Annotated in this window: 56 protein-coding genes and 1 tRNA gene (1 of these 57 cut by a window edge); 27 read left to right on the plus strand and 30 right to left on the minus strand. The window is 70.0% G+C overall.

The window, feature by feature from the left end:
• Position 1 precedes the first annotated feature (1 nt).
• From EXE52_RS14430 to EXE52_RS14450, 6 genes are all read left to right on the plus strand, one after another.
• Positions 2–1,183 carry an iron ABC transporter permease gene (locus EXE52_RS14430; RefSeq protein WP_137703835.1) on the plus strand — a complete coding sequence of 394 codons (1,182 nt, stop codon included), beginning with the start codon at positions 2–4 and terminating at the stop codon, positions 1,181–1,183.
• Entirely contained in the window at positions 1,184–2,122 is a 939-nt protein-coding gene (locus tag EXE52_RS14435; RefSeq protein WP_089307965.1) for an ABC transporter ATP-binding protein, read from the plus strand.
• Positions 2,123–2,206: 84 nt separating this feature from the next.
• A complete protein-coding gene (locus EXE52_RS14440) occupies positions 2,207–3,388 on the plus strand; it encodes an ABC transporter substrate-binding protein (protein ID WP_049932380.1) in 1,182 nt (393 codons plus the stop codon).
• Positions 3,389–3,565, plus strand: coding sequence for a hypothetical protein (locus tag EXE52_RS18570; RefSeq protein WP_167373066.1), 177 nt, complete (start codon positions 3,389–3,391; stop codon positions 3,563–3,565).
• 175 nt (positions 3,566–3,740) lie between these two features.
• Positions 3,741–4,565 (plus strand): FAD-dependent oxidoreductase, encoded by an 825-nt coding sequence (locus EXE52_RS14445; RefSeq protein WP_089307967.1) that lies wholly within the window; start codon positions 3,741–3,743, stop codon positions 4,563–4,565.
• 24 nt (positions 4,566–4,589) lie between these two features.
• Positions 4,590–5,678 carry a hypothetical protein gene (locus EXE52_RS14450; protein WP_089307968.1) on the plus strand — a complete coding sequence of 363 codons (1,089 nt, stop codon included), beginning with the start codon at positions 4,590–4,592 and terminating at the stop codon, positions 5,676–5,678.
• A gap of 94 nt (positions 5,679–5,772) precedes the next feature.
• Here the strand turns inward: EXE52_RS14450 and EXE52_RS14455 are convergent, their stop codons facing one another.
• Together EXE52_RS14455 and EXE52_RS14460 are read right to left on the minus strand one after the other, a co-directional pair.
• Positions 5,773–6,834 carry a TrmB family transcriptional regulator sugar-binding domain-containing protein gene (locus tag EXE52_RS14455; protein WP_089307969.1) on the minus strand — a complete coding sequence of 354 codons (1,062 nt, stop codon included), beginning with the start codon at positions 6,832–6,834 and terminating at the stop codon, positions 5,773–5,775.
• 118 nt (positions 6,835–6,952) lie between these two features.
• Entirely contained in the window at positions 6,953–9,247 is a 2,295-nt protein-coding gene (locus tag EXE52_RS14460; RefSeq protein ID WP_089307970.1) for an alpha-amylase family glycosyl hydrolase, read from the minus strand.
• Positions 9,248–9,351: 104 nt separating this feature from the next.
• Here EXE52_RS14460 and EXE52_RS14465 point away from each other — a divergent pair, with 104 nt between their 5' ends.
• The gene (locus EXE52_RS14465; protein WP_089307971.1) at positions 9,352–11,520 is read left to right on the plus strand and encodes a glucan 1,4-alpha-glucosidase; all 2,169 of its coding nucleotides are present in this window, start codon (positions 9,352–9,354) and stop codon (positions 11,518–11,520) included.
• A 298-nt stretch (positions 11,521–11,818) separates the two neighbouring features.
• On the opposite strand, the gene EXE52_RS14470 is transcribed toward EXE52_RS14465, so the two are convergent.
• From EXE52_RS14470 to EXE52_RS14485, 4 genes are all read right to left on the minus strand, one after another.
• Positions 11,819–12,007 carry a hypothetical protein gene (locus EXE52_RS14470; RefSeq protein ID WP_049932369.1) on the minus strand — a complete coding sequence of 63 codons (189 nt, stop codon included), beginning with the start codon at positions 12,005–12,007 and terminating at the stop codon, positions 11,819–11,821.
• Between the two features lie 94 nt (positions 12,008–12,101).
• The gene (gene hisF, locus EXE52_RS14475; protein WP_089307972.1) at positions 12,102–12,920 is read right to left on the minus strand and encodes an imidazole glycerol phosphate synthase subunit HisF; all 819 of its coding nucleotides are present in this window, start codon (positions 12,918–12,920) and stop codon (positions 12,102–12,104) included.
• A gap of 46 nt (positions 12,921–12,966) precedes the next feature.
• Positions 12,967–14,055, minus strand: a complete 1,089-nt coding sequence (locus tag EXE52_RS14480) for a glycosyltransferase (RefSeq protein ID WP_089307973.1) — start codon at positions 14,053–14,055, stop codon at positions 12,967–12,969.
• A gap of 103 nt (positions 14,056–14,158) precedes the next feature.
• Positions 14,159–14,431, minus strand: coding sequence for a helix-turn-helix domain-containing protein (locus EXE52_RS14485; RefSeq protein WP_008004753.1), 273 nt, complete (start codon positions 14,429–14,431; stop codon positions 14,159–14,161).
• A gap of 151 nt (positions 14,432–14,582) precedes the next feature.
• Between EXE52_RS14485 and EXE52_RS14490 the strand changes: the two genes are divergently transcribed.
• Together EXE52_RS14490 and EXE52_RS14495 are read left to right on the plus strand one after the other, a co-directional pair.
• Positions 14,583–14,975: a PPOX class F420-dependent oxidoreductase gene (locus EXE52_RS14490; protein ID WP_049932365.1), complete on the plus strand. Its 393-nt coding sequence runs from the start codon at positions 14,583–14,585 to the stop codon at positions 14,973–14,975.
• Positions 14,976–15,108: 133 nt separating this feature from the next.
• Positions 15,109–15,828 carry a class I SAM-dependent methyltransferase gene (locus tag EXE52_RS14495; RefSeq protein ID WP_049932363.1) on the plus strand — a complete coding sequence of 240 codons (720 nt, stop codon included), beginning with the start codon at positions 15,109–15,111 and terminating at the stop codon, positions 15,826–15,828.
• A gap of 85 nt (positions 15,829–15,913) precedes the next feature.
• On the opposite strand, the gene EXE52_RS14500 is transcribed toward EXE52_RS14495, so the two are convergent.
• Together EXE52_RS14500 and EXE52_RS14505 are read right to left on the minus strand one after the other, a co-directional pair.
• On the minus strand, positions 15,914–16,324 hold the full coding sequence (locus EXE52_RS14500) for a TRAM domain-containing protein (protein ID WP_049932362.1): 411 nt from the start codon (positions 16,322–16,324) through the stop codon (positions 15,914–15,916).
• Positions 16,325–16,439: 115 nt separating this feature from the next.
• On the minus strand, positions 16,440–17,096 hold the full coding sequence (locus EXE52_RS14505; RefSeq protein WP_089307974.1) for a helix-turn-helix domain-containing protein: 657 nt from the start codon (positions 17,094–17,096) through the stop codon (positions 16,440–16,442).
• 91 nt (positions 17,097–17,187) lie between these two features.
• Between EXE52_RS14505 and EXE52_RS14510 the strand changes: the two genes are divergently transcribed.
• The 3 genes from EXE52_RS14510 (at position 17,188) to EXE52_RS14520 (ending at position 20,925) form a co-directional block, all read left to right on the plus strand.
• Entirely contained in the window at positions 17,188–18,792 is a 1,605-nt protein-coding gene (locus EXE52_RS14510) for a cytochrome P450 (protein ID WP_089307975.1), read from the plus strand.
• 38 nt (positions 18,793–18,830) lie between these two features.
• Complete coding sequence (locus tag EXE52_RS14515) at positions 18,831–19,934, plus strand: polymer-forming cytoskeletal protein (RefSeq protein ID WP_089307976.1); 1,104 nt, start codon at positions 18,831–18,833, stop codon at positions 19,932–19,934.
• Between the two features lie 85 nt (positions 19,935–20,019).
• Complete coding sequence (locus EXE52_RS14520) at positions 20,020–20,925, plus strand: dihydrodipicolinate synthase family protein (RefSeq protein WP_049932357.1); 906 nt, start codon at positions 20,020–20,022, stop codon at positions 20,923–20,925.
• A 54-nt stretch (positions 20,926–20,979) separates the two neighbouring features.
• Here EXE52_RS14520 and EXE52_RS14525 read toward each other — a convergent pair whose 3' ends face one another.
• Positions 20,980–21,774: a YkgJ family cysteine cluster protein gene (locus EXE52_RS14525; RefSeq protein WP_049932355.1), complete on the minus strand. Its 795-nt coding sequence runs from the start codon at positions 21,772–21,774 to the stop codon at positions 20,980–20,982.
• A gap of 116 nt (positions 21,775–21,890) precedes the next feature.
• On the opposite strand from EXE52_RS14525, the gene EXE52_RS14530 reads away from it, so the two are divergent.
• Positions 21,891–22,334, plus strand: coding sequence for a DUF5788 family protein (locus tag EXE52_RS14530; RefSeq protein WP_049932494.1), 444 nt, complete (start codon positions 21,891–21,893; stop codon positions 22,332–22,334).
• A gap of 38 nt (positions 22,335–22,372) precedes the next feature.
• On the opposite strand, the gene EXE52_RS14535 is transcribed toward EXE52_RS14530, so the two are convergent.
• From EXE52_RS14535 to EXE52_RS14555, 5 genes are read right to left on the minus strand one after another with little or no spacing between them, the layout of a single operon-like run.
• A complete protein-coding gene (locus EXE52_RS14535) occupies positions 22,373–22,843 on the minus strand; it encodes a Rieske 2Fe-2S domain-containing protein (protein WP_049932353.1) in 471 nt (156 codons plus the stop codon).
• Positions 22,844–22,899: 56 nt separating this feature from the next.
• A complete protein-coding gene (locus tag EXE52_RS14540) occupies positions 22,900–23,838 on the minus strand; it encodes an aminotransferase class IV (protein WP_049932352.1) in 939 nt (312 codons plus the stop codon).
• Positions 23,831–24,502: an aminodeoxychorismate/anthranilate synthase component II gene (locus EXE52_RS14545; protein ID WP_241897931.1), complete on the minus strand. Its 672-nt coding sequence runs from the start codon at positions 24,500–24,502 to the stop codon at positions 23,831–23,833. The genes EXE52_RS14540 and EXE52_RS14545 overlap by 8 nt, the downstream gene beginning before the upstream one ends.
• On the minus strand, positions 24,499–26,160 hold the full coding sequence (locus EXE52_RS14550; protein ID WP_089307977.1) for an anthranilate synthase component I family protein: 1,662 nt from the start codon (positions 26,158–26,160) through the stop codon (positions 24,499–24,501). The genes EXE52_RS14545 and EXE52_RS14550 overlap by 4 nt, the downstream gene beginning before the upstream one ends.
• Before the next feature lie 59 nt (positions 26,161–26,219).
• Positions 26,220–26,774, minus strand: coding sequence for a helix-hairpin-helix domain-containing protein (locus EXE52_RS14555; protein ID WP_089307978.1), 555 nt, complete (start codon positions 26,772–26,774; stop codon positions 26,220–26,222).
• Between the two features lie 98 nt (positions 26,775–26,872).
• On the opposite strand from EXE52_RS14555, the gene EXE52_RS14560 reads away from it, so the two are divergent.
• Positions 26,873–27,331 carry a hypothetical protein gene (locus EXE52_RS14560; protein ID WP_049932345.1) on the plus strand — a complete coding sequence of 153 codons (459 nt, stop codon included), beginning with the start codon at positions 26,873–26,875 and terminating at the stop codon, positions 27,329–27,331.
• 52 nt (positions 27,332–27,383) lie between these two features.
• Here EXE52_RS14560 and EXE52_RS14565 read toward each other — a convergent pair whose 3' ends face one another.
• The gene (locus EXE52_RS14565; protein WP_049932342.1) at positions 27,384–27,872 is read right to left on the minus strand and encodes a hypothetical protein; all 489 of its coding nucleotides are present in this window, start codon (positions 27,870–27,872) and stop codon (positions 27,384–27,386) included.
• Between the two features lie 148 nt (positions 27,873–28,020).
• On the opposite strand from EXE52_RS14565, the gene EXE52_RS14570 reads away from it, so the two are divergent.
• On the plus strand, positions 28,021–28,446 hold the full coding sequence (locus EXE52_RS14570) for a low molecular weight phosphatase family protein (protein ID WP_086217014.1): 426 nt from the start codon (positions 28,021–28,023) through the stop codon (positions 28,444–28,446).
• A gap of 151 nt (positions 28,447–28,597) precedes the next feature.
• On the opposite strand, the gene EXE52_RS18310 is transcribed toward EXE52_RS14570, so the two are convergent.
• Positions 28,598–28,748 (minus strand) — tRNA-Gln (locus tag EXE52_RS18310).
• Between the two features lie 67 nt (positions 28,749–28,815).
• Complete coding sequence (locus EXE52_RS14575) at positions 28,816–29,406, minus strand: AsnC family transcriptional regulator (protein ID WP_089307979.1); 591 nt, start codon at positions 29,404–29,406, stop codon at positions 28,816–28,818.
• 156 nt (positions 29,407–29,562) lie between these two features.
• Between EXE52_RS14575 and EXE52_RS14580 the strand changes: the two genes are divergently transcribed.
• Positions 29,563–29,757: a heavy-metal-associated domain-containing protein gene (locus EXE52_RS14580; protein ID WP_007344879.1), complete on the plus strand. Its 195-nt coding sequence runs from the start codon at positions 29,563–29,565 to the stop codon at positions 29,755–29,757.
• Positions 29,758–29,832: 75 nt separating this feature from the next.
• Positions 29,833–30,729, plus strand: coding sequence for an NAD(P)-dependent oxidoreductase (locus tag EXE52_RS14585; RefSeq protein WP_089307980.1), 897 nt, complete (start codon positions 29,833–29,835; stop codon positions 30,727–30,729).
• 50 nt (positions 30,730–30,779) lie between these two features.
• Here the strand turns inward: EXE52_RS14585 and EXE52_RS14590 are convergent, their stop codons facing one another.
• The 7 genes from EXE52_RS14590 to EXE52_RS14620 all read right to left on the minus strand — a co-directional run bounded on the left by EXE52_RS14590 (position 30,780) and on the right by EXE52_RS14620 (position 39,254).
• Positions 30,780–32,063: a DUF5305 domain-containing protein gene (locus EXE52_RS14590; RefSeq protein ID WP_049932335.1), complete on the minus strand. Its 1,284-nt coding sequence runs from the start codon at positions 32,061–32,063 to the stop codon at positions 30,780–30,782.
• A gap of 3 nt (positions 32,064–32,066) precedes the next feature.
• Entirely contained in the window at positions 32,067–33,230 is a 1,164-nt protein-coding gene (locus EXE52_RS14595; protein ID WP_089307981.1) for a signal peptidase I, read from the minus strand.
• A gap of 156 nt (positions 33,231–33,386) precedes the next feature.
• Positions 33,387–34,307 carry a hypothetical protein gene (locus EXE52_RS14600; RefSeq protein ID WP_049932333.1) on the minus strand — a complete coding sequence of 307 codons (921 nt, stop codon included), beginning with the start codon at positions 34,305–34,307 and terminating at the stop codon, positions 33,387–33,389.
• Positions 34,308–34,371: 64 nt separating this feature from the next.
• The gene (locus EXE52_RS14605; protein ID WP_089307982.1) at positions 34,372–35,955 is read right to left on the minus strand and encodes a CARDB domain-containing protein; all 1,584 of its coding nucleotides are present in this window, start codon (positions 35,953–35,955) and stop codon (positions 34,372–34,374) included.
• A gap of 135 nt (positions 35,956–36,090) precedes the next feature.
• On the minus strand, positions 36,091–36,804 hold the full coding sequence (locus EXE52_RS14610) for a hypothetical protein (RefSeq protein ID WP_137703836.1): 714 nt from the start codon (positions 36,802–36,804) through the stop codon (positions 36,091–36,093).
• Between the two features lie 138 nt (positions 36,805–36,942).
• Positions 36,943–38,604 (minus strand): DUF1102 domain-containing protein, encoded by a 1,662-nt coding sequence (locus EXE52_RS14615; protein WP_089307985.1) that lies wholly within the window; start codon positions 38,602–38,604, stop codon positions 36,943–36,945.
• A 17-nt stretch (positions 38,605–38,621) separates the two neighbouring features.
• Positions 38,622–39,254 (minus strand): hypothetical protein, encoded by a 633-nt coding sequence (locus EXE52_RS14620; RefSeq protein WP_089307986.1) that lies wholly within the window; start codon positions 39,252–39,254, stop codon positions 38,622–38,624.
• 447 nt (positions 39,255–39,701) lie between these two features.
• Between EXE52_RS14620 and EXE52_RS14625 the strand changes: the two genes are divergently transcribed.
• From EXE52_RS14625 to EXE52_RS18575, 3 genes are all read left to right on the plus strand, one after another.
• A complete protein-coding gene (locus EXE52_RS14625) occupies positions 39,702–40,283 on the plus strand; it encodes a hypothetical protein (RefSeq protein ID WP_049932329.1) in 582 nt (193 codons plus the stop codon).
• Positions 40,284–40,385: 102 nt separating this feature from the next.
• Positions 40,386–41,204, plus strand: coding sequence for a hypothetical protein (locus tag EXE52_RS14630; RefSeq protein WP_089307987.1), 819 nt, complete (start codon positions 40,386–40,388; stop codon positions 41,202–41,204).
• Between the two features lie 357 nt (positions 41,205–41,561).
• Positions 41,562–42,215, plus strand: a complete 654-nt coding sequence (locus EXE52_RS18575) for a hypothetical protein (protein WP_199239165.1) — start codon at positions 41,562–41,564, stop codon at positions 42,213–42,215.
• 294 nt (positions 42,216–42,509) lie between these two features.
• Here EXE52_RS18575 and EXE52_RS14640 read toward each other — a convergent pair whose 3' ends face one another.
• Positions 42,510–42,800, minus strand: a complete 291-nt coding sequence (locus EXE52_RS14640) for a ribbon-helix-helix domain-containing protein (RefSeq protein WP_089307988.1) — start codon at positions 42,798–42,800, stop codon at positions 42,510–42,512.
• 146 nt (positions 42,801–42,946) lie between these two features.
• On the opposite strand from EXE52_RS14640, the gene EXE52_RS14645 reads away from it, so the two are divergent.
• Positions 42,947–43,237, plus strand: coding sequence for a UPF0175 family protein (locus tag EXE52_RS14645; protein WP_089307989.1), 291 nt, complete (start codon positions 42,947–42,949; stop codon positions 43,235–43,237).
• Positions 43,234–43,752: a DUF3368 domain-containing protein gene (locus tag EXE52_RS14650; RefSeq protein ID WP_089307990.1), complete on the plus strand. Its 519-nt coding sequence runs from the start codon at positions 43,234–43,236 to the stop codon at positions 43,750–43,752. Before EXE52_RS14645 ends, EXE52_RS14650 begins: the two co-directional genes overlap by 4 nt.
• Positions 43,753–43,912: 160 nt before the next feature.
• Here EXE52_RS14650 and EXE52_RS14655 read toward each other — a convergent pair whose 3' ends face one another.
• The gene (locus EXE52_RS14655; protein ID WP_089307991.1) at positions 43,913–44,191 is read right to left on the minus strand and encodes a hypothetical protein; all 279 of its coding nucleotides are present in this window, start codon (positions 44,189–44,191) and stop codon (positions 43,913–43,915) included.
• A gap of 69 nt (positions 44,192–44,260) precedes the next feature.
• The gene (locus tag EXE52_RS14660; protein ID WP_086216746.1) at positions 44,261–45,973 is read right to left on the minus strand and encodes an L-lactate permease; all 1,713 of its coding nucleotides are present in this window, start codon (positions 45,971–45,973) and stop codon (positions 44,261–44,263) included.
• Positions 45,974–46,158: 185 nt separating this feature from the next.
• On the opposite strand from EXE52_RS14660, the gene EXE52_RS14665 reads away from it, so the two are divergent.
• The 3 genes from EXE52_RS14665 (at position 46,159) to EXE52_RS18580 (ending at position 49,096) form a co-directional block, all read left to right on the plus strand.
• The gene (locus EXE52_RS14665) at positions 46,159–46,665 is read left to right on the plus strand and encodes a lactate utilization protein C (RefSeq protein ID WP_049931506.1); all 507 of its coding nucleotides are present in this window, start codon (positions 46,159–46,161) and stop codon (positions 46,663–46,665) included.
• Positions 46,666–48,861, plus strand: a complete 2,196-nt coding sequence (locus tag EXE52_RS14670; RefSeq protein ID WP_089307992.1) for an LUD domain-containing protein — start codon at positions 46,666–46,668, stop codon at positions 48,859–48,861.
• Positions 48,862–48,946: 85 nt separating this feature from the next.
• Positions 48,947–49,096 carry a hypothetical protein gene (locus EXE52_RS18580; RefSeq protein WP_167373067.1) on the plus strand — a complete coding sequence of 50 codons (150 nt, stop codon included), beginning with the start codon at positions 48,947–48,949 and terminating at the stop codon, positions 49,094–49,096.
• 55 nt (positions 49,097–49,151) lie between these two features.
• Here the strand turns inward: EXE52_RS18580 and EXE52_RS14675 are convergent, their stop codons facing one another.
• From EXE52_RS14675 to EXE52_RS14685, 3 genes are all read right to left on the minus strand, one after another.
• The gene (locus tag EXE52_RS14675; RefSeq protein WP_089307993.1) at positions 49,152–50,339 is read right to left on the minus strand and encodes an ABC transporter ATP-binding protein; all 1,188 of its coding nucleotides are present in this window, start codon (positions 50,337–50,339) and stop codon (positions 49,152–49,154) included.
• Between the two features lie 159 nt (positions 50,340–50,498).
• Entirely contained in the window at positions 50,499–52,787 is a 2,289-nt protein-coding gene (purL, locus tag EXE52_RS14680; RefSeq protein WP_089307994.1) for a phosphoribosylformylglycinamidine synthase subunit PurL, read from the minus strand.
• Between the two features lie 458 nt (positions 52,788–53,245).
• Positions 53,246–53,620, minus strand: coding sequence for a hypothetical protein (locus EXE52_RS14685; RefSeq protein ID WP_089307995.1), 375 nt, complete (start codon positions 53,618–53,620; stop codon positions 53,246–53,248).
• Positions 53,621–53,715: 95 nt separating this feature from the next.
• Between EXE52_RS14685 and EXE52_RS14690 the strand changes: the two genes are divergently transcribed.
• Together EXE52_RS14690 and EXE52_RS14695 are read left to right on the plus strand one after the other, a co-directional pair.
• Positions 53,716–54,276, plus strand: coding sequence for a HAMP domain-containing sensor histidine kinase (locus EXE52_RS14690; protein WP_241988266.1), 561 nt, complete (start codon positions 53,716–53,718; stop codon positions 54,274–54,276).
• Positions 54,277–54,340: 64 nt separating this feature from the next.
• Positions 54,341–54,697, plus strand: the 5' end (the start) of a protein-coding gene (locus EXE52_RS14695; RefSeq protein WP_089307996.1) for an MBL fold metallo-hydrolase. Its footprint extends 693 nt past the window's final position; 357 of the gene's 1,050 nt are visible here — the first part of the coding sequence; its start codon is at positions 54,341–54,343; its stop codon lies off the right edge, out of view.

The raw sequence follows: 54,697 nt of genomic DNA on the forward strand, positions 1-54,697 counted from the left end.
GGTGACGGGGGGCGAGGGTCGGGCGGTCAGCGGCGAGTCGACCGCGAGGCGACCGGGCGGGCGCGGTCGGCTCGGGTGGCTCTTCGAGCCGCGGCTCGCGACCGTGGCCGCGGTGAGCCTCTTCATAGTCGTCCTCGCGGGGCTCGTTCAGGTGAGCTTCGGGGCATACTCGATGACGGTCGAGCAGGCGTGGCGGGCTGTCCTCGACCCGGCCGTCCTGCTCGACCCGCGGTGGTTCCTCAACTTCCTCCTCGGCGAGGAGCCGATGCGGGCGGTCACGGGGTTCCGGGGCGAGCTGCCGGAGCTCGCGCGCGAGACGCTCGTCGTCTGGAGCATCCGCCTGCCGCGAGTGCTCGTCGCCGTCGTCGTCGGGATGAACCTCGCCGTCTCCGGCGCCATCTTCCAGGCGGTGACGCGCAACGAACTCGCGAGCCCGTTCATCCTCGGCGTCTCCTCGGGCGCCGGGCTGACCATCCTGCTCACGCTCGTCGTGTTCGGCGGGCTCTCGGCGTTCCTCCCGCTGATCGCGGCGCTCGGCGGATCGGTCGCGTTCCTGATCGTCTACGCTATCGCGTGGAAGAACGGGACGAGCCCGGTCCGGCTCGTGCTCGCGGGCGTCATCGTCGGGACCGTCTTCAACAGCCTCCAGACGGGGCTGTTCTTTTTCGCCGACGACATCGGCGTCGTCCAGTCGGCGATCCAGTGGACGACGGGGTCGCTGACGGGGACCGACTGGGAGCAGGTCCGGACCGCGCTCCCGTGGACGCTCGTGGCGGTCGTGCTGTCGCTCGTCGGCTCGCGGCAGCTGAACCTCCTCCTCCTCGGCGAGCAGACGGCGAAGTCGCTGGGGATGTCGATCGAGCGGGTCCGGTTCGCGCTCTCCGGCGTCGCCGTGCTGGCGGCCGCCGCCAGCATCGCGGTGGCGGGGATCGTGAGCTTCGTCGGCCTCATCGTCCCGCACGTGGTCCGGAATCTCGTCGGCAGCGATTACAAGCGGGTGATCGTCGGCTGCCTGTTCGTCGGCCCGGCGCTGATGGTCGGCGCCGACGTCGGCGCGCGCCTCGGGGTGAGCGTCCTAACCGGCGCGGACGCACAGATCCCGGTGGGGATCGTCACCGGACTGGTCGGCGGCCCGTACTTCCTGTACCTGATGCGGCGGCGGCAGAACGTGGGTGAGCTCTGAGTGTCCATATTCCGTGCGAACGCGACCGAACCGGAGGGATCGAGCGGCAAGACCGAAACGCGCGGCGCGAACGGCCCGCGCGACGGGACCGGACAGACAGGGGCCGGTGACGCGACCGGACCGACCGGAGCCGGCGACGCGACCGACGCGAGCGACCTCAACGCCGAGGACCTCGTGGTGGGCTACCCGACCGCCCCGGAGCCGGTGATCGACGGCGAGTCGATCGCGGCCGAGCCGGGCGCGGTGACGGCGCTCGTCGGGCCGAACGGCTCCGGGAAGAGCACCCTCCTGAAGGGGTTGGCGGACCAGATAGCGCCCGACGACGGCTCGGTCCTGCTCGACGGGCGCGACGTCCAGTCGATGGACGCGAAGCCGCTCGCGAAGCGGCTCGGGCTGCTCTCGCAGGAGCGCACGTCGCCCGAGAGCATCACCGTCGAGGACCTCGTGTACCACGGTCGCTACCCGCACCGGGGGTTCTTCGAGCGGACGACCGAGGAGGACGCTCGCGCGGTCGAGCGCGCAATCGACCTGACGGGCTGCGGCCACCTGCGCGACCGCGAGGTTGGGAGCCTGAGCGGCGGGCAGCGGCAGTTGGCGTGGATCGCGATGGCGTTGGCGCAGGACACCGACGTGCTCCTCTTAGACGAGCCGACGACGTTCCTCGACCTTCACCACCAGATGGAGGTGATGGAGGTAATCGAGACGCTCCGCGACGAGAGCGATGTCACCGTGGTCGTCGTCCTCCACGACATCGAGCAGGCCGCGCGGCTCGCCGACCGCGTGGTCGCGCTCAAGGGCGGGGAAGTCCGGGCGCGCGGCCCGCCGGAGGAAATCGTCACGGAGGACCTGCTCTCCGAGGTGTTCCGCGTCGACGCCGACGTGGTCGACACCGACCGCGGGCCGCGAGTCACGCCGATCCGCGCGCGCCACGAAGAGTGACCGGAACCGGTGCGGGGGAGCGACACGGTTTTAGGTCGCCCTAAAGATCGGAACGGTTAAATTGGTTTAGGCTAGCCTAAAAGTATGCGCAGAAGCGACGAGGCAGTCGACGGACACACCCGGAGAGCGTTCGCGAAGTACGGCGGGACGGTCGCCCTCGGCGGACTACTCGCCGGCTGTGCCGGCGGCGGCGCGGAGTCCGATCCGTCGGGGTCCGACGGCGGCGACGAGAGTTACGCCGCGTCGATCTCGCCGACCGGCGAGGTGACGTTCGAGTCGCCGCCCGAGACGGTGTTCACGCGGCTCACTCACCACGCGGGCATGGCGTTCGCCCTCGGACGGAGCGACGGGCTCACCGCGATGCACGCGCCGGACTACTACGACGGGCTCTGGAACCAGTTCGTCGAGCGGCTCCCCGGCGTCTCGCTCGACTGGTCGGGGCTCTACTCCTCGTGGCAGCCCGACAAGGAGAAGCTGTACGAACTCGACAGCGACGTCCACCTCGCCGACCCGGCGTGGATCACCCGGCAGGACGCGTGGAGCCGCGAGGACGTCGACGAGATCGCCGAGCGCGTCTCGCCGTGGTTCGGCAACTCCCTCTCCGACCGCCACCAGGAGCCGACGGGCGAGTGGGCCGACGGGTACCAGTACTACGGCCTCTGGGAGCAGTTCGAAATCGTCGCGGAGGCGTTCCGCGAGCGCGAGCGCTACGAGGCGCTCGCGGCCGTCCGCGAGGAGCTCCTCGCGACGATCGACGATGGGCTCCCGCCGGAGTCGGAGCGCCCGACCGCGATCATGGTCGCGGCCGCCGACATCGAGCAGATCTACGCGTACACGCTGAGCAACCCCGGCTTCCTCACGTCGCACACGCGCCCGCTCGGGCCGCGCGACGCCTTCGGAGGAAGCGTCGAGTCCGGCACGGTCGTCGACTTCGAGACGATACTAGAAGCCGACCCCGACGTGATCCTCTACCTCGGCGGCTTCGAGCCCGGAACCGACATGGCCGGGCGGCGGGCCGCCTTCGAGGAGGACCCCGTCGGCTCGGAGGTCACCGCGGTGAAGAACGACCGGATCCACCCGCAGGGCGCGCGGTATCAGGGACCGATCCTGAACCTCTTCCAGCTGGAGATGACCGCGAAGCAGCTGTACCCCGACGCGTTCGGCGCGTGGCCCCGCTACGAGGAGGGCCCGTACCCGGAGATCCCCGAAGGCGAGCGGCTGTTCGACCGGCAACGGGTGGCCGACGCGATCAACGGAGAGCTGTAGATGCGCGCCCGCGAGTGGACCGTCGCGGCGACGTGCGGCGACCCGACCGACTACGACGTGCCCGCGCTGCCGACGTGGCGCGTCGAGCGCGGCGAGTGCGGCGGGATCGCGTTCGCGGCGACCGACCGCGACGAGCCCTTCATCGCCGCGGAGCGGCCGGCCCGAGTTCGCCGATGACCGCGGGATCGTCGGCCGCTCCGGCGCGCCCGATCGACGCCTCGGCCCGCTCGGGTCGCGTCGGGGACGCGACCCGCGACCGAAGGCCGTATCTCGTCGCGGCGGCGTCAACGGGTATGGACTCGAACCGCGATCGGACCGGCGACGCCTTCGGACGTGGACGGGTGATCGAGCGATGACGGCGGGCGCGACCGGAGCGGCCGAGGGCCCGGACGGCCCGACCGACGAGCGCCCGCGCGAGCGCGACGCGGTCGTCGTCGGCGGCGGCGTCGCCGGGCTCTCTGCGGCCGTGTACACCGCTCGGCAGGGGCTCGACACGCTCGTCGTCGACCCGGGCGAGTCGATCCTCCGGCGGAACGCGCGCCTAGAGAACTTCCCCGGCTTCCCGCTCGGCGTCGACCCGCGCCGCCTGCTGGACCTGCTCGGCGAGCAGGCGGAGACCGCCGGCGCGGACCGGCTCGACGCCCGGGTCACGCGGGTCTCGCTCGCCGACGGGGACCCCGACGCGGCCGACGCCGGAAACGCGGCGAACGGCGCCCGCTTCGCCGTGACCACCGACGAGGGCGACCGGATCGGTGCCCGACGGGTCGTCGCGGCGACGAAGAACGAGGTGGGGTATCTGACGGAGTTCGACGGCGTCGATATCGTCGACCGCGGGAAGGCGTACGTCGACGCCGACGAGCGCGGGCGGACCGGCGTCGACGGGCTGTACGCCGCGGGACGGCTCGCCCGCAAACCCCACCAGGCGGCGGTGTGCGCGGGCCACGGCGCGGAGGTCGCCGTGACGCTGTTGGAGGAGTCCGACGAGCCGTTCTACCACGACTGGGTCGCGCCGGAGGGGTACTTCACCGACCGCGACCGCGACGTGCCGCCGGGCTGCGAGGAGATCGCCGCCGCCGAGCGCGAGGCGCGGGAGTCGGCCGCGCTCGACGCGACCCGCGACCGGTTCGCCGAGCCACACCCCGACCCGCAGGAGACGCACCCGAGCCTGGAGGACTGACCGCACGCGACCACCCACCCAACCGTGATCGGAACCACGCTACTCGACATCGCGGACCACATCGAATCGCTCGCGGGCGAGGACGGCGAGTTCTCGCTCGTCTGCGCGCGGTACGGCGACCGGCCGGTCCCGGCCGCGGGGCTGCGCTTCGAGGGCCGCGAGACAGCCCGCGCGGCGGCCCGGGCGACGGAGCAGTACCGCGACACGCTCCGTCGGTACGACCCCGAACTCCCCTTCTACGACGTGATCGTCAGACAGGAGTTCGCGGAGCCGACGACCGGGACGGCGACCGGGGACCCGGGCCTCGACCGATTTGTCCCCGACCTCGACGTCGGCGCGGCCGACGAGCTGACCGACCGCGTGGTGGAGGCCGTCGACGACCGTCCCGCCGAGGGCGACCGCGACGCCGAGGGCAGCGACGGGAGCGCCCTCGATGGCGACGCGGATCCGCACCCCGACGCACCGACCCGGTCCGGACCGCCCGGACAGGGCCCGCGCCGCGACCGCGTCGAGTTCTGTCACGCCGCGGCGGCGGCGGCGTTCGAAGCGCTTTCCGCGGCGGGCCACGACCGCGTCGAGTCGGCGGTGATGGACGCGTACTTCGCGTTCGCGGAACGGCTCTCCGACCCCGACGACCTCTGTCTCTGCCTGCTCGAAGCGACGGCGATAGCGCTCGACCGCCACCTCGATCCGGAGGCGCAGGCGACGGTGCTGTCCGCGGCCGCCGAGCGCCTCCCGGACCCCGGGCCGACGCCGGCCGCGGACCCGGTCGCGGCCGCGTTCGACCGGCTCGCGGCGGTCGGCCTCGTCGACGACTACGAGCGCGTCGGCGGCTCCGAACGCGCCGACGGCCCCGACCGGGCCGCCGAGGCCGATCGTGGCGCGACCGTCCGCGTCTCCGGGTACGCGCTGTCTCCGACGGACGGCCGCGTCCCGACGCTGCCGGTGGCGCTGGAGGTGTGCCGCCGCGACCCGCGCGGTCGGCTCGCCGGCGTGGCGCTGCTCGGGGGCGGCGGCGACGCGACCGGTTCAGACTGCTGGTTCAGGGTCGATCCGGACGCTCCCTCCCTCGACGGCGGCCCGTCGAGCTCGTCGGTTCCCTCGGAGAGCTGACCGCCGCCGGGAGGACGCGTCGCTCCGCCGCGTGTTCCGGATCTCCGCGTCTCGGGGTCCGCGTCCCGGCCCTCCGGAACCCCGCGTCGCCGCCCTACTCCTCGTCCGACTCGATCCGGACGAGGTCCGCCTCGACGTCCTCGACGAACGCGCCCTGTCCCCCGACGGTGACCTCGCCGTCGTCGGTCTCGACGACGAGCGAGTGCTCGACCGGGAACTCGTTGTTCCTCGGCTCCACCATCCCCTGTTTCGTCTCGACGACGCGGCCGACGATCTCGGCCGCCTCGTCGTCGTCGGTCCACCGCCCCCCGACGGTCACCCGCGGCGGGTCGCCGGCGCGGAGCCGCAGGGTCGCCTGGAGGACGGTGTGTCTGAAGTCGGTGTACTCGACCGGGAGCGGCGCCGGCTCGGCGACGGCCATCTCGGTCGCGGCGGGCCAGTAGTTCCCGAGGAAGGAGCCGACGATCACGGGCGCGAGCTGCTCCTGGGCGAAGGCGATGGCCTGTCGGTCGGTGGTCGACTGCCGGAGGAGCTCGGGCGGGGAGACGACACCGGCCGCGGAGTCGACCGTGAGCAGCGTCGGCATCGCCTCGCTCCACGTCCGGGCGACGTTCGCGACGCCCGACAGCGCGGGGTCGTCCGCGTCGAGGCTCGCGTCGGCATCGGAGACGACGAGCAGGACGAGGACGCCGCGGTCGACCGCGTCGGCGAGCGCCTCGCGCACCTCGGGGAGCTGCTTCGCGGTGATCGAGAGCGTCACCTCGCTTTCGGCGTCCGCGAGCAGCGACCGGATCCGCTTGATTACCGTGACCCGCGATTTGATCACCTCGAACTGCTCGGCCTGGCGCTCCACGCGGGAGTACCGCTCCGCGAGCCCGGGTCGCATCGCGTCCACGTCCGACCGGAGCCGGTCTATCACCTCGTCCGGCGGGTTCGCCCGGATCGTCGTCGGCACGACGTGGTCGTTCACCTCGACGAAGCCGCGCTCCGCTAGCGACTCGCTCACGCTGTAGACGTACCGCTTCGAGACGCCCGCCGCGTCGGCGACGGTGCTCGCCTTCGCCTCGCCGTGTTCGAGCAGACTGAGATAGGTGTCGACCTCCTTATCAGAGAGTCCGAAGCGACGGAGGAGGTCGGTCAGCGTCCGGTCGTCCATACGCACGCCTCTGGCGAGCGACACTTATAGGAGTCGGTACCGGGCGGCTTCGCCGCTCCGCGACGGCGGCGACGGTGACGGCGACCGGTCACCGGAGCACGGCGGCGACGGCGACCGGTCACCGGAGCACGGCGGCGGCGTCGACCGCGACCCGGACCCCGGCATCGCCGTCGCCGCCGCCGTCGCGGTCCACCGCGCTTCCGTCGCCGAGCAGGTCCGTCTCGACCCCGTCGGGGACGGCGACGGTCGCCGGCTCCGTCGCGAAGTTGACGACGACGAGCAGGGGATCGGCCTCGCTCCCATCTCCCCCCGCCGGCGTCCGCTCGTACGCGGTCACCCGCTCCGCGTCCCCTTCGACGACGCGCACGTCGGCCGCGCGACCCTCGAACGTCACGTCGCCGTCGCGGAGGAGCGGTTCGGCCCCGCGCAGCGCGACCAGCCGCCGGTGGAAGTCGGTGAGATCGTTGTCGCCGTCGTGCCACCGGATCGGCCCGCGGTACGTCTCGTTGCCGCGCTCCTGCCCGGCGTAGATCATCGGCGCCCCCGGCAGGGTGAACGTCACCGCGGCGGCGGCGCGGAGCGCGTCGCGACCGTACTCCGCGAGGTAGCGGTCCTCGTCGTGGTTCTCGACGTACCGCATCTGCGAGCGGCCGTCGTCGAAGCCGAGCCACTCGCCGCGCGCGAGGGCGGCCTCGACCGCGTCGGCCGGCTCCTCGCCCGCGCCGACCGCGCGGAGCGTCTCGTACAGCGAGGTGTCGTAGTGGCGGTGGAACTCCCCCTCGCCGTAGAAGGGGTCGTGGGGCAGCGTCTCGTCGAGGAGCAGCGTGTCGTCCGGCACGCGGTCTGCCACCTCCTTCCAGAAGCCGTGCGGGACGCCCCACGCCACGTCGGCGCGGAAGCCGTCGACGACGCCGGCCCACTCGTCGACCACGTCGAGGAGCCACCCGCGGACCGCCGGGCTGTCGAAGTTGAGGTTCGGGATGCGGCCCCACTCGAAGTAGTAGTCGGGCGCGTCGCCGTCGCCAAGTTCGGCCCAGTCGATCCCGGTCACGTCGGCGGCCGCGTCGGTCCGGCGGTAGTGGTCCGCGTACGCGCCGACGCCGGCCGAGTGGAGCTGGAAAGCGGGGTGGTCGCGGGAGGTGTGGTTGATCACTAGATCGAAGACGACCCGGATGCCGGCGTCGTGGCAGGCGTCGACGAGCGACTCGAACGACTCGCGCGAGCCGAGGTCCGCGGCGGTGTCGTAGTAGTCGGTGACGTGGTAGCCGTGGTCCGTCGGCGAGGCGAGGACGGGCGTGAGCCAGAGCGCGTCGACGCCGAGGTGGTCGAGGTACTCGACTCGGCGCTCGATCTCCGCGAACGTCGTCGGCAGCGTGTCGCCCGCGAACGACCGCACGAACACCTCGTAGATCGTCGGGGACTCGGCCCACTCGGGCGTCGGGTTCGGGTCGGCGACCGCGACCGACGCGGCCGTCGCCTCCGCAGCGTCTCCGTCGCTCGCGTCCGTCTCCACCCGCACCGTCTCCGCAGCCCCGTACCGCTCACCGTGCGGGGCCGCGCGGATCCGGACCGAGTCCGGGAGCTCGTCGAGCGGGACCGAGAGCGTCCGGCCGTCGGCGCGCGACTCGATCGCCGCCACCGTCTCCGGGTCGGCGTCGCGGTCGTCGACGAGGAACGTCACGTCGAGGGCGTCCGGATCGCCGGCGCGCTCCACGTCGTCGACGGCGGGCGCGGGCTCGATCTCGGCCGTCAGGCGGAGCCGGTCACTTTCCGCGGGGCCGTCGCCCTCGACGACGGCCGCGTCGAGCGATATCCGCGGTCGCCCGGGGCCAGAGACCTCGCAGTCGCCGTGGTACGCCGCCGAGCGGTCGCCGTCGGGGACGAAGCCGAAGCCGTGGCGTCCGGGCGGGACCCGCACCGTCGCGACCCACTCGTCGCCGTCGCGCTCGGCCCGGTCGAGCCCGAGTCGGTTCTCGTTGTGGGGCCACAGCAGGGAGACGCGGTCGACCTCGTCGTCGCCGTCCGTCGGGATGTCGGCGGCCGGGACGCGGATCTCCGTCTCCCGTCGCTCGTCCGGGAAGGCCCGGACGCGCTGTCGGTGCGTCCCGTCGGGCGCGTCGAGCGCGAGGACGTACGTGCCGGGAGCGTCGGGCGCGAGGTGGACGACCGGGTCGTCGTCGCGGCTCGTCTCGCCCGCGCGGAACACCGCGGTCGAGGGCGCCGAACCCGCTGCCGTCGCCGTGCTCGGCGGGCCGGTCGCGTCCGGGTCCGGGCCGTCTCCAGCGGAGAGCGCGCTGTCGGCGGGCGCGTCGCGGACGCGCCAGCGGTACGTGCCGTCGGCGTCCGGGGACCGCGCCGCCAGCTCGACGGACTCGCCGACGCTCGTCGTTCGCGGGGGGCCGGGTTCGTACACGACCCGCCTGTCGGCGCGGCGCGATTTGAGGGTTTCCGTTCGGCAAACGCGTGAACAATAATTACACCAAAGCTTCATACGCAGCGGCGGCGTGTGTTCGCGTAATGCAGCTTCGCGACGCGCTCGACGACTACAAGCGCCACGCCGGCGACGGGACGCGCTTCCCCGGCGAGCGGCGCACCGTCTCCGGCCGGTTTTCGGGCGGGGACGGTCGACTCGTCCACGTCGGCGACGACGGCGAACTCCGCGACTTCGGCTACCCGCTGACCGGTCGGACCGGGCTCGTTCGGTCCCGGATCGGGCTCGCCGTCGGCGACGAGGTCACGTGGCTCGACGAGGCCGACACGACGCAGCGGTACGTCGGCGACACCGCGCTGGTCGAGACGGTCCACGAGACGCCGCGCGCGACGGTCACCCGCCACGACGTGACGCTCGGCGACGCGCACCTCACGCGGGCCGCGGTCGAGTTCGACGGCGCGAGCAGCGGGGACGACGGCGCGGAAGACGGGGGCGACGACGGGGCCGCCGTCGACCCCGCGGACGCGTCGCTCGTCGTCTACGCCCGCTTCGCGCCGGACGGCCGCGACGACCGCGTGGGGCAGCTCCGCTACGACGACGCCGTCGAGGTGTACCACGCCGACGAACACGACTTCCTCGCGAGCGCGACCGGCTTCGCCGACCTCCGCGGCCAGCTCCCGACCACGTTCCCCGAGCTGCTCGCCGACGACCCGACCGAGCTCCCGCGCGACCGCGACGGCGACCGGTACGAGGAGGAGCGCCTCTCCGGCGAGGTGATCGCCGACGTGCCGTTCGACGACGGGGTCGCGACGGTCGCCACGCTCCTGACGGACCGCGCGGAGACCGACCGCGAGGCAGCCCGCGAGCGCCTCGACGCGCTGTTCGCCGACCACGACGACGTCGACGCGCTCGCGGACGCGGCCGCGGACGCGCTCCCAGCCGTCCCCGAGTCGGCTCCCGCCCGCGAGTCGGTCGTCGCGGACCTCCGGGTCCTCTCGCTGCTCTCCGCGCCGTCCGGGCTCCGGATCGCGGGCCCCGACTTCGACCCGTACTACGAGCACTCCGGCGGCTACGGCTACACGTGGTTCCGCGACGACGCGGAGATATCCGGCTTCCTGCTCGGGGCCGCCGACGCGGTCGACCTCGACCTCGACGACTGGCACGCGCGGTCCGCCGAAATGTACGTTGCCACCCAACGGCCCGACGGCTCGTGGCCCCACCGGGTGTGGCCCCGCGACGGCGCGCTCGCCCCCGGGTGGGCGAACGCTCGCATCGAGGACGGGCCGGACGTGGACTATCAGGCCGATCAGACCGGGAGCGTCGTCGCGTACCTCGCGCGGGCCCGCGAGGCGGGCGTCGACGTCGAGGGGCTCGACTCGACCCTCGTCGCCGCGCTCGCTGGGCTCGACCGCACGCTCGAACCGGACGGCCGCCCGGTCGTCTGTCAGAACGCGTGGGAGGACTCCGCGGGCCGGTTCGCCCACACCGCCGCGACGTTCCTCGAGGCGTACAGCGAGCTCGGCCGCCACGGCGCGGGGCTCGCGGTCGACGCGCTCGACGACCCCGACGCCGTCCCCGGCGCGGCGTCGCTCCCGGACGACCTCGCCGCGCACGCCCGCGACCGGGCCCGCGAGGTGTACGACGCGCTCGACGACCTCTGGGTCCCCGAGCGCGGCTGCTACGCCGTCCGCGAGACGCTCGACGGCGGGATCGACGACCGGCTCGACTCGGCGACGCTCGGACTCGCGGCCGCGCACCGCTCCTTCGACGCGCTCGGCGCGGCGGGCGACGGGTCCGGAGCCGGCGGCGCGGTCGACGAGGAGCGCCTCGACCGACTGGTCTCGCACGTCGAGACGGTCGTCGACGGCCTCTCCCACGAGACCGACGACATCGCCGGCCTGATCCGGTACGAGGGCGACGGCTGGCGGCGGGCCGACCAGCTCTCGGAGAAGGTGTGGACGGTCTCGACCGCGTGGGGCGCGAACGCCTGCGCGGAGCTCGCCGCGCTGCTCGCGGCGCACGACGACCCGCGCGCCGCGGAGATGACGGCCCGGGCCCGCGACCTGCTCGCGCACGTCTCGCCCGGCGGGTCGCTCTGTGAGCCGACGACGTACCTCCCCGAGCAGTACTTCGACGACGGGACGCCCGACAGCGCGACGCCGCTCGGCTGGCCGCACGCGATCCGACTGGCCACGGTGGCGCTGCTCGACGACGAACTGCCGCAGTTCGCCGACGCTGCGACCGCGGACGACTGACCGAACCCCGGCGACTATTTACACATCAGACCTGCGGAGCGGCGCGCGCCGCCGAGCGGCCGCCACCGGCGGCCGCGAGGTGCGCGTGCGAGGGAGTCAGTCGCCGGAGCGAAGCGGAGGCGACTGACGAGGCTGGGGAGGCGTGAGGTGCGGTCGCTGTGCGGGGCGGAGCTTTGGAGGTCGCCTCCGTCGGTCGTCAACTCACGACTGCTATGCGATCGGCTGAGGCTCCGGGGTGATCGCAGTCGCTCCGCTGACAGCGGGTTATAAATAAAAACACAAGGACGACGAAAGCCGCTTATCGCCAGTCGTCACGCGGCACGCAGTCCTCCTCCCGGACCGTGATCCACCGGGTGGTCCGCTCGTCCGGGTCGACGTCCCGCTCGAAGAACGTCACCTCGCCGCCGCCGTCGCCGTCGTCGGTCCGTTTACAGACGAGTTCCGGCGACCCGTCGCGAACACGTGCGGATGACGTGGACGTGGACATACGTTACGCTTGGTTCGCGGTCGGATAATAGCTGTTGGTTTCAATCGGTGAAAAATAGAAACTACGACCGTAGTTAGCGTCGCACCGGCCGCGTTCAGCGCCGGACCGGCACGCCGCGCTCGTCGAGGAACGCCTTCGTCTCCGCGATCGAGTAGTCGCCGAAGTGGAAGATGGAGGCCGCGAGGCCGGCGTCGGCGTCCGCCTCGGTGAACACGTCGTACATGTCCTCGGGACTCCCGCAGCCGGAGGAGGCGATGAGCGGCGTCGACACGGCCTCACCGACCGCCTTCATCAGGGGGATGTCGTAGCCGTCCTTCGTACCGTCCTTGTCGATGGAGTTGACGAACAGCTCGCCCGCGCCGCGCTCCTCGGCCTCCTTCGCCCACGAGACAGCGTCGATCCCGGTTCTCTCGCGGCCGCCCTTCTTCGTACACTCGAACCACACCGTCTCCCCGTCCTCGTCCTCGTAGAAGTGCTCGCCGGCGTCGTCGTACCGCCGCCGCGCGTCGACGGAGATGACGATACACTGGCTGCCGAACGCGGCCGCGCCCTCCTCGATGAGCGCCGGGCGCTCCAATGCGCCGGTCGTGATCGAGACCTTGTCCGCGCCCGCCCGGAGCGTCTCCTTGATGTCCGCCTTGGTGCGGATACCGCCGCCGACCGTCAGCGGGATGAAACACTCGTCTGCGACCCGGTTCACCACGTCGAGCATCGTCTCGCGCCCCTCGGCGCTGGCGGTGATGTCGAGGAAGACGAACTCGTCGGCGCCCGCCTCGTTGTACTTCTTCGCCAGTTCGACGGGGTCGCCGGTGTACTCCAGGTTCTCGAAGTTGACCCCGGTGTACACCGCGGCGTCGCCGTCCTCGTCGAGGTCGACGTCGATACAGGGGATGATACGCTTCGTGAGTCCCATTCGTTGTCGGTTCGTTGACCGCGCCCTCGGTTAAAATGCGCGGGGCTCACTCGGCGTCGTCGATCGCGGCCCGCTCGCCGCCGTCCTCCGCTCCTTCCGTTTCGCCGCGGTCCCGCTCCGCCCGCCGGTCGTACTTCGCGACGGCGCGGTCGGCCCGCGTCGAGATGCCGTTCGGGTTCCGGGCGGGGCCGCGGTCCCGGCGCCGCGCGACCAGCCCGTCGGAGGTCCCGCCGGCGAGGCCTAAGAGTACGTCGCGCCCAGTCGCGGCCCACCGCGTGGGGGTCGACTCGCCGCGGACCACGTCCTTCGCCGCGGCAACCGCGTCGGCGAGCGCGTGCGACCCGGTCCGGAGGAGGGCCGTCGGGCGGGCGCCGTAGTTCTTCAGCAGCCGATAGGCGAGCCCCCGGTACTTCCAACCCCACTCGCTCGCGCTGCGTCCGCCGTCCGCCGCGGTCGGGGTCGGGAGCTCCTCCCGCGCGGCGAGTCCCGGCCGCCATGCCACCTCGCGGTCCATGCGGGCGAGCCGGTGCGCGGCGTCGCGCGCGCCGCCGACCCGGAGGTACTCGTCGAAGCCGTCGAGCTCGTCGAGGGCGTCCCGCCGGAACGCGACGTTCCCGCTCTCGAAGTAGGTAACGTTCTGCCCCGCGATCCGGCTACGCTCAGGCGCGCTCCGGTCGCCGGCGTCCGGGACGTCCGGAATGGCCGACCCGGTCTTCGCGGCGTCGGTCCCGCCCCCCGACTCCACCGCGTCCGCCTCGATTCCCGGCTCCGCGGCGCTCGTCCCGCCCGGCGGGATCGGCGTCACCGGCCCGGAGACCACGGGCGCCGCGTCGAGGCCGTCGTCGACCGCGTCGCGCCACCCCGGCTCGATCCGGTTGTCGTAGTCGACCAGCGCGACCGCGTCGCCCGTCGCAACCTCGATGCCGGCGTTACGGGCGACGTTCACCGTTCGGTCGGAGATCTCGACCAACACGTCGACGTCGTCGCGGTCGCGAACCATGCCGGTCGTGCCGTCGGCCGAGGGCCCGTTGACGACGATCACCTCGGCGTCGGGCGCGTCGGCCGCCAGCGCGTCGAGGCAGGCGGCCAACCGGTCCCGACCGTTGAGCGTCGGGACGACGACCGAGAGGTCCATACGTCTCGTTATCGGGGCGAGGAGGTAAAAAGGACTGCGTGTGTGTCCGGTCCGCGTCGGCTCCGAACCGATCGCGGGCCGGGGACAACGACGCGCGAGCCGCTCAGACGGTCAGGTAGTACACCTGCTTGCGCGCGTCCTTGAAGCTGTACCGCGAGTCGACGAGACCCTCCTCCTCGAGGCGGTTGAGCGCGTAGCGGACGGTGCGGTCGGGCAGCAGCGACTCGTCGGCGAGGCCGCCCTGCGAGAGGGGGGCGTCCCCTTCCAGCACCTTCGCCACGAGCTTCGCGCTCGGGGGGAGCTCGCGCAGGCGGTCGCGGTACTCAGACTCGGACAGGCGGTCTTGGTCAGCGGTCTCCGCGGGACTGGTACTCATGTCTCACACGAATCCCACGGGTAGTGGTAAAGGTTGGCTACATATAGGGGAATCCGCCTGTGATAATATAATGTGTTAATATCACGTCTCACCGGGCTATCATAGACGATCGATCAGGCGAGTTTTCCGGGGGCGGCCCGTCATTCACCCCGTGATCCCCGAGTCTCACGTCGACATCCTCGAAGCCGAGTCGTACGCCCACTTCGCGACCGTCGGGCCGGACGGCCTCCCGCACGTGACGCCGGTGTGGGTCGACCACGAGGACCGCGAGTACGTCCTTGTGAACACCGCCCGCGGGCGGCAGAAGGAGCGGAACGTCCGCGAGAACCCGAAGGTCGGCGTCAGCGTGCTCGACCCCGACGACCCGTACCGGTACGTCTCCGTCCGCGGCGAGGCCAAGCTGACCGAGGAGGGCGCGCGCGAACACATCGACGAGCTCGCGCGTCGGTACTTCGGCGTCGACGAGTACCCCCACCACGACGAGGAGGAGGGCGCGCGAGTCATCGTCAAGATTCCGGCCGAGAACGTCGCCACGAGCGGCTGACAGTCCGGGCTCTCGGCGAACGTTCGAGCGCTCGCCCCGACCGCCGTCGCGTCGAAGCCGACCGACCGCACCGGGGTCGGCGCCGGACCGCATCCAGTACGGTTTTGTCGGTCCGGCGTTCATCACGGACAACGTGAAGGGACAGGACTGGTACCAGGCCGACGAGGTCGCCGAAGAGTACGACGACGTCCGCTTTTCGGGAGGCGGGCGGCTCATCGACCGCCGGGAGAAGGAGGCCGTCCTCGCCGCGTTGGGGCCGATGGATCCGGGCCACCGCGTGCTGGAGGTCGCCTGCGGCACCGGACGGTTCACGACGATGCTCGCCGACCAGGGCGCGGACGTGGTCGGCCTCGACGTCTCCCGCGAGATGCTCGAACAGGCCCGCGAGAAGGTCGCCGCCGCCGGCCACGCCGACGCAGTCGAGTTCCTCCGCGGCGACGCCTCGCGGCTCCCGTTCCCGGACGACCACTTCGACACGGTCGTCGCAATGCGCTTCTTCCACCTGATGGACGACCCGGTCCCGTTCGCGGAGGAACTGCGCCGGGTCAGCCGCGATCAGGTGTTCTTCGACACGTTCAACAGCCGCAGCCTGCGGACGCTGTACACCTGGCTGCTCCCGATGGGCTCGCGGCTCTACTCGGAGCGACAGGTGGCCGCGATGCTCGGCGAGGCGGGTCTCACGCTCGCGAACGAGGAACACGACTTCGTGTTGCCGTACGGCTTCTACCGCGAACTCCCCGGCCCGGTCGCGAGGCCGTTCCGGGTCCTCGACGAGCTCGCGGGCGACACGATTCCGGGCGACTACGTCGCCTCGGTGTCGTACTGGGACGCTCGGGTGACGGACGAGGAGTGAGCGCGACGCGCCAGGCCTGTCCCGTCGACGACACCGCGGCCTGCCGTCTCGTTTTCACCGGGGCACTTCCCCGCTTCGCCGCCGGTCAGCCGGCCTCTTCGACGACCTCGCCGACGGCGAAGTTGGACTTCACTTCCGTCACTTCGATCTTCACGCGCTCGCCCACCTCGGTGTCGGGGACGATGATCACGTACCCCCGCTCGACGCGGGCGATCCCGTCGCCCTGCTTGCCGAGGTCCTCGATCTCGACGTACCGCATCTCACCCGGCTCGACCGGGGGCTGCGGCCCGTCGTCCGCTTGCGAGGCGGTCTCGTCGGCGTCGCCAGCCGACGCCTCGGTCCCGTCGCGGGCGACGAGCGCGACGCGGTACGTCTCGCCGGGCTCCAGCGATCCGGCGTCGATCTCTCGGTTCGGGACGTCGACGACGTACTCGCCGTCGTCCGTTTCGCGAACTTCCGCGCTGAACAGACAGAGGAGCTTCTCGGAGATTTCCATAGTAGACTCCATCGGAGGCTAGTCGCGGGCCAGTATAGTTGTACCGCCGACACAGTCAGGCCGGATCGACCCGCGTCGCGATCGGGACCGGATATACCCATCGCGCGTCGCGACGCTACTCCCTCCGGCCAACGAACGCGTCGACCAGCGCCGCCTCGCCCTTCCGGAGGTGTGCGCCCGCGGTCGACGGCGAGCAGTCGATCGCCGCCGCGACGTCCTCCACAGACCCGGTCCGCGGGACCTCGTAGTAGCCGACGCGGTTCGCGGCCCGCAGCGCCTCCCGCTGGCGTTCCGTGAGTCGCACCCCGGCCAGCCGCCGACCGCCCCCGTACGACCCGATGCGATCGACCTCGACGGTTATCGGGTCTGGCACGGCCGCGAGCGCGTCGCGCAGCTGCTCCGGCTGGCCGACCAGTCCGAACGACAGCCGGCCCGCCGGCCGGAACACGACGGGCGGGACCGAGAGGAACTCGGTGTCGACGAACGCGTCGAGGAACGTCTCCGTCGGCCCGCCCAGCCGCTCGTACGCCTTGAGGTAGAAGGGTGGCTCCCCCGGAGACGTCTCGAACCGCTCGATCGCGGCGATATCCCGCAGCCGGTCGAGGTACCGCTCGCGCGGGGCCGCGACCCGGAACAGCGTCGCGAGCGTCTCGTCGGGTAGCCGCCGCCACGTCACCAGCTCGCTCCGCCGGTCGTCGCCGCCGTCGAGGAAGTCGTGCATCGGGTGTCTGACTCCCGGCGGAAACTCGAAGTCGACGTGGACGTAGCGCATGGGTCACTCACGCGGTGCCGGTCGCTTCGTATTAAAATACACGGACAGATGCGTGCCAAGACTCAGTCCGCCGCGCCGCGGATCGATCCGTATGGGCGAGCAGCCGACGCGAGTCGACGACGCCGAACCGCCGCCGAGACGCACCCCCGACGACGCTGGTCGTTCGACCGATCGCGGCGCCGACGGCTCCAGCCCCGCGACCGATCGCGGCGCCGACGGCTCCGGTCCGTTGGCCGAGCGCGGCGCCGGCGCCGAACCCGACGCGCCGCGTCCGCCGGCGCCCGGGGGGCTTCCGCTGCTCGGAAACGTCCACGAACTGGCGAGCGACGCGCTCGGCTTCTACGGGCGCCGCGCCGCGGCCCACGGCGGCGTCGTCCGGTACGACGTGTTCGGGACGGAGAGCTACCTCGTCACCGATCCCGCGGCCGTCCGCCGAGTGCTCGTCGACGACCACGACCGGTACGAGAAGGGCGAGATGCCCCGATCCCGGCTCGGCGGGCTCCTCGGCGACGGCCTGTTCCTCGCGGAGGACGATGACTGGCGGGAGCAGCGGACGACCGTACGCTCCGCGTTCTTCCGCGAGCGGGTGGCCGAGTACGGCGACGCGATGGTCGACCACGCGCGCCGCGCGGCGGCGCAGTGGGACGACGGCGAAGTCGTCGACGTCCACGCCGCGGCGACAGACTACGCGTTCGCCGTCCTCGCCGAGAGCCTGCTCGGGAGCGACGTCGAACGGGAGCGCGAGACCGTGCGGGCGGCCGCCGAGAGCGTCACCGAGCGGTTCGACACCGGGCGGATGACCTCGTTCCTCCCGGAATGGGTGCCGACCCCGGCGAACCGTCGGTACCGGCGGCGGATCGGGGCGCTCCGGTCGACGATCCGAACGCTCGTCGCCGAGCGCCGCGCGGCCGGCCCGCCCGCCGACCCGGGCGCCGCGGACGACCTCCTCGGCACGCTCGTCGCGGCCGCGGAGCTCGGGGCGATGGGCGACGACCGGCTCGTCGACAACGCGGTGACGTTCCTGTTCGCCGGCCACGAGACGAGCGCGCTCGGGCTCACGTACGCGCTCTACTGTCTCGCCGACAGACCCGAATTTCAGGAGCGGGTCCGGCGCGAGGTCGCGGCGCTCGACGGCGACCCCCGCCCCGCCGACCTCGGGGCGTGCCCGGCGCTGACCGCGGCCGTCGACGAGGCGCTCCGGCTGTATCCGCCCGTCCACACCTTCTTCCGAGAGCCGACCGAGGCGGTGAGGCTCGGGGGATACCGCGTCCCCGCGGGGGTCGTCGTGACGCTCTCGCCGTGGGCGGTCCACCGCGACGGGCGGTGGTGGGACGACCCGACCGCGTACCGCCCCGAGCGCTGGCTGCGCGACGGGGCGGCGGGACCCGCCGACGGCGACGAGGCGGGAGGGCCCGTCCACGGCGACGAGGCTCCCGGTCCGGCGGTCGGTGAGCGCCCCGAGTACGCGTACTTCCCGTTCGGGGGCGGCCCGCGACACTGTATCGGGATGCGCTTCGCGAGACAAGAGCTCCGACTCGCGACCGCGACGCTGCTCCGGCGGCTGCGGCTGGAGCCGGTGACGACCGACCTCTCGGTGCGGGCGAGCGTGAACACGCGACCGGACGGACCGGTCCGCGTCCGCGTTCGCACGCTGGAGGAACCGCTCGACGCGAACGAGCCGTCCGATACCAGTTGACAAATACACATATGTACTTCGACAGAGATTCCTCGCGTATGGTCCGCTCAGACAGCAGCACGCGCCGTCGGATCGCCCTCGTCCTCGCGGCGGTGGCGCTCCTCTCGCCGCTCGCGACGGGAGTCGCGGCGGCCCAGTCGGTACAGAGCCCCTCCGGGTCAGTCGTCATCGCCGAGGGCGAGACGGTCGACGGCGTCGAGACCGTGGCCGCGACGATCGTCGTGCGCGGCACCGTCGAGGGGGACGTCTCCGGCGCGGCCGGGTCGATCCGGATCGCCGAGACGGGCCGCGTCGGCGGGAACGTTCAGGCCGCCGCCGGGACCGTCGTCGTCGAGGGGACGGTCGGCGGCGACGCCGAGGTCGGGGCCGGCTCCTTCGAGTTGACGGAGTCCGGGCGGATCGACGGCTCGCTCGACGTCGGCGCGGGCTCGATAACGGTCGACGGGGCGGTTGGCGGCGACGTCCGTGCGGGCGCCGACTCGGTCGTCCTCGGTCCGAACGCGGCCGTCGGCGGCGAGTTCCGGTACGACGCCGAGACGTTCACCCGGAGTCCGGACGCGTCGGTCGCCGGCGGCGTCGTGGAGGACCCGAGCCTCGGCGACGGCGGCGGGAGCGGGATCGCCGGCGGCGGTGACTTCCTGCCCTCGTGGGTCGGCACCGTCTACGGCGCCGTCGCCAACCTCGTACTGGGTTCGGTCCTCCTGTTCGCGTTCCCCCGATTCTCTCGGGGAGTCGGAGACCGCGTCGGCACCGACCCGCTCGTCAGCGGCGGGGTCGGGCTCCTCGCGCTCGTCGTCGCCCCGGTCGCCCTCCTGCTCCTCGCGATCACGATCGTCGGGCTCCCGCTGGCGCTCGTCGGCTTCGCGGCCTACGGCGTCGCGATCTGGGTCGGGTCCGTCTACGGACAGTACGCCCTCGGCTCGTTGATCCTCGGCCGGCTCGGCAGCCCGAGCCGGTGGCTCGCCCTGCTCGTCGGCGTCGTCGCGGTCGCGCTGATCGGGCTCGTTCCGTGGGTCGGCGGGATCGCGGAGTTGCTCGTCCTACTCCTTGGGCTCGGCTCGCTCGGGCTCGGACTGTACGACGGGTACCGCGGTCGCGACCGCGGAACCGACCCCGATCCGGGGGCAGTGAGCGTCGACTGACGGCGCGGTCCAGGTCGCGCTTTCGACGCCGACGCTCCCCTCCGTGGCGGCAAGGACTTTTTCTCACCCCGTCGAACCGGGGCGCATGGACGAGATGGACCTCCCGCGCGCCGCCGTGTCGCCCCCAATCGTCACGCCGTTCGACGCCGACGGCGGCGTCGACGCCGATGCCCTCGCGAACCACGTCGACGCGCTCGTCGAGGCCGGGCTCGACGGGATGGTCCCCTGCGGGACAACGGGCGAGTTCGCCAGCCTCTCCGACGGCGAGCGCCGGACCGTGGTCGAGGCGGTCGTCGACGCGGCCGACGGCCGAGTCCCGGTGATCGCCGGCGCGGCCGACACCGCGGTCTCCCGGGTCCGCGACCACCTGTCGGCCGCCGCGGCGGCCGGGGCCGACGCGGGGCTCGTCACCCTCCCGTACTACCACGCGTCGACCGAACCGGCGGGCCAGCGGGCGTTCCTCGAGGCCGTCGTCGACGACGCCCCGCTCCCGGTGCTCCTGTACGACATCCCGGCGACGGTCGGCGAGTCGATCGACCTCGACGCCCTCGCCGGCCTGGCGCGTCGCGAGTCGGTCGTCGGCATGAAGGACACGACCGGCGACCTCACCGACCTCGAAGCGAAGGTCGCCGCGACGCCGGACTCCTTCGCCGTGTTCCAGGGCGTCGACGCGCAGCTCTACCCGAGCGCGAGCATCGGCGTCGACGGCGGGATACACGCCCTCTCGCAGGTGATCCCGGAGGTATTCGTCGCGCTCGCCGAGGCGATCCGCGACGGGGACGACGACCGCGCGCTTGCGTGCCATCGCCGCGCGGTCGCACCGCTTTTCGCCCGCTGCGCCGACCACGGCTTCGCGCCGGCGACGAAGGTCGCGGCCGCGCACCGCGGGTTCGTCCCCGACCCCCGCGTCCGGCCGCCGCTCACGCTCCCGGACGACGCCGAGCGCGAGCAGATCCGCGCGGACGTGGACGCGGCGCTGGACGTGGTCTGAGAACGCTGCGGACGGGCCCTCCGAACGACCGCGCCCGCGCCCGCACCTCGCCCGCTACCCGTCGCCGATCAGTGTCCCGTCGGCCGCCTTCGGGCCCTCGGAGTCGAAGACGACGACATCGCCGTCGGTCCGCTCGCGGGCGGTCGGGTCGTAGCCGTCGCGGACGCCGATCGCCTCCTCCAGTTCGCGCACCGCGCGCTCTTTCAATGCGGCGGCCAGCTCCTCGGCGTCATCGCGGGAGATGTCGCGGCCGAGCCCCTCGCACTCGTGGGCGCGGACGACGCCCGCCTCGTCGACGGCCTCGCCCATCGGCTGGCTCGTCCCGTTGAGGGCGACGCTGAACGGGTAGGTCCGGCAGATCAGCGGCCGGGCGTCGTGGACCGTACACGCGCCCTCGCCGTCCGACTCCTCGTAGAAGGTACAGTCGCCGCAGCCGTCGGTCGCGAGCGCCCACTCGAACGTCTCGCCGCGCGGCTCGCCGTCGGCGTCCGGTTCCAGCCCGAACGGCATCGGTCGGGCCACGTCGCGCCAGTCGTACGCCTCGCCGGACTCCGCTTCGGCGGCGTCGGCGACCCGGCGGACCTCGTCCGGGAAGACGGTCGCGGTGTGGGGCTCGCGGTCGCCGTCGTCGTCGTGACAGCCCGACTCGGAACCGGCACCGTCGCGACAGCCCGACTCGGTCTCGTCGACTCCCTCACCCGCGGGCGCACCGCCCGGCTCGTCGGGGGCGTAGCCGGTACAGCAGCCGCCACAGCGCGTACACTCGAAGCCGATGGACTCGATGGCGTCCGCGAGATCGGCGACGTCGAGGTCGCGGGCGGCGGCGAGTTCGGCTTCGAGCGGTTCCATACGCCTCGTTGCGACGCCTCGCGGTTAACCTCGTCCCTTCCGATCACCGGGGCGCCTCGGTGGCAGGCGCGCTCCGGGCGAAGGAGCGAAGTGCGGCCGCTGCCTACCGAGGGGGCGTGAAGGAGTACGAGCGAAAACAGCTCCTAGAACGAGTCAACCGGGAGTCCTCGACGGTCGGCGTCGAAATCCCGGAGTCGATCGAGATCCAGGGCGAGGCGATCGACCTCCGGTCGTTCGTCTTCGAGATCAAGCGCCGCGACTCGATTCCGCCCGGCGAGCGCGACCGCGTCGACCGCGCGAAGCGGAACCTCCGTCGCGAGCGCCTCGACCGGCTCGAACCGATCGAGGAGAACGAGGTGAGCTACGAGGAGGGCGAGGCGCTGGCGTCGTCGATCATCGGGATCGACCGCGCGCTGGAGGCGCTGGAGGGGCTCGACGCCCCCGATCCGGAGACGGAAGCGAAGCGGCAGGAGGCCGCGGACCGGAAGCGCTGGATGAACTTCCTGAAGAAGGCGCTCGGCCGCGACGACGCCGGCGGCGGCGGTCGGACGCGCTTCTGATCGGGGCGCGGCGTCGGCGGCGCTCGCCGGCTGAGGGCTCAGTTCCCAGTGAAGTCGATCCGCGAGCCGCTGCCGTCGCCCTTCCCGGCCGAGGGGCCGAGCCGGACGAACTCGTAGGCGTCGTCGTCGAGGTACACCGCGTCGTCCGCCACCGCGACGCCCACCGACTCGAGGACGGCCCCCTCGCAGGGCCCGAAGTTACAGTAGCCGCCGTCGGCCTCGAACGTGGCCCCGTGCTTCTGGCAGAACACCTCGCCGTTGCGCACGAAGGCCCCGTCGTCCTTGTCGAGGCGCACGTCCGTCCAGTGCTGGCAGTAGTTCCGGAACGCGCGCACCTCGCCCGCGGCCCGGGTGAGGACCGCCTCGACCTCCGGCGCGCCGTCCTCGCCCTCGCCGAGGTCGCCCTCGCCCTCGTCGACCGCCTCGGAGTCGACAGGGCGCAGCGTCGCGAGCAGCGTGCTCTCCTCCGGGACCTCCTCGACGCCGGCGATCCGGCGGCTCTCGTCCATGTCCGTGGGAGGCCGGCGACCGGCTTGAACGTTGCGCGTTCCCCGGCCGCCGCCCGTCACAGCCGCTCACCGTCGTAGTACCGCTCTTCGACGCGCCGGTCGAACAGCCGCGAGAGGAGCGTCGTGAGCGGGCCGGCGACCCCCTCGCCGTCGCCGTCGACCGCGATGCCGTCGACGGTCGCCACGGGGCGGACCTCCCACGTGGAGTTCGTGAGGAATGCCTCGTCGGCTTCGCGGACCGCGTCCGGCGCGTACGTCCCCTCCTCGACCGGGATCCCCTCCGACTCCGCGAGTTCGATCACCGTCGTCCGGGTGACGCCGGGCAGGATCGGTCCGTCCAGCGAGGGCGTCTTGAGCGCTGTCCCGTCGGCGAAGAAGAGGTTCGCGGTCGCGCCCTCCGCGACGTTGCCGTCGGGGTCGAGCATGAGCGCCTCGTCCGCGCCGGTGACGCGGAGTTCGAGCCGGGCCAAGATTCCGTTGAGGTAGTTGTGCGTCTTCGCCGCGGCCGGGAGCGCGCGGCTCGCGGGCTTGCGCGTCTTGGTCGTCTGGAGCGCGGCGGGCCCGCCGTGGACCGGATCGCTCCCGACGCCGCCCCGGGGGAGCGGCTTCGCGATGACGACCACGGTCGGGTCGACCTCGGGCCGCGGGTCGAGCGTGCCGGGCTGCGTCCCGCGCGTGATCGAGAGCCTGACGTAGGCGTCCGCGAGGTCGTTCGCGGCGAGCGTCTCGTCGACGCGGCGTTTCAGCTCCGCGTCGGTGATCCCGTGGTCGAGCTTCAGCGTCTCGCAGGTGTCGGCGAGCCGGGCAGCGTGCGCGTCCCACCGGAAGACGTCGCCGCCGTACGCGCGCATCGTCTCGAAGGCGGCGTCCCCGTAGGCGAACCCGCGGTCCTCCACCGAGACGGTCGCCTCCGCGGCCGGGACGAGGTCGCCGTCGACGTGGTACAGTCGCTCGCCGTCGCCGGTCGCCGCCGAGCGGTCGGTGTCGTCACTCATGCTCTTCGCACACCTCCACGAAGTTCCGGACCATGCGCTTCCCGCGCGGCGTGAGGATGCTCTCGGGGTGGAACTGGACGCCGACGTGCGGCTTCTCGCGGTGGCGCACGCCCATCACGACCTCGCGCTCCTCGTCGGTTCGCGCGGTCTCGACCAGCTCGTCCGGGAGGGCCTCGCGCTCGACGGAGAGCGAGTGGTACCGCCCGACGCGGAGCCGGTCGGGAAGGCCGGCGAAGACGCCCTCGCCGTCGTGGGTTATCGTCGAGGGCTTCCCGTGGACGACCTCCGGCGCGTGGCCGACCCGACTCCCCCGGCTCGCGCACAGCGCCTGGTGGCCGAGACAGACGCCGAACACCGGGCGGTCGAGCGCGAAGACGGCCGTCGAGACGCCCGCCTCAGCCGGGGTTCCCGGCCCGGGCGAGACGACGACGCCGTCCGGGTCGAGCGCGCGGATCCCCGCGAGGTCGACCGCGTCGTTGCGGCGCACCGTCACCGCGCCGGCGACCTCGCCGACGTACTGGACGAGGTTGTACGCGAACGAGTCGTAGTTGTCGACGACGAGCACCCGCGCGTCGGCGTCGCCAGCGCCGGGACGCCAGCCGGCTCCCGCCGCCGCGGGCTCCGAATCGGGCCCAGCGCCCGTCTCGGCCTCGTCCACCGTCATCGCTCCGCCACCCCCTCAGCGGGTTCGTCGACCGCCATCTCGCCGGCGACGAGCGCCTCGTCGACCGCGCTCACCAGCGCCCGAGCCTTCGCGAGCGTCTCCTCGTACTCGGCGTCCGGGTCGGAGTCATGGACGATCCCGGCCCCGACCCGGAGGTGGTACTCGGCGGCGCGGCGCACGAGCGTCCGGATGACGATGTTCAGCGTCGCGCGTCCGTCGAACCCGGCCGCGAACATCGACCCGGTGTACGGGCCCCGTCGGGTCGGCTCCAGCTCGTCGATGATCTCCATCGTCCGGGGCTTGGGCGCGCCCGTGATCGTCCCGCCGGGGAAGCAGGCCGCGACCGCGTCCGCGAGCCCAACGTCGGGCCGCGCCTCCCCCTCGATCAGGCTCACGAGGTGCATTACCTCGCTGTAGCGGTCGACGCGGCGGTACTCGCTCACCTCGACGGTACCGAACCGCGACACCTTGCCAAGGTCGTTGCGTTCCAGGTCGACCAGCATCGCGTGTTCGGCGCGCTCCTTCTCGTCGCCGGTCAGTTCGGTCTCCAGCCTGGCGTCCGCCGCCTCCGTCTCCCCGCGGGGGCGCGTCCCCGCGATCGGTTCGGTGACGAGGCGGGCGCCGCGGTCGGGGTCGTCGGTCGGCTCGCGCTCCAAGAGGAGCTCCGGGCTCGCGCTCACGAGGTCGACTCCGCTCGGGCGCTCGCCGAACTCGACCAGCCCGGAGTACGGGGCCGGGTTCACCGTCCGCAGGGCGTCGTACGCGTCGAGCGGGTGGACCGCGGCGGGCGCGGTCAGCCGCTGGGAGACGTTCGCCTGGAACGTGTCGCCCTCGCGGACGTACGCTTTGACCCGGCGGACCGCGTCGGCGTACCCCTCGCGGCCCACGTCGCTCTCGAAGGTCGCGCCGGCCGCGGCCGGGTCGGGCACTGGCCCCGAGCTCGGGTCTCCACCCTCAATACGGTCTATCAGCGCCGCCGCCCGCTCGACGCCCCCGTCGAACACCGTGTCGAGCGCGTCGCGGTCGGCGTCGGGGTCGTCGAGTCCTGCCGGGACGCGCGGACAGGCGGTGACTCGGAGCGTGACGGACTCGGAACCGCCGTCGGCGTCGACAGGGCACTCCCACGCCGCGATCCGGTCGAAGAGCGCGGCCTGGAGCCGCGGGAGGCCGCGGTCGTCGACCGCTCCGGGACCGTCGGACGCCGGCGGCGGGAAGTCCTCCAGCTCGCGGGCGGCGTCGTAGGAGAGCCAGCCGAACGCGCCGCACGGGTACGGCACGTCGCAGTCGCCGCGGGCCAGCGTCTCGCCGTCGAGGAGTCCCTCTAGCGCCGTCAGCGAGGGCGACGGGCGCCGGTAGTCGCCGGTGGAGGCCGTCCGCGCGTCGCCGCCCGACCCCTTCTCCTCGCCGCTCGCGGTCGCGACGACCGCCTCGTCGGAGACGGTCAGCCGCTCGACCGGGTCGACGCCGAAGTAGCCCCATCCGGACTGGCCGCCGGTCGTCTCGTAGAAGACGCCGCCGGGGCCGCGCCGCGCCCGGCGGTAGGCCGCGAAGGGGTCGTCGACGTCGACCCGGAGTTCGACCGGGACCCGGGCGCCGTCCGGCGCCGCGGCCGCGACCGCGCGGAACCGGCCCCGGTCGGTGCGTACCGTTCGGTTCATGCGACTCTGTTCGGCGGTGGCGGTGAAACAGTTGCGGTCGACCGGACCCGTCCCGGCCGTCAGAACTCGCTCGCGCGGTCGATCCACGTCGCGGCGCGCTTCTCGCCGACGCTCGTCCCCTCGGCCACGGCGGCCGCGTCCGCCGCGGCGAGATCGTCTATCGTCTCGATCCCGATCCCGGCGAGGCGCTCGGCGTACGCCGGGCCGATGCCCTTGATCTCCTCGACACTCGGCCCGCGGTCGTCGCCGTCGACCGCGACTGCGTCCTCCTCGCCGGCCGCGGCCTCCGCCTGTTCAGCCGCCTCGTCGGTCGCGGCCTCATCGGGCTCGGACGCCTCGCCGTCGACGAGCGACCCGGTCGAGGCGGCGGCCTCCGTCTCGGCGGCGACCGCTTCCGCGTCGGCCTCGGCGTCCCCGTCGTCGGCGTCGGTCGTCGCAGGGTCCCCCTCGTCCGCGGCGGCCGCCGACTCGCTCCCGGCGGCCGGCTCCGTAGCCGTCGCGTCAGCGGCCGGTTCCGACTCCCGCTCGACGGTCACTTCTGTCTCGCCGGACTCCCGCTCGCTCGAACCGCTCCCGAAGCCGAGCTTCTCTTTGAGCTTCTGAAGTAGGGCCATTGCCCGCGGCTACACGTGCGAGATATTTAAAAACCGTCGCCGGGATCCGGTCGTCCCGTCTCGCGTGTTTATAAGTGGGATCGGGCCGTTCCGGCGGTATGGACGTTCTCAACCCCGTGATGTGGTCGGTCCACGTCGGCTTTGCCGTCCTCTGGGTCGGCAGCGTGCTGTTCGTCACCCTCGCGATTCTCCCCGCCGCGCTCCGGGGCGACATCGGCACGACCGCGCTCGGTTCGGTCGTCGGTCGGCTGCGCTGGATCACGCGGATCGGCGCCCTCGCGTTCGTCCTCACCGGCGGTCACATGGCGGGGACGCTGTACACCTTCGAGGGGCTGACGGGAACGCCCCGCGGCCACCTCGTGTTGACGATGCTCGGCCTGTGGTTCGTCGGCACCGGCCTCGTCGAGGTCGCCGGCTCGAAGCTGGCCGACGGGCTCGACGTCGACAAGCTCCGCGAGCCCGCCCGCGACGCCAAGCCGTTCCTCTACGGCGCGTCCGCCGTCTCCGTCGGGCTCATCGTCACGGCGGGGCTACTCGCCAGCCCGGGACTGTTCTGAGGAGCGCGAGCGGCGGCGGTCGCTGACGGATGTCCGCGCCGCACCGGCCGGGCTACGCCTCGAAGAGCCGCTCGGCGTCGTCCGCCTGTCGGCGGTAGATCCCGCGCCCCTTCAGCCGCGGCACCTCGTGGCGGTGGAGCCGCTCCGCCGCCGTGTCGTACACGAGCGGGAAGACGTTCGTCCGCCCCCTCGCGACCGTGAATCCGGACATCGCCCCGAGGAGCGACGCGTCGGGGTCCGGCGTCGCGAACGTCACGTAGCCGATCGGGGTGGCCGACTCGCCGCCGTCAGCGCGTTCGGGTCGGGCGTCGATCCGGTCGACGAGCACGTCGCGGAACGCCGACGCGGTGTCGACGAGCGTCTCCGCGTCCGTCTCGTCCGCCTCGACGAGCGCCGCGAACACCGCCACGTCGCCGAGCGTGTCGTCCGTCTCGCGAGTCTCCCACAGGTGGTCGAGTCCGTCTACGTCCGCGTCGACCGCCTCGAAGCCGTGTCGGCGGCGGTTCGCGGCGACCGCCTCCCGGTAGGTTGGGATGTCCATAGGTCGTCCACGATCCGCATGGTAAAAAATGACACAGGTAGCTCCGGACCGGAAGGCGTCCGCGAGACCCGGCGTCTTCCGCGTCGGGTATATACCACTCTATATCCCTCTTAGAAACCCTTAATCGGGCGTGACGGGACGCGCAGGTGTGAGCGAAGACGACGTCGCCACGTTCGGGTTCGTCTGTGTACAGAACGCCGGTCGTAGCCAGATGTCGGCCGTGTTCGCCGAACGCGAGCGCCGCGAGCGCGACCTCGGCGACCGCGTGGAGGTCGTCACCGGCGGGACCCACCCCGCGGACGAGGTCCACCCCGAGGTCGTGGCGGCGATGGCGGAGGTGGACATCGACCTTTCCGACCGCGTCCCCCGCGAGGTCTCGACCGCGGAGCTCGACGCGTGCGACGTGGTCGCGACGATGGGCTGTTCGACGCTGACGCTCCCGGACGGCGTCGAGGGGCGCGACTGGGCGCTCGACGACCCGCACGGGCAGGATATCGATCGTGTCCGGGATATCCGCGACGAGGTCGAGGGGCGCGTGCGCGACCTCTTCGATGAGTTCTTTGGCGAGGAGTAGGCGGCTCCGGCCGCGTATCCGTGCGACTCGGGGGTTTCTCTCGCCGCAGGATAGTCCCGGGCGGATTCGAACCGCGAGGACTCGCTTCGCTCGTCCTCTGGGCTCGAATCAATTCGGACACCTGCGGCTCGCGGAGTTGCTCGCCGCAGGATAGTCCCGGGCGGATTCGAACCGCCGTCAATGGCTGACTTCGGGCATCCGACGGGCGTTCTTGGTGGAACACCCGACAGCCGCGCGTGAGCCGCAGACGCGGACGGATTCCCTCCAAAGGCCATTATGATTGGCCACTACACCACGGGACTTCGTATTCGGCTAACCGACGGGCACTCAAGTACGTTACTCTCCGCGACGAGACTGGGACGGCCCCGGCTACGCCCCCTCCTCGATCCGGTCGAACCGCTCCGCGAAGTTCTCGCGACAGGAGCCGCAACAGAAGTGGTACAGCGTCCCGTCGATCCGGGCCGACTCCCCCTCGGCGGTGACGGTGTTGCCGCACTCGACGCACTCGACCGCGAGGTCCGCGTCGCCGACCGCGGGCGACCACTCGTGGGCGTCGAGCAGCCGCACCGACAGGTCGCGCACGGCCGCCAGTCCGACCGCGTCGTCGACGAGGTCACGAGCGGTCCCCTCCTCGACGCGCGCGACGACCGTCACCTCGCCGTCTGCGGTGAGGAACGCGTGCTCGACGCGCTCGTGGCTCGCGACCGCCGCGTGAACGCGCTCGGCGTCCGCGGGCGCGACAGCGAGCGTCGCGAGGACCCGCAGCCCGTCGGAGAGCGCGTCACCGTCGATCCGAAGCGTGAACCCCTCGATGACGCCCACCTCGCGTAGTCGGTCGACCCGGTCCGACACCGCGGGCGCGGAGAGGTCCACGCGCTCGGCGATATCGCTGTACGGGCGCCGCGCGTCGGCCAGCAGCAACCGGATGATCTCCCGGTCCGTCTCGTCGAGCGTTCGCATGGGCGAGCGTTCGCCCGGCGCGGGCAAAAGGCGTCCGGGAGGGGCGGGCGGTCGCGGGACCCGGTCGGCGTCGGGAACACGGGACGGTGGCGGGGAAACCGGTCGGCGTCGGGGGCGACGGAAAGGCAGTTGTGCCCGGGACGCGAACGGGCGCCCATGACGACGATAGACGTCGACGGGATGTCGTGTACCGGCTGCGAGGACAACGTGACCGACGCGCTCGGCGAGCTGCCGGGCGTCGAGTCCGCGAGCGCGGACCACGAGGCGGGCACCGCGACCGTCGAGGGCGACGTGGACGTGGACGCGGTCGTGGCCGCCATCGAGGACGCCGGCTACGAGGCGTCGGCGTAGGAGACCCGACGTGCGGACGGAGCACCGCACACCCCGAACCGCCGACTTTTTTCGCCCGAGCGCGCTCGCCGAGACATGGACAGCGTACTCGTCACCGGGGGCGCGGGCGGCGTCGGCGCGTGGACGGTCGACGCGCTCGCCGACGCGGGCCGCGAGGTGGTCGCCGTCGACCGCGAAGCGCCGCCGACTGAGGAGCGCCGGGACGGCGTCGACTACGTGGCGGCGGACCTCACCGACTACGGCGAGACGCGACAGGTGGTCGACGCGGCCGCGCCCGACGCGGTCGTCCACCTCGCCGCGATCCCGCACCCCGAGGACCACGCCGGGTCGCGCGTGTTCGCGAACAACGTCGAGAGCGCGTACAACGTCTTCGACGCCGCCGGGGCCGCGGGCGCGCGGATCGTCTGGGCGTCGAGCGAGAGCTGCTACGGCACGGTCTTCGCGGCGGACGACTGGCTGCCCGACCGGCTCCCGATCGACGAGGAGACGCCGACCCAGCCCGAGGACCCGTACGGCCTCTCGAAGGTCGTCGGCGAGGAGGTGGCCGCCGCGGCGGCCCGCCGACACGGCGTCCCCGCCGTCTCGCTGCGCCTCTCGTGGGTCACGTTCCCGGGCGACGAGCGGCGCCGCGAGGCGCGCGAGACGTTCGACCCCGCGACCGCGGCCCCGAGCGGGAACTGCTGGTCGTACGTCGACGTGCGCGACGTGGTCGCGGCGGTCGAGGCCGCGATCGACCCCGAAACAGCGGTCGACGGCCACGAGGCGGTGCTGATCGTCGCCGCGGAGAACTTCCTCGGTCGCGACACCGCGGCGACGATCGAGGCGGTCCGCGGCGAACTCCCCGCGGAGTGCGACCTCGACGGCGACGAGTCGATTTTCGACTGCTCGAAGGCGAAGCGCCTGCTCGGGTGGGAACCGGGCCACTCGTGGCGCGACGGCGCAGAGCGGGGAGCGGAACGCGACGACGGGTGATCGAGGCGGGGGGATCGCGGTCGAGCCGGGGTGTTCGGGGGACGTCAGGCTCAGTCGTCGGCCGGGTCTTCCGAGTCGGCCGCGTCACCCGGCGAGTCGCCGTCCTCGGCGGGCGCCGCGCCGGCCGCGGTCGAGTCCGCACCCTCGGTCATGGCCGTCATCGAGTCGGCGGCGCCGACCGCTCCCGCGTCGTCGACCGTCTCCTCATCGCCGATCGCTCCCTCACCGCCGACCGTGTCCTCGTCGGCAGTGTCACCGTCCTCGACCGTCGGCTCGGGCGGGCGATAGGTATAGACGAACTCCCCGGCGACGGCGTGGAACGCGCCGGTCTCGGGGTCCTCCACGACGCCGGTGTCGTTGTCGATCGCGAAGTCGACGAGGTCGCGGAGCGACCCCGCCTCGGCGGTCGGACGCTCGTGGACCGACGCGGGGAGGCGGAACGTCGTGATCCACTCCGCGAACTCGGAGCGGTCGTCGCGGTACGAGAGGTACGCGCGCTCCGCGGGCGTGAGCGCGAGGTCGAACTCCCGCGTCGCGTACGCGGTGCCGCCGGCGCCGACGAGCCCCGCGAGCAGGAGGAGGGGACCCCCGAGCGACCGGAGCACGCCGTACTCCCGCTCGACGCTCACCGACTCGGTCCGCTCGGTTGTGTCGGACCGGACGCCGGGCTCGGAGACGGAGTAGGTGTCGCCCCCGTGCGTGACCGTCATGTCGAGCGTCTGCGTCGACGCGGTCGGAACCCCGCCGATCGACCCGTCGACGGCCACCTCGGTCGTGACGAACGTCTCCGTCTCCCCCGGCGAGGCGCCGAGCTGCTCTTCGATCGACGCCACGCGCCCGTCGATCGCGGTGCTGTTGAGTTCGAAGGAGGCGTCCACCGTCTCGCCGGGCGCGACGTTGGCGGCCGTCTCCGACGCGATCGGTTCCGTCTCGCGCCAGTAGACGGTCCCCTCATCGCCGACGTTGCGGATGACGAGCGCGGAGTCGAGCTGGACGGTGACGTTCTCCGCGGTCGACGCCGCGTAGCTCGTCGTCACGTTCACGTCGAGCTCGGGCGCGATCCGCGTGAAGTACGTGTCGCGGCCGTCCAGCACCGCGCCGGTCTCGAAGACGGTGTTCGGCTCCGTCACGGTCGCGCTGTGGCGGTACTCGCTTTCGACGGTCAGCGAGGAGACCGTCCGGCGCTCCGTCTCCGTGCCGGGGTCGACGTGCGTCGTGTACACGAGCCCCGCGCCGGCCGCGGCGAGGAGGAGGCAGACCGCGAGGATCGCGGCGGACTGTGCGTTCAGCACGGCGCGGAGTCTGAGTCGACGTTCGTTTGGTTCTGAAGACATGTGTTACCTGTAGAGCTCGCGGAGGAGTCGCTTGTAGAGCGGGGGGCGCTCGCGGGAGTCGCGAGACCGGATCCGCGCGGGCTCGCCGCGTAAGAGCAGGAGGCCGACGCCGACGATACCGCCGCCGAGCAGCCCGTTTATTGCGACGAGCGGCGCCCAGGGGTGGACGCCGTACAGCTCGTCGACGATGCCGGGCGGCAGCACGGCGAGGTAGCGGTGTTCGACGACGAACAGCCGATAGTATCCCGTCTCGTCGGGCGCGGACAGCGTCACCGTCGTCGAGGCCTCGCCGCGACTGGCGACCGAGAGCCGCTCCGGCTCGACGTCGACGCCCGGGCTCGCCGGCGTGACGTACGCGTACACGGGGACGAGCCCCGCGTTGGGGACGACGTACTCGATCTCTTGGCTCGTGCCGCGCTCGATGACGGTCGGGTTCTCGGACTCGAACTCGGCGCTCACGACGCCGTACTCCTGCGTGCCGGCCGGGAGGACCATCGCCGCCGTCGCGGTGGCCATCAGCACCAGCGCCAGCGCGCCGAGGATCGCCAGCACGGAGGTGCCGTCGTCGCGCGACCGGTCGCGCGAGTCGCGGTCGCGCGAGCCGGCGTTGAGATACCAGTCGACCGCGTAGGCGACGAGCGACAGCCCAAAGATGATGTACGCGAGCCCCTGCGTTCCCTGGAACGAACGGACGCCGAACGTCACCGCGAGCCACGTCTGGACGGACTGTAACGCGGACTGGAACCCCATAGCGACGGTCCCGAGGTGCGGGATCACGACGACGCTGCCGCCGATCTGGAGCGCCTTCGCCACCACGTCCGCGTCCTGAACGACCGGCTCGCCGCCGTCCTGATCGGTGAACGGGTTGTTGTCTCCCCGAGTGATGTAGCCCCGCTCGGCCTCCTCGACGACCCGGTGGGTCGTCAGCCCGCCGCCCTGGATCTCCTGTGCCTCGAACGTCACCACGTCGCCCGGCCCGATCCCGCCCGCGAGCTGTGCCGGGATCGCTACGAACCCGTCGCCGGGAGCCAGCGTCGGCTGCATGCTCCCGGTCTCGACGTAGCTGAGGAGGACCGGTTGGCCGAGGAGCTGTCCGACGACCAGCGAGACGACGACCAGCACCGCGGCCGCTTGGAGCGCGACGGACAGCGTTCGTTTGAGTGACATGGTGTCGAACTCGGCTCGGAGACGGACTCGGGGCGGCGACCGCCGCGAGGCGGTACCTGTCGCACGGCCGTCAGGTAGTCGTCGATCGCTGAACGGCGGCGTGTCCTTATAACTTCGTGGGTGGCGGCGAACCGGATCGGGCGGCCGCCGTCGGCCCTACTCGTCGAAGGCGCCGGCGGCGAGCAGCGCGAACGGGCCGATGAACCCGAGGCAGAACCCGAGCAGGTGGACGTACAGGTTCACGACGCTCCCGCCGCCCGAGGGGTCGGACGGGAAGCCGACGACGGGGTAGCCGACGGCCACCAGCCCGCCGACGACCAGCAGTTCCCCGTAGCCGGGACGCGACGCGACGGCGGCCGCGTGCGTCCGGACCGCGGGCGGGAACCGGACCTCGCTGCTGGCCGCGTACAGCACCGCGAGGAGCGCGCCCGCGACGCCGATCGCCAGCCCCGCGACCCCGATGCCCGTCGTCGAGACCGGCAGCGCGAGGAGCGCGATCCACCCGACGAGCGCGAAGAAGACCGCCGGCAGCGCGCGCAGCGAGGCCGCGGGCGCGAAGTGTTCGCGGGCGTAGCAGTACCACAGGATCGGGAGCAGTCCGGCGAGCGCCATGTTGATCCCGGAGAAGCCGAAGCCGATCGCGTCCCGCGGGACGGCGAGGTTCAGCGCGGACAGCGCGAACGGGAAGGCGCCGAGGTACGTCGCGAGCGACGTGAAGAAGAGCCGCCGTCGCCCGCCAAGGACGGCGAGCGCGTAGCCGACGCCGGCGAGGAGCCCGTATCCGACGAGGTTCCCGAGGAGGTGATCGGTTCCGAGGTGGACGTAGTGCGCCGCGAACGCCGACGGCACCGTCGGGTCCGCGTACGCGAACGCGAGCGAGCGGCGGGTCGCCTCCGGCAGCGCGAAGACCGCGAGCAGGACCGCGGGCACCGCGAGCAGGACGAGCAGGTCGGTCGCGCGGACGCCGGCGAGCATCTCCTGACTGAACGTGCGGTCCGGCCGACTACCGTCGACGGAGCGATCCGACGGGCCGCCGTCGACGGAGCGATCGCGCTCGTCGGTCGCAGACGTGCTCACGGCCCGTGGGTCGTCGACCAGCGGTTAAGACCTGTCGGCGCGCGCCCCGGATGCGGCCCGGGGCTCACGACCGCGGCATCCGGCGGAACAGCGCGAGTCCGGCCACCGCGAGGGCGAGCGCGGCCAGCAGCCCGCCGAGTTCGACGAACTCGATCCCCCCGGGTTCCTCGGTCGGCCCGGCCTCGGTGTCGGCGGCGCTACTCGCCGCATCGGAGCCGCTCGCCGTCTCGGCGCTCTCCCCGTCGCCGCCAGTCGCCTCGGAGTTACTCCCCTCACCGCCCGCCGGGTCGCCGCCGGGGTCGCCGACGAGCAGGGTCCCGGCGGGGGTCCCGCCGACCGCGAGGTCGTACGCGCCGGCGGCCGAGACCGTCTCGTCGAACGAGAGCGTCGCCGTCTCGTTGGGCGCGAGCGCGACCGTCTCGCTCGCGACCGAGTTACCGTCGGCGGTCAGCGTCACCGCGCGCTCGCCCGCCGCGCCGCCCCCGTTTCGGACGGTCGCCCGGACGGTGACGTTCTCGCCGGGGTCGATCGCCTCGGGCGCGACCGTCGCCGCGGTCACGTCGAACCGGGGCTCGCGCGTCGCGACCGCGAACGTCGAGAACTCGGTCGTCGTCGCGCGGAAGTGGACGCGGTCCTCGGGGAGCCCCAGGATATCGACGACCGCCTCGTCGACGACCTCGACCGACACCGCCTCCCAGTCGCCCGCGTCCGTCTGCCGGTAGAGCGTCACGTCCGCGGGGTCGGTCCCGGTCGCGTTGAGGTAGTCCCGGTCCGCGCTGAGCCGGATCGTCATCGCGTCGACCGCGTCGGGCGCGAACTCGTGCGCGAGCGAGAGGTACCCGACCGGACGGGGACGCGTGGGCGCGGTCAGCGCGCTCCCGTTCGCGAAGGGGACCGGGCTCCCCGCTGCGTTCAGCTCGACGCGATCGTTCCGGACGCCCGCCAGGTCGATCCCCTCCAGCGTGACGTTGTCGCGGTCGATGGGCATCCCGTCGGCCCGGAACCGGACCTCCGCACCGGACTCGACGCCGCTCGCGACGAACTCGCGGCGGTCCGCGCTCGGCGAGGCGACCGTCTTTGTCGGGCCCCCGTCGGCGGTCCCCTGAGTCGACGCGCCCGTCGCGGTCGCCTCCACTTCCTCGGGCTCCGCGATCTTCGCCTCGATCGAGAACTCGTCGGCGCCCAGCTGCGCCCCGGCGGCCGTCCCGCGCGTGTCGAGTTCGAGCCCGATCGTGACGGTCTCGTTCGGCGCGAGCGTGACGTTGTTCGCCTCGCCTTCGATCGAGTCGCCGCCGGCGACGAAGGTGACGTTCTCGCTGGCGTACTCGATCCAGACGCGCGCGTACTCGTCTGCCGTGTACGTGACCGTGAACACGTCGTCGATCGTTCCCGTCGAATCGACGTTCACGCCCTTGAAAGAAGGATCCTCGATGTTCGGGTTCGACGCCGACACGTCGATCGCGATCTCGTCGTCGTCATTTAAATAGGCGTACTTGCCGTTCGGGCCGTCGGCCGGCTGGACCGCGAGATCGCCGTCAGCGACGGTGTCGGCCGGGCCGTCGATCACCGCCGCGCCCGTGGCGAACGCGAGCGCCCCTGCGGCTACGAGGAGGAGTGAGAGGGTCAAAATGCGGCGGAAGGTCGACATAGGTAGCTATGCTAGCAGTATGTACTCCATTAGGTTGGTTATGCTGTGTGTGAAAGTGTTCTGGTTCAGATTGAAGTCAATAAGTCAGTCAAATATATTGTCTGACTCCGGATATTTTGATAAGCCTATCATAGATTAATTCCCGTTCGCCTGTAAGCTGTTTCCATCCTCGCGGCGTGAGTTAGGGTTGTTCGCTGGGGTAACGCTATTGTCGTCGTTGACGCCCCCGCCGATACTGTTTTTGGCAACGATAGTGATCGAATCGAGAAGCGTATCGTCGGCGGAGATGTCGGCCTCGGGGACGCCGTCGTTCGCAGGGCGCAGGTGGCGCTCGTCAGTCGCCTCTGCTGCGTCGCCGTCCCTAGTGTCGATGCGGACCCCGATCGGAACGTCCTCGCCGACTTCGAGGCCAACCGTCCCGCCGTTGGCGAGGCTGAAGACGCCGTTTCCGCGAGGCACGTACGTTGCGGGAGGATTGTCCTGACCGGATTTGACGTGTTCCCGCCCGATAATGAACGTGACAGCCTCGGTGTACTCACCGGTCTTGTCGATCCGGAATCCGACCTTTTGCGTCCCCTGGTTCCGGACGACGAATATGTCCTCAACGCGGGTTAGCGCGTCGTCGTTCACCCTGTCGAGGTGAACCGCGAGCTGCCCGTTCTCCGTTCGCGCGTAGTCTCCGTTCGGGCCTGAAGCCGGCTCTAACGCCAGGTACGCCTGCTCATCCCCAGCCACACTGACCGTTACAGTCCGGTCGGCGCTCACGCTGGTGAACGCACCGCTGCCTGCCGCCACGGAGGTGCCTGTCACCGTCACACCAGGCGTGGGAGGGAATTTGCGTCGGTTCATACTCTGTCCTTGTGTCGAAGCCCACCGACGGAGTTGAACCGCCAAGACGTCTCCCCGGTCAAGCAGAGGGATCGCCTCGCACCCGCGTGGGTGAATGAAGACCCGACACGGCGAGTGAGCTACTCGTCCGCTCGAGTTCTATACGTTGTCTGCGGTACCCTCGATTTGGTAGACGAAGCCGCCGCTAAACTCCACCTCGTTCAGATCACCACCTGCGTTCCACGAATTGGCAACTCGCGGCGAACTCATCACGCTGTCTCGCTCACTCGAAGAGACGAAGTACTGCTCAGTGATTAGGCCCGCCGAGCCCACTTCGTTCGGGGCGTCATCGTTCACCACAACAGGGTATCGCTTGAGTATAACGGTGTGCGAGAGGCTGCTGCTGACTCCGCTGCCACGCTCGACCGTTCCAACGGTTACGTCGTGATCAGACCCTGCGCTGGAGTCGCCATCAATCGGGAAGAACACGTCCCAGTCGCCGTCTGAATCAGTATCGACCTCCGAGTTACGATTCTGTAGGTGGAAATCGGTACCACCGGGTTCCTCTTCAGTGTAGAGGGGCAGGTCTTCTTCGATCTCGTTGTTGGTGCCGACAAGACTAATCCCTCGTGCGGCCGGATCCGCGCCGACCTCCTGACCGGACTCCTCGTCATCCCCACCTTGATCCCACGCGGAGATGCCGATACCGCCCCAGTCGTTGTTCCGGGTTGTAATGTTCTTGACCGTGACGTTCCGACAGTTCGTGAGGAACAGCCCGGTCCCGCTCGTCGTGGATGCATTCGGGTTCTCCCCGTCGGCCGTAACATTTGCGAGCACCGCATCAGTTACGCCGTTGAGATCGACTTCGGAGAGTGACGATCCCTTGACCGTGACGTTCCTCACTTCGAGCCCTGTCACGCCGTAGATTTTCAGGCCGAAATAACTAGCGGGATATCCTCCCCCGGTACTGACGGGACCTTTGAGCGTGAAGTCCCTCAACGTGACATCCTCGGCGCCGCGTTCAATCTCGAAACCGTATGAGTTGGAGAACTGACTGTCTTCACTCGCGTCGATGGTGACCTCTCCTTCCCCAGCACCGCGCAGAGTGAGGCCACTCACACTGCCCGGAATCACCGGCCGTTCTTCATACGTCCCGGGCTCGACGATGATCGTTGTCCCGTCGGCGCTGTCGATGGCGCTCTGGATCGAGCTGAAATCACCTTGGTCGGGCGTCTGACTGACGACCAGCGCCTCGTCTCCCTCAGGGCCGACGGACTCGGAGGTGCCGGGCCTATCCACATCGGCCCGGATCGTCGCCGTGAGGCTATCAGAGTCGAGCGAAAAGCTCCCGGTGTCGATGTGGACACCGATGTTCGCAGTCTCGCCCGGACTGAGGGCGAGAACGCTGTTCGAGTTGTCTTTCAGCTTCGTCGACCGCGAGCCGTTCGGGTAAAAGTAAAGATTGTCATTGTCGAACTTCGACCCGCCGGAGAGTCTCGACCAGACGTAGACTGTCTGAGTCCCCTGATTAGTGACCCGGAACACGTCGTCGAAGTTGTACACGGAGTTTCGGCCCACACCGCTCCCTTCGTTGCCACTCCCAGAGAAGTCTAAGCCGATCTTTCCGTTGGTTCCCTGTGAGGCGAACTGACCGTTCGGGCCACCTGATGCCTGTAGGGCAACGTAGCCAGTACTGTCGTCCGCGACCTCAACAGCGACATCGCGAGTCGCTTCGGCGGTCGTGAACGCGCCAGAGCCAACTGCAGCCGCCCCGCCGGCGGTGAGCGATCCGAGTCCGAGAACGAATTTGCGTCGTTGCATTATGTGTTACCTCGTTGTTAGAGCGGGGGCTGTGAGTCGTCACTCGCGGCAACGAACGTGGCGCTCCCGCTGAAACTGTTCGGTGACTGGCCGCCCTGTGCGGTGGCATCGACGACCAAGTGGAGGTAAATGTCTTCTCCCGGAGTTAGGTTGTACGGCTTAACGCTAGAACCGTTCCCGCCATCATAGGCGAGTTGTGTACTCGCGCCTGTTTTGCTTCCCATACTTGAGCTGAATGTGGGATAACCACTCGCCTCGATCGTGAGAAAGTCGCTCCCGGCGCCGAGGTTCTCGATGTTGACCCAGAAGTTCGCTGCTTGTGTTCCTTGATTAGTTACGCGCAGTACGTCGTCGATACGCGTCGTCGCGTTGGGATTAAACCCGTCTCCGTCGACGGAGCCACCGCCACTCGAATCGCCGTCCGCACCGGAGAAGTCGAATGACACCTCCCCGTTGTTTCTCAGGACGTAGTCCGAGTTCGGACTCTGATTAACCTGTTCTAGCCCGAGGTACGCGCTGGCGTCTCCAGCGACTTCTACGTTGACCGTGCGTTCCGCTGTTACGCTAGTGAATGCACCAGTGCCTATGGCGGCCGCACTCCCTGTAGCCAATGCCCCTAGTCCAGCGATGAATTTTCGTCTGTTTGACATGACGTTGGTTGCTCCCGTACGACCCGCGGGCCGCCGACGCGAGACATCCAGCGTCACCCGGGGTCGCTCTATTAGAGCAATGGGACCTATCCCATATCGTTATGAATTTCCAGAAACACTTCCGGGCGGGACTGAAGCCCCGCCCGCTCCGTTCCGACTCCGCCTGAACCCCGGTTCGATCGGTTCAGGCCGGTCCTGAGACCCCGTTCAGGCCCGCCCTGAAGCGGCGATCGTCGCCCGTGTAACGAGGGTGGTAGTTACTGAAGCCTGATAATATCGGCTAGAGAGCCCGCGAATAGAATCCGTATTACGCCACACATCTGCTTCTTAGACCGTCAAAAGCCGACTCACGCGTTCGTGTTGACCCGCGAGTGAACGGCGAGAAAGTTTAGCAGATTATCATAACCACGGGATTTATGTTGGCGTGTTCATATATGTCAGACAGAAATGGCGTCGGTACAGCGGCCGGACGGTCGGGGGGCAGAACCGACGACTGAGGTGTCAGAAGACGACCTGTTCGACGTGTTGGCGAACCAGCGCCGGCGGTTCGCGGTCCATCTGCTGAAGCGGGAGGAGGCGGAGAAACTCGAGATCGGCGACATGGCCGAGCAGATCGCGGCGTGGGAGAACGGGACCGACATGGCGGAGATCACGGGCGACGAGCGCAAGCGCGTGTACACCGCCCTCCAGCAGTCCCACCTGCCGAAGATGGACGACGCGGGCGTCGTCGAGTTCAACAAGGACCGGGGGATCGTCGAGCCGACGCCCGCGCTTCAGAACGTCGACCTGTACATGGACGTGGTCGAGGGGAAGGAGATCCCGTGGAGCGACTACTATCTCGGGCTCTCGGGCGTCGCCGCCGCGCTCGCCGGCGCGGTGTGGCTCGGCGCGTGGCCGTTCACCCTCCTGCCCGAGATGGCGTGGACGGTCGCCATCGTCGTCGCGTTCGCGTTCTCCGCGATCACGCACAAGTACTACACCGCGGAGATGAAGGTCGGCGAACCCGAGGAACCCCCGGAACTGACGTAGCGCAACGGTGTTCAGGGAGCGATTACCGGGGTTCCGGTGCCGCATAACCATACGGCCGGGACGCGTTGTACCGGGTGAACTAACTGTGCGAACTTATCGCAAATGAAACGACGGAACCTCATCCTCCTGCTCGGCGGCGCGAGCTCCGGCGCGATGAGCGTCGGCACCGGGGCGTTCAGCAGTATGGAGGCGGAGCGGGGAGTGTCAGTGGACGTGGTGAAAGACAGTCGAGCGTTCGTTGGATACAAAACTCCAAACGACGGCTCGACAGTGAGTGAGGGGGACTCGATAACCCTGGTGACGGTGACGAACCGATTTAACCACGACCTTTCGATCGCCGAGGTCGAAGTGGGTGAAGGGGACGATATTCTGGGTGAGGTCGAGTACGACTCCGGTGATTTCGGAAGCGGCAAAGAGCAGTCCATCAAGGCGCCGGTTTCAGGAATCGACTCTGACGAGCCAGTCGGCATCGAAGTAACGGTCACGGTAGAGGGGAGCGGTGTCACGGCACAGTTGTTTGGTGATACGGAGACCCGGCGGTTTACGATCGAACGCGAGGACGAAACAGACGAGGGGAACGGAGCGGTCAGCGGTAGTTCCAACGGGGTAGACTTCTCCGGAGGCGGAAACGCCGAGATTCTCGGAGAAGACAGGACAGAAACGGTAGACGTCTATCTGATCAGTCCCGGAAAAAGCGGTAGCGACGAAGTCATGACCCGTGAAGACGAGAGGATCGAAACGAAGCACAAAATCCGCGGCCAGTTGAGCGGTGCGAGTGGCAATACGATCGTAGGTGTCAAACTCGACGACACCGTGTACGTTCATCCACAGTGGAGCGCGGAGGATTGCGGCCTCGATCAGCACAACAACGGGGGGCCGGGAGAGACGCGTGAGAATCCCCCGAGTTGTGAGTCGGACTGATTGGTAGTTCGTCTCGATATCATTCTCACCGATGGTAGGCGTACGACAGCACGGTAGGAGCAAACAGATCCATCTCTGTCTCTAGTCGAATTGACGGTCGGTAGACAGAGCGAAAGTCGCCGGGAAGTGGGTTGGAAGGGATCACCTGAAGGTTTTCAATACGGCTACGATCGGCTTCATCTTGACCCAGAACTGCTACAGAGTCGCCCAGAAGCATTTCAGTCCCATCCAACAAGTTTTCTGCCAACTCATAACGATATTGGATACGTCCCATGGGTGAAGTAGAGCGACCTAGGGTGACACGGGATGTCTCGTGTCTCCTGCGGGTCGTGTGCGGACAACAGAGGTAGACCAACCATGGAACGACGCAAATTCCTAGTCGGAATGGGATCGCTCGCCGCCGGTTCGGCGGCTGCAATGGGTACCGGGGCAATGAGTATCACTCAAAGCAATCGAAATGTCGATGTTAATATTGTCGCTGACGATCAAGGTGCAATTGGAGTAAAAGATGTGAGTTCCGGGGACTTCATTAAGCAATCTAATGGTGAGCTAGGGATTGATTTTGCTAGAGGAACTGGAGATGGTGTCAGCGTCGGGGCTAAGATCGAACTTGGTGATGTTAATGTTCAGGGGCCAGACCTAGCAAAGGACTGGGGATATACGGGAACTCCAGCCTTCAAAATAGTCAACCAAGCGCCGGCAGAAACCTATGATATCACGTTCACGTACGAACTGGATAATTCCGCCAACTTGAATTCAAACGGGTCTGCGTTGGCCTTCTACAATTTCAAAAACACCCATTACTCACCACTGCGTGTCTTTGATGGGAGCCCTGAGGCAGTTAGTGGTCAGTCAGGGGTTTATGAGCAAAGTGACTTCCTTGATCAGTATAGTGGACTGAGCCCCGGTGAAGCCATTGATATGGCAGTAGCCGTGAATACCGATTTCTTGAATTCGGATACTTCCGAAGATATTTCAGGTAGTCTGACAATTAGCGCGACGCCTCATTGATTTTTTGCGGGAACTATTTTTGATCAACTTCTCTTTATTTGTTTGATTTATACTCGATAGAGTTATTTATTTCTAGTAATCTGCTATAACAACTATATTCATTACTTTATATCAGTATTCTAGATTTAGAATCGGGTTCTTGGGGAAACGCACGACTCACTATGACGGTTACAGCAGTCTTGGTCGTGGGTCGCGATCTCGCCCACGTCTATGATATCGAAGTCGGAAAGTGCGGTCCAGTCGAACACACAAGTCTATGATGATTGAGAGGCCTGGAATTCCTGCGTCCAGTCGTCACTCCTCGTCATCGATCATCTCGACGACCTCGTCGCGAGAGACGGCCTCGGTCTCACCCTTTCGCATCGCGTACTCCTCGGCGGCGATGCTCGCCAGCATATCGCGTGACGCGCCCGGGTGCTCCGTCGCGTCTCGGATCGCGTGCCGGAGGAACTCGCTCCGAGACGTGTAGCCCTCTTCCTTCCAAGCCGCGTCGATCTCCGCCAGTTGGCGCTCGGTGACGCGCACGTTGATCGTCGTCGTCTCGGGGTCGTCGATATCGCTATCGTTCGTACCCGTTTCAGACATACGTGTGTGTTGTCCCCGCGGTCATATAAATACTCTCTAGCTGGAGACCGCCGTCCTCGATGCCGGGACAGCCAATCTACACTCCGACAAACGCACGGACGAGTCCCGGTGAAACATATGAATACATCGTACACATAGCAAACGCCATGCCCACAATCTCCACTCGCGTCCCCGAGGACCTCGAGGCCGAACTGGAGGAATACCTCAAATCGGAACGCCTCGACCGGAGCACGGCGGTCAGGAAGCTACTCTCGGAGGGGCTCGACGAGTGGCGCAGAGAGCGGGCGCTCGACCGCTTCACCGACGGCGAGGTCTCGCTCACGAAGGCCGCCGACCTCGCCGGCGTCTCTGTCTGGGAGTTCGCCGACCTCGTCGAAGAAGCGGACGACGCGTGGGTCTCGGCCGACCACCTCGAAGCCGACCTCAACGAGCTGTGAGCTGGGTGTTCGACGCGACGCCGCTGATCTACCTTGCGAAGGCGAACCGGATCGGTGTCGTCAAGCCGCTGGACGAGCCGCGGGTCGTCCCGGAGGGCGTCTACCGCGAGGTCGTGACGACCGGCGTCGAGCAGGGATACGACGACGCGCGTCGGATCGAGCGCGCCGTGGAAAACGGCCTCGTCGACGTCGTCGCGGTCGAGACCGACGACTCGCCGGTCGCGACGCGACTCGCGCGACACCCGGGACTGAGCGACGCGGGCGTGGCGGTCCTCGTCTGCGCGAACGCTCGCGACGCGGTGGCCGTGATGGACGAGTCCGCCGGGCGCTCCGCGGCCGAAGTGGAGGGCGTCGAGACGCGCGGGACCGCGTATCTCGTCCTCGCGGCCGTGAAAGACGGGCAGCTGTCGAAAGCGGAGGGGCGTGACGCAATCGACGCGATGATCGACCACGGGTGGTACGTCGCGCCGGACGTGTACACGAGGATCGTCGGGAAGCTGGAGTCGTTCGAGTAACGACTATTACGGCTCGTGAGAGAGTCCTCGGTATGGCATCGCCGCTCCCGTTATCAGAGGAAGAAAAGGAACGAATGCGGCGCGGCCGAGTCAGTTCCGGGGTCGCGACCGACGAGGCGGACATCGACGAGATACTCTACGGCTGAGTTCGGGCGTCGATCTACTCCTCGCTGTTATTTTCCTCGTCTCTCTCACCTTCCGCCTCCAACACCTCGTCCGCGAACTCCCGAATCGCCTGTTTTTCCTCAGCGCTCACGTCGACCGCCTGCGCGCTCTCTATCTGGCCGTTCACGACCGCGTTCTGCTGTGGCCCCCACACCTCCGGCGGCTGTGCCTTGATGTACTCGGCCCACCGGATCACCTGCTCGTAGCGGGGCGGTCGCTGGGGGCCGTCATCGCTTTCGGCCGAGCCCTCCTCAGGCGTTCGTGAGTCGCTCATAGCGGTCTTCGACGTCGAGTCGTTCGACCTGTCTTCCGAGGCGGTCGCGGGAAAGCGTTTCCGGGAGGATCAGAACAGCCCGGGCACGAGGACGTAGCTCAGGAGCATTCCGAACAGCCCGGCGAACAGCGCGAACAGGGCCATCGGGACGATCGCCTTCCGGAGCAGGTCGCCCTCGCGGCCGGTGATGCCGACGACGCCGCAGATCGCGGCGACGTTCAGCACCGAGACCATGTTGCCGAGGCCGCCGCCGACGTTCTGGAGGCTGACGGCGATCGTCCGGGAGAGTTCGACCGTCTCGGCGGCGTTGTACTGGAGCACGCTGAACAGGATGTTCGAGGAGGTGTTGCTCCCGGTCATGAACGAGCCGATGGCGCCGATCCACGGCGAGATCATCGGGAGCAGGCCGCCCGCGCCGATCGCGAGCGCGCGGCTGAGCGCCTCCATCATGCCGAGGAGGCCCGCGGTGTTCGTCTGCGACTGGATCATCACCTGCGTCATCGACACCGCGATGATCAGCGTGAGCGCGGCGGGCGCGACCTGCTCCGCAGAGCGCCGCCACGCCGCGCCCATCTCGTCGATGTCCATCTTGTGGATGAGGCCCGTGAGGACGGCGATCGGGATGAACGGCATCGTGCCCGGGAGGTAGAGGTACTGGAGCGTGTACCCGAGCTCGGTGCCGAGGATCGAGTCGATGCCGACGGTGAAGCTCTGGATCCACGGGAGCACGGCGGTGCCGGCGACCGTGAGGTCGGGCCACCGCGTGGCGAGCAGCGCGAGCGCGACGAGGAGGTACGGCGTCCACGCCAGCAGCACCGACATCTCTTTTTGTGGCTGGTCGCGGGAGATCTCGTCGAGTTCGAGGCCGCCGAGCCAGGTGTCGCTCCACTGCGAGTCGGTCGGGAAGTCCCACTCGCGGTCGGGGATGAGGATATTGTTGTTCGCGAGCAGGAGCCCCACGCCGAGGACGACGAACCCGGCCGCGATGTCGGGGAGCGCGGGCCCGACGAACCACGCGACCACCAGCTGCGTCCCGCCGGTGACGACGCCGAGGAGGAGCGCGAACGGAGCGATGGGGAGCGTGTCGCGGACGGCGCCGCCGACGCTCCGGCCGCCGTCGGCGTCGCCGAACCAGTACGTCAGGAAGAACACGCCGAGCAGCCCCCAGAACACGTACGTCACGCCCGTGACGATGCCGGACCACGCGGAGACCATCGAGAGGAACTCGGAGACCCCCATCGAGCCGGAGAGCGCCGGGTCGATGACGGCGCCGGTGCCGCCGATGACGGGGGTCCCCGCGGCGCCGAACGGCGGGTTCGGCGCGTTGAAGAACAGCCCGAACACCGCGGCGGCCAGCGGCGGGAAGCCGAGGCCGATGAACAGCGGCGCGGCGAGCGCCCCGGGCGTCCCGAACCCGGCGGCGCCCTCGATGATCGTCATGAAGCCGAGCCCGATGAGCAGGACTTGGATGCGTCTGTCCTCTTCGATCTGTCCGAAGTACCACCTGATGGTGGCGATGGCGCCGCTCCCCTCGAGGTAGTTCATCAGGAGGATGGCGCCGAAGACGATCAGGATGATGTCGACCGCCTGGAACGCACCGTAGACGGCCGACGCGGCCAGCCAGTCGATCTCCATGCCCCAGTAGGTGAGTCCGATCCCCCCGGCGAGCAGCCACCCGACCCCCATCGCGCGGGCGGCGGACCACCTGAGTCCGGCGAGCAGGACGAACGCGACGCCGATCGGAATGACGCCGACGAACGCCAGTGAGAGTACGTTTGTCATGAGTATGTCTTTCGACCGTGTTTGGGCGTCTCACAACGATCCATATGTAACTTTCTTTTTTGACGATATTACTGGCGAGGAGTTGGGTACTGGCCGGGCGTCCGATGAGAAAGATACGTTATGTATCCCGTTAGGAAACTGCGTATAGGGAAACACCCATTAGGCTGTTACAGCAACCACGGCGTATGTCAGTCGAGTCAATCGCGACCTTCGAGTCGTCGCTCGACGAGGTCGGCGTCGAGTGCGTCCGGACGACCGCCGACGGGTTCGAGTCGGCGCTGGCGCCGCTGCTCGACGACCCGGCGGTCGGCGCGCCGCTCCCGTTCGACGGGGTCTCGCTCCCGGACGCGGTGAACACCGACCCGACCGTCGCCGAGCTCGAAGCCGCGGCGACGGGCGTCACCGCCGCCGGATACGGCATCGCCGACTACGGCTCCGTGGTGATTCAGGGCGGGGCCGCCGGCGAGGAGCCGGTGAGCCTGTACGCAGACGAGCACGTCGCGGTCGTCGCCGCGGACGACGTCCTACCGGACATGGACGCCGCGTTCGACCGCCTCGCCGCGGACGTCCGCGACGGCGCGGGGCAGTCGATCATCGCGACCGGACCGAGCGCCACCGCGGACATGGGCGCGCTCGTGAAGGGGGCGCACGGGCCGATGGACGTGACCGTCGTGCTGGTGGAGGACAGGTAGATGAGCGCCGAGAACCGACGGCGGAAGGCCGAACACATCCGCCACATCCTCGACACCGAGGGCGACAGCGTCCAGCAGAACACGCGCGTGTTCAACGAGGGACGCTACGAGTCGACCGGCGACCTCGACGACTACGAGCGGCTGAAAGACGAGGCGCGGGCGATCAAGGAGGACGCGATCGAGCGGCTGCCGGAGCTCATCGACGAGGTGACCGAGGCCGTCGAGGCCAACGGCGGCACGGTGTACCTCGCCGACGACGCCGCGGACGCGAACCGCTACATCACGGAGGTCGTCGACGGCCGCACAGCCGTGAAGTCGAAGTCGATGACCAGCGAGGAGATCGAGGTGAACGAGGCCCTCGAGGCGGACGGCGCCGACGTGTGGGAGACCGACCTCGCCGAGTTCGTCCTCCAGATCGCCGACGAGGCCCCGTCGCACATCGTCGCCCCGGCCATCCACAAGTCGCGGGAGGAAATCGCCGCGCTGTTCGACGCGGTGTTCGAGCCCGAGGACCCCCCGGAGACCGCCGAGGAGCTGACCCGGTTCGCCCGCGAACACCTCGGCGAGAAGATCCGCGACGCCGACGTCGGGATGACGGGCGCGAACTTCGTCACCGCCGACACCGGGACGCTCGCGCTGGTGACGAGCGAGGGCAACGCCCGGAAGTGCGTTCAGGCGACCGACACCCACGTCGCGGTCGCGGGCGTCGAGAAGGTGATCCCCAGCGTCGAGGACCTCCAGCCGTTCGTGGAGCTCATCGGTCGGTCGGGGACCGGCCAGGACATCACCTCCTACGTCTCGCTTCTCACCCCGCCGACCGACTCCCCGACGTTCGGCGACAAGGCGCTCGGCTCCGGCGACGAGCGCGACTTCCATCTCGTGTTAATCGACAACGGCCGGATGGAGATGCGCGACGACGACCAGCTCCGGGAGACGCTGTACTGCATCCGGTGTTCGGCGTGCGCGAACTCCTGTGCGAACTTCCAGCACGTGGGCGGCCACGCCTTCGGCGGCGAGACGTACTCCGGCGGAATCGCGACCGGCTGGGAGGCGGGCGTCCACGGCGAGGAGAGCGCCGCCGAGTTCAACGACCTCTGTACGGGGTGTAGCCGGTGCGTGAACCAGTGTCCGGTGAAGATCGACATCCCGTGGATCAACACCGTCGTCCGCGACCGCATCAACCGCGGGACGGACGGCGACCTCGACTTCCTCGTCGAGGGGCTCACGCCGGACGCGGATCCGGGCGGGATCGACCTCCAGAAGCGCCTGTTCGGGAACTTCGACACGCTGGCGAAGCTCGGGTCGGCGTTCGCGCCGCTGTCGAACTGGGTCGCGGAGGCCGGGCCCGCCCGATCGGTGCTGGAACGGACGCTCGGCGTCGACAGCCGCCGCGAGCTCCCGCGGTTCGAGCGCGAGTCGCTCGTCGACTGGTTCGCGGACCGGGGCTCGCGGGTCGACCCCGACGCCGCTCGCGAGCGCGTGACGCTGTACCCCGATGCGTACACCAACTACGTGCGCACCGAGCGGGGGAAGGCGGCCGTCCGGGTCCTCGAGTCGCTCGGCGTCCACGTCGACGTGCCGGCGGCTGGCGAGAGCGGACGCGCGCCGCTCTCGCAGGGGATGGTCGCGACCGCGCGGTCGAACGCCGAGGCCGTGTACGAGTCGCTCGCGCCGGCCGTCGCGGCGGGCCGGGACGTCGTCGTCATCGAGCCCTCCGACCTTGCGATGTTCCACCGCGAGTACGGTCGGCTCCTCCCGACGGAGGAACACGAGTCGCTGAAGGAGCGCAGCTACGAGGTGATGGAGTACGTGTACGGCCTGCTGGAGAACGGCGCCGACCTCGGCGCGCTCCCCGACGGCGACGGCGAACGGATCGCCTACCACAGCCACTGCCAGCAGCGCACGCTGGACCTGGAGCCGTACACGACGGCGGTCCTCGACGACGCGGGGTTCGACGTGGTGACCTCCGACGTGGAGTGTTGCGGAATGGCCGGCAGTTTCGGCTACAAGTCCGAGTACTACGACCTCAGCGTCGACGTCGGCGAGACGCTCGCGGACCAGTTCACGACGGACGAGACCGCGGACCGGACGGTGGTCGCCAGCGGCACGTCCTGTCTCGAACAGCTCGACGCCCTGCTCACGCGGCGGCCCGCGCATCCGGTCCGGCTCCTCGACGCGCGGCGTGACCGTCGCTGACGCGCCCGCTCCGGGCGCGTCGCTCCGCGAGTCGGGGCCGTCGAGTTCAGGTGGGCTTATATGTTCCCCGGTCGGATCCGGGACTATGGACGACCACTCGCACGAGCCCGACCCGGACAAGCGCGTGACCGCACCGATGCAGGAATTCGGGAGCCGCGAGGTCGGCGTCGGCGCAGCCGTCACGCTGGTCGGCCTGCTGATCGCGTACGCCGTCCCGTTCCTCGCGACCTTCTGAACGCCGTCGCTCGTCGCGTTTTTCCGTAGTCGTTCGGCCGCCGGCAGCGACTCGCCTAGCGCGGGTACCAGGCGAGCGGGTGGTCCGCGGTGAGTTCGAGGGAGACGGGCTCGTCGAGGTCGAACTCCTCGACGTGGTTGTGGAGGCAGTGGACCGCCTCGCCGGAGTCGAGTTCGACCCGGTAGACGAAGGAGGGCCCGACGTACTGCCGCGAGGTGACGACGCCGTCGGCGAGTTCGGAGGTCGCGGGGGTCGCGCGGAGGTCGTCCGGGCGCACGAGCACGTCGACCGGCGCGCCGTCGTAGACGGTGTCGTATCCCTCCAGCGTCACGGCGTCGAACCGGCCGATGCCGGTGTCGACCTTCCCGTCGCGGAGCTCTCCTTCGAGGAACGACGCCCGCCCGAGGAAGGAGGCGACGAACTTCGACTCGGGGCGCTCGAAGACGGACTCGGGGCGGCCGACCTGCTCGATCCGGCCGTCGCTCATCACCGCGACGCGGTCGGAGATGGAGAGCGCTTCCTCCTGGTCGTGCGTGACCGAGACGGCGGTGACGCCCGCCTCCTTCAGGATGCGGCGGACCTCCTCGCGCATCTCGACGCGGAGGCGCACGTCGAGGTTCGAGAAGGGCTCGTCGAGGAGGAGTACCTCGGGCTCGGGGGCGAGCGAACGCGCGAGCGCGACGCGCTGCTTCTGCCCGCCGGAGAGCTGGTCGGGCGTCTTCTCGCCGTGGTCGGTCATCTCGACCAGTTCGAGCAGCTCGTCGACGCGCGCCTCGCTCTCGGCGGCGTCGGCGTCGGTCAGCCCGAACGCGATATTCTCGCGGACGGTGAGGTGAGGGAACAGCGCGAAGTTCTGGAAGACGATGCCCACGTCGCGCCGCTCCGGCGGGACGAACGATCCGTCGCCGGCGACGACCTCGTCGCCGAGGGTGATTTGCCCCTCAGTCGGCTCTTCGAGGCCGGCGATGGTGCGCAGCGTCGTCGTCTTGCCGCACCCGGAGGGGCCGAGGAACGTCAGCAGTTCCCCGGACCGCACGTCGAGCGAGACGTCGTCGACGGCGGTCTCGGGGCCGAACGCCTTCGTGACCTCGGACAGCGACAGGACGGGGTCCGCGGCGGCGGTCGCCCCGTCGTCGGCGGCGGCGCTCGCCCGGTGGTCGGTCGCGGAGTCGTCCGATCGATCGGCCGTCGCGTCGTCCGACTCGGTCGAGCGCGTCGTGCCGACTGGTTCCGTGGATGCCATCGATGAGGGGCGGGCACCGGAATGGCCGGCGTCCCGCGGTTGCCGCCACATACTTTAGGAGCACCTAAAAGCGTATCGCTCGCTCTCGGGGCGTCGAAATCGAGTGACCGCGCGGTGATACAGCACCGTCTCGCCGCTCACCGCGCGCACAGCGACGGCTCAGGCCAGTTCGCGCTCGATCACGTCGCGGTGGTCCCGCACCACCGCGGCGGAGAGCGCGACCGACTCGTCGCCGACGGTGAGCGAGAGGGCCCCGTCGGTCGTCACGTCGCCGAGCCGGAAGACGGGAAGGTCGCCGACCGCGGCCGCGACCGCCTCGGGCTCGGTCGTCTGGACCAGCAGGCGGCCGGGCGTCTCGTCGAAGGCCGCGACGCGGTCCGGGAGGGTCGCGTCGACGCCCGCGTCGTCGGTCACGAGCTCGGCGAGCGCGACCGCGAGCCCGCCCTCGCTCACGTCGTGGGCCGCGAGCGTCGACTCGTGGCGGGCGGCGGCCGCAAGCGACGCGACGAGGCCCCCGAGGTCGTCGGCCGCCCCGGACTCGTCGGGTAGGGTCGGGAACCGGTCGCCGCCGCCGGCGTGCGCGAGGTACTCGGAGCCGCCGAGCGCGTCGCCGCCGGACCCGACCAGCAGAAGCACGGAGTCGGCCGCGCGGTCGGCGTCGAGCGCGGCGGGCGGGGCGTCGTAGCCGCGCCGCGTGCCCAGCACCGCGAGCGTCGGCGTCGGGGGGATCGGTCCCTCGACGCTGTCGTTGTACAGGGAGACGTTGCCGCCGACGACGGGCGCGTCGAGCGCGGCGCAGGCGTCCGCGAGGCCGTCGACGATCCCCTCGAACGCGCCGTACACGTCGGGCTTCTCCGGGTTGCCGCCGTTGAGACAGTCGACCGCGGCGAGCGGGACCGCGCCGGTCGCGGCGAGGTTTGTCGCGTTCTCGAGGGCGACGGCTCGGGCGCCCTCGTACGGCGCGACCGCGGTCCACTTCGGGTTCGCGCCAGAGGCGAGCGCGAGGCCGACGCCGTCGGCGGAGGCGGCCGTTTCGCTCGCTTCGTCGGTCGGCTCCGTCTCGCGGACCGCGAGCAGCGCGGCGTCGTCGCCGGGCTTCACGGCCGTGCGCGTCCCGACCTCGTGGTCGTACTGGCGGTACACCCAGCGCTTGCTCGCGGTGGACGGGGCCGAGAGGACGGCCGCGACCGCCTCGTCGAGCGAGGGCTCGTCGGCGGGCAAGTCTCGGTCGGGCTCGCTCGGCGGCTCGCTTTCGAGGTCGTTCATCGGCGCGCCGTCCGCGAGGAACTCGGCGGGCGCGTCGACGACGGTCTCGGGGTCGCGGTCGGTCGCGCCGTCGGCGTCCGCGCCGCCCTCGCCGTCCGCGCCGCCGGCGAACTCGCAGACGTAGTTGCCGTCGGTCACCTCGCCGATGACCGAGCAGCCGAGGTCGAACCGCTCGGCGAGGTCGGCGACGCGCTCGACGTCGTCCGGGGCGACCTCGTAGCACATCCGCTCCTGGCTCTCGGCGAGCAGGATCTCGGTGGCGTTCATGTTCGGCTCGCGCTGGTGGACGGCGTCGAGGTCGATCCGCGCGCCGAGGCCGCCCTTCGCGACGAGTTCAGAGGAGGCGCCGCCGAGGCCGGCCGCGCCGAGGTCGCGGGCCGAGCGGACGAGGTCCTCGTCGATCAGCGCCTCGTTACACTCGATCAGGCGCTTCTCGGCGTAGGGGTCGCCCACCTGGACCGCGGGGCGGTCCTCGGTCTCGGCGTCCTCGGCGAGGTCCTCGCTCGCGAAGGACGCGCCGCCGAGCCCGTCGCGGCCGGTGCCGTTCCCGACGAGGACCAACTTGTTCCCAGGCTCCTGTGCGGTCGCCGTGACGAGTCGGTCCTCGTTCGTGAGGCCGACGCAGGCGACGTTGACGAGGGGGTTCCCCTCGTAGCCGCCGTGGAAGGCGACGCTGCCGCCGACCGTCGGGACGCCGATACAGTTGCCGTAGTGGGAGATGCCCTCGACGACGCCCTCGAAGAGGTACCGGGAGCGCTCGCAGTCGAAGCCGCCGAAGTACAGCGAGTCGAGGAGCCCGATCGGGTACGCGCCCATGCTCATCGTGTCGCGGACGATGCCGCCGACGCCCGTCGCGGCGCCGTCGAACGGGTCGACGAAGGAGGGGTGGTTGTGGCTCTCGACGCCGAAGGTGACGTACGTGTCGCCGTAGTCGTCGGCGTCGCGCTCGGCCGCGGGGTCGTCGGCCGCGTCCGGCTCGGGCAGCGCGAGGACCGCGGCGTCGTCGCCCGGGCCGACCACGACCTGGTCGCCCTCGCTGTCGAACGCCGACAGGAGGGGCCGCGAGGAGCGGTACGCGCAGTGCTCGCTCCAGAGGTTCTCGAACAGCGCGGCCTCCGCCGCCGTCGGCTCGCGGCCGAGCTCCGCGGTCACGAGCTCGTGGTCCGCATCGGACAGACTCATTCACTTACGTGGTCATCGAGCCGGCTCTAATGCTTTTCTATACACACGTTCGTGGTGATACCCCGAGCGGGATCCCGCACAGTTAGCGGTCTCGGAGGCGCGTGCCTGCGAGCGGCCGCCACCGGCGGCCGCGAAGCCAGCACGCGCGAGGGAGTCGGTGGGCCGAAGCGAAGCGGAGGACCACCGACGAGGCTGGGGAGGTGTGAGGTGCGGGGCTGTGCGGAGTGGGACTCAAAGGGGCAGCCGGGAGGCTGAGCTTTGGAGGAGGCTCTCACGGCCGCAACGATCTATAGCCGAGCGGCTGGGGCTTTCGAGGAGGTTCCCACGACCGATCCGCCGGCAATCAGTCACAAATGACCGGCCGGACCGTCGGCAGTGTTCGTCGTCGGTCTGCCGACAGCGATTTAGCCAGAGTGGTCTGGTTATAACTAAACGGCCGGAACGCCGAGCGAGATTTATTACAGAACGGTCACCGCGGCGAAGACGACGACCGTCCCGGCCGCGCCGAGCGCCATCGCCTTCGCGTTGAGCTTGACCGCCTTCCTGCGGTCGGCGGCGAGCGCCTCCTCGTTTTCGATCTCGCTCGTCCCCCCGCCCACGTCGAAGACGCCGATGCCGGCGAAGCCGATACAGAACCGCTCGCGGTACTGTAACGCGCCCATCGCGGCGCCGTACAGCGGGAAGACGGAGAGGATGAGCGACCAGCGCGGCCACGCGAACGAGACGGCCGCCGCGACGAACGCGGCCGCGAGCGCGAGCGACCCGACGCCGAGGAGGAGCCGCCGTCGCTGCTGTGTCGGTCCGATGTTACACACGCCCGGTTGATACTCCATGGGATCGGAAAGAGCGGCAGAAGCAAAGCCTCAACGGATCGCTCCGGCGACCGGTACCGCTACCCCCGAGCGACCGACCCGCCGACGCCCGTCGCTTGACCGGCCGACGCTCGTCTCTCGACTCGCCGACGCCGAGCGACGGTTCATTATCGGCCGCCCGGAACGGGGGATCGAACGCGACGGGCGACCGAGACCCGGACCGTCGAGCGCGGGACCTGGGACGGTACGAGACGATACTGGAGTCGCTCGAACCGGTCGACCTCGGAGCGATTGCGGAGGAGTGCTGGCGGAGCGTCGAGACCGCGGACGCGACAGTGCGCGCGGAGGCGACGGCGACGGTCCGCGCGGACCGTAGTCGGCTCAAACAGGTGCTGGAGAACCTCCTGCGGAACGCCGTCTCGCACGGCGGCGCGGACGTGACGGTCACCGTCGGCGACCTCGACGGCGGGTTCTACGTCGCGGACGCCGGCCCCGGACTCCCCGAAGACGAGCGCGGCGAGGTCTTCGAGGCCGGCCACACGACCGACCCGGACGGGACCGGCTTCGGCCTCGCCATCGTCGAGCGGGTCGGCGAGGCGCACGGCTGGGCAGTACGCATCACCGACGGTCCGGACGGCGGGGCGCGCTCCGAGTTCACCGGCGTCGGTATCGAGTGACGGCGCCGCCGGGGCGGGAGCCGGCGGTGGAAACGGTGAAATGCCCGGCAGCCGACGTGGCTGTGTGAAACGGATTCAGCTCGGCAACACCGTCTTCGAGGGCGAAAACGACGTGTACCTACTGGACGGGGAGACGACGGCGCTCGTCGACACCGGGGTCGCGCTCCCCGAGGTCCGCGAGGAGTTGGCCGACGGCCTCGCCGAGTACGGGCACGCGTTCGGCGACGTGGACGCGGTCGTCCTCACCCACTGGCACCCGGACCACGCGGGACTCGCCGGCGAGGTCCAGGCCGAGGGCGGCGCCGACGTGTACGTCCACGAGGCCGACGCCGGCCTCGTCGACGGGACGGAGACGCCGCTGTTCGCCGACCGCGACCTCCAGCGCGAGACGTTTGAGCGGTGGGGGATGCCCGCCGCCGAC

It is taken from the genome of Halorubrum sp. CGM4_25_10-8A (genome assembly GCF_005435025.1).
GTDB classification, from domain to species: Archaea; Halobacteriota; Halobacteria; order Halobacteriales; family Haloferacaceae; genus Halorubrum; species Halorubrum ezzemoulense.

Excerpts from the sequence above, each read along its gene's own strand:
- EXE52_RS14440 (WP_049932380.1), top strand. The coding sequence starts at position 2,207 with ATGCGCAGAAGCGACGAGGCAGTCGACGGACACACCCGGAGAGCGTTC.
- EXE52_RS18570 (WP_167373066.1), top strand. The coding sequence starts at position 3,389 with ATGCGCGCCCGCGAGTGGACCGTCGCGGCGACGTGCGGCGACCCGACC.
- EXE52_RS14445 (WP_089307967.1), top strand. The coding sequence starts at position 3,741 with ATGACGGCGGGCGCGACCGGAGCGGCCGAGGGCCCGGACGGCCCGACC.
- EXE52_RS14455 (WP_089307969.1), bottom strand. The coding sequence starts at position 6,834 with ATGGACGACCGGACGCTGACCGACCTCCTCCGTCGCTTCGGACTCTCT.
- EXE52_RS14465 (WP_089307971.1), top strand. The coding sequence starts at position 9,352 with ATGCAGCTTCGCGACGCGCTCGACGACTACAAGCGCCACGCCGGCGAC.
- EXE52_RS14470 (WP_049932369.1), bottom strand. The coding sequence starts at position 12,007 with ATGTCCACGTCCACGTCATCCGCACGTGTTCGCGACGGGTCGCCGGAA.
- hisF (WP_089307972.1), bottom strand. The coding sequence starts at position 12,920 with ATGGGACTCACGAAGCGTATCATCCCCTGTATCGACGTCGACCTCGAC.
- EXE52_RS14480 (WP_089307973.1), bottom strand. The coding sequence starts at position 14,055 with ATGGACCTCTCGGTCGTCGTCCCGACGCTCAACGGTCGGGACCGGTTG.
- EXE52_RS14485 (WP_008004753.1), bottom strand. The coding sequence starts at position 14,431 with ATGAGTACCAGTCCCGCGGAGACCGCTGACCAAGACCGCCTGTCCGAG.
- EXE52_RS14500 (WP_049932362.1), bottom strand. The coding sequence starts at position 16,324 with ATGGAAATCTCCGAGAAGCTCCTCTGTCTGTTCAGCGCGGAAGTTCGC.
- EXE52_RS14505 (WP_089307974.1), bottom strand. The coding sequence starts at position 17,096 with ATGCGCTACGTCCACGTCGACTTCGAGTTTCCGCCGGGAGTCAGACAC.
- EXE52_RS14510 (WP_089307975.1), top strand. The coding sequence starts at position 17,188 with ATGGGCGAGCAGCCGACGCGAGTCGACGACGCCGAACCGCCGCCGAGA.
- EXE52_RS14515 (WP_089307976.1), top strand. The coding sequence starts at position 18,831 with ATGGTCCGCTCAGACAGCAGCACGCGCCGTCGGATCGCCCTCGTCCTC.
- EXE52_RS14520 (WP_049932357.1), top strand. The coding sequence starts at position 20,020 with ATGGACGAGATGGACCTCCCGCGCGCCGCCGTGTCGCCCCCAATCGTC.
- EXE52_RS14525 (WP_049932355.1), bottom strand. The coding sequence starts at position 21,774 with ATGGAACCGCTCGAAGCCGAACTCGCCGCCGCCCGCGACCTCGACGTC.
- EXE52_RS14535 (WP_049932353.1), bottom strand. The coding sequence starts at position 22,843 with ATGGACGAGAGCCGCCGGATCGCCGGCGTCGAGGAGGTCCCGGAGGAG.
- EXE52_RS14540 (WP_049932352.1), bottom strand. The coding sequence starts at position 23,838 with ATGAGTGACGACACCGACCGCTCGGCGGCGACCGGCGACGGCGAGCGA.
- EXE52_RS14545 (WP_241897931.1), bottom strand. The coding sequence starts at position 24,502 with ATGACGGTGGACGAGGCCGAGACGGGCGCTGGGCCCGATTCGGAGCCC.
- EXE52_RS14550 (WP_089307977.1), bottom strand. The coding sequence starts at position 26,160 with ATGAACCGAACGGTACGCACCGACCGGGGCCGGTTCCGCGCGGTCGCG.
- EXE52_RS14555 (WP_089307978.1), bottom strand. The coding sequence starts at position 26,774 with ATGGCCCTACTTCAGAAGCTCAAAGAGAAGCTCGGCTTCGGGAGCGGT.
- EXE52_RS14560 (WP_049932345.1), top strand. The coding sequence starts at position 26,873 with ATGGACGTTCTCAACCCCGTGATGTGGTCGGTCCACGTCGGCTTTGCC.
- EXE52_RS14565 (WP_049932342.1), bottom strand. The coding sequence starts at position 27,872 with ATGGACATCCCAACCTACCGGGAGGCGGTCGCCGCGAACCGCCGCCGA.
- EXE52_RS14575 (WP_089307979.1), bottom strand. The coding sequence starts at position 29,406 with ATGCGAACGCTCGACGAGACGGACCGGGAGATCATCCGGTTGCTGCTG.
- EXE52_RS14580 (WP_007344879.1), top strand. The coding sequence starts at position 29,563 with ATGACGACGATAGACGTCGACGGGATGTCGTGTACCGGCTGCGAGGAC.
- EXE52_RS14585 (WP_089307980.1), top strand. The coding sequence starts at position 29,833 with ATGGACAGCGTACTCGTCACCGGGGGCGCGGGCGGCGTCGGCGCGTGG.
- EXE52_RS14590 (WP_049932335.1), bottom strand. The coding sequence starts at position 32,063 with ATGTCTTCAGAACCAAACGAACGTCGACTCAGACTCCGCGCCGTGCTG.
- EXE52_RS14595 (WP_089307981.1), bottom strand. The coding sequence starts at position 33,230 with ATGTCACTCAAACGAACGCTGTCCGTCGCGCTCCAAGCGGCCGCGGTG.
- EXE52_RS14605 (WP_089307982.1), bottom strand. The coding sequence starts at position 35,955 with ATGTCGACCTTCCGCCGCATTTTGACCCTCTCACTCCTCCTCGTAGCC.
- EXE52_RS14610 (WP_137703836.1), bottom strand. The coding sequence starts at position 36,804 with ATGAACCGACGCAAATTCCCTCCCACGCCTGGTGTGACGGTGACAGGC.
- EXE52_RS14615 (WP_089307985.1), bottom strand. The coding sequence starts at position 38,604 with ATGCAACGACGCAAATTCGTTCTCGGACTCGGATCGCTCACCGCCGGC.
- EXE52_RS14620 (WP_089307986.1), bottom strand. The coding sequence starts at position 39,254 with ATGTCAAACAGACGAAAATTCATCGCTGGACTAGGGGCATTGGCTACA.
- EXE52_RS14625 (WP_049932329.1), top strand. The coding sequence starts at position 39,702 with ATGGCGTCGGTACAGCGGCCGGACGGTCGGGGGGCAGAACCGACGACT.
- EXE52_RS14630 (WP_089307987.1), top strand. The coding sequence starts at position 40,386 with ATGAAACGACGGAACCTCATCCTCCTGCTCGGCGGCGCGAGCTCCGGC.
- EXE52_RS18575 (WP_199239165.1), top strand. The coding sequence starts at position 41,562 with ATGGAACGACGCAAATTCCTAGTCGGAATGGGATCGCTCGCCGCCGGT.
- EXE52_RS14640 (WP_089307988.1), bottom strand. The coding sequence starts at position 42,800 with ATGTCTGAAACGGGTACGAACGATAGCGATATCGACGACCCCGAGACG.
- EXE52_RS14645 (WP_089307989.1), top strand. The coding sequence starts at position 42,947 with ATGCCCACAATCTCCACTCGCGTCCCCGAGGACCTCGAGGCCGAACTG.
- EXE52_RS14655 (WP_089307991.1), bottom strand. The coding sequence starts at position 44,191 with ATGAGCGACTCACGAACGCCTGAGGAGGGCTCGGCCGAAAGCGATGAC.
- EXE52_RS14660 (WP_086216746.1), bottom strand. The coding sequence starts at position 45,973 with ATGACAAACGTACTCTCACTGGCGTTCGTCGGCGTCATTCCGATCGGC.
- EXE52_RS14665 (WP_049931506.1), top strand. The coding sequence starts at position 46,159 with ATGTCAGTCGAGTCAATCGCGACCTTCGAGTCGTCGCTCGACGAGGTC.
- EXE52_RS14670 (WP_089307992.1), top strand. The coding sequence starts at position 46,666 with ATGAGCGCCGAGAACCGACGGCGGAAGGCCGAACACATCCGCCACATC.
- EXE52_RS18580 (WP_167373067.1), top strand. The coding sequence starts at position 48,947 with ATGGACGACCACTCGCACGAGCCCGACCCGGACAAGCGCGTGACCGCA.
- EXE52_RS14675 (WP_089307993.1), bottom strand. The coding sequence starts at position 50,339 with ATGGCATCCACGGAACCAGTCGGCACGACGCGCTCGACCGAGTCGGAC.
- purL (WP_089307994.1), bottom strand. The coding sequence starts at position 52,787 with ATGAGTCTGTCCGATGCGGACCACGAGCTCGTGACCGCGGAGCTCGGC.
- EXE52_RS14685 (WP_089307995.1), bottom strand. The coding sequence starts at position 53,620 with ATGGAGTATCAACCGGGCGTGTGTAACATCGGACCGACACAGCAGCGA.